The 57,671-nt window shown below is 65.5% G+C and carries 43 protein-coding genes (2 of these 43 cut by a window edge); 26 read left to right on the top strand and 17 right to left on the bottom strand.

Annotation, left to right across the window (positions count from 1 at the left end; translation table 11 throughout):
* The 7 genes from ACK8CP_RS13110 to hrpB form a co-directional block, all read left to right on the top strand.
* A protein-coding gene (locus tag ACK8CP_RS13110; protein ID WP_414832105.1) for an aminotransferase class III-fold pyridoxal phosphate-dependent enzyme crosses the window boundary here: on the top strand, positions 1–812 show its 3' portion. It extends 532 nt beyond the left edge of the window; only the last 812 of its 1,344 coding nucleotides appear in the window; its start codon lies beyond the left edge, outside the window; its stop codon occupies positions 810–812.
* A gap of 34 nt (positions 813–846) precedes the next feature.
* The gene (locus ACK8CP_RS13105) at positions 847–1,752 is read left to right on the top strand and encodes an SDR family NAD(P)-dependent oxidoreductase (protein WP_234629714.1); all 906 of its coding nucleotides are present in this window, start codon (positions 847–849) and stop codon (positions 1,750–1,752) included.
* A gap of 7 nt (positions 1,753–1,759) precedes the next feature.
* Positions 1,760–3,541, top strand: coding sequence for a gamma-glutamyltransferase (gene ggt / locus ACK8CP_RS13100; protein ID WP_414834263.1), 1,782 nt, complete (start codon positions 1,760–1,762; stop codon positions 3,539–3,541).
* A gap of 187 nt (positions 3,542–3,728) precedes the next feature.
* Entirely contained in the window at positions 3,729–4,940 is a 1,212-nt protein-coding gene (locus tag ACK8CP_RS13095; protein WP_414832104.1) for an ABC transporter substrate-binding protein, read from the top strand.
* Positions 4,910–6,658 carry an ABC transporter permease gene (locus ACK8CP_RS13090; RefSeq protein WP_414832103.1) on the top strand — a complete coding sequence of 583 codons (1,749 nt, stop codon included), beginning with the start codon at positions 4,910–4,912 and terminating at the stop codon, positions 6,656–6,658. Before ACK8CP_RS13095 ends, ACK8CP_RS13090 begins: the two co-directional genes overlap by 31 nt.
* Entirely contained in the window at positions 6,655–7,320 is a 666-nt protein-coding gene (locus tag ACK8CP_RS13085; RefSeq protein ID WP_414832102.1) for an ATP-binding cassette domain-containing protein, read from the top strand. Before ACK8CP_RS13090 ends, ACK8CP_RS13085 begins: the two co-directional genes overlap by 4 nt.
* Positions 7,317–9,776 carry an ATP-dependent helicase HrpB gene (hrpB, locus tag ACK8CP_RS13080; RefSeq protein WP_414832101.1) on the top strand — a complete coding sequence of 820 codons (2,460 nt, stop codon included), beginning with the start codon at positions 7,317–7,319 and terminating at the stop codon, positions 9,774–9,776. The genes ACK8CP_RS13085 and hrpB overlap by 4 nt, the downstream gene beginning before the upstream one ends.
* A 6-nt stretch (positions 9,777–9,782) precedes the next feature.
* Here the strand turns inward: hrpB and glk are convergent, their stop codons facing one another.
* Positions 9,783–10,808 (bottom strand): glucokinase, encoded by a 1,026-nt coding sequence (glk, locus tag ACK8CP_RS13075; RefSeq protein WP_414832100.1) that lies wholly within the window; start codon positions 10,806–10,808, stop codon positions 9,783–9,785.
* Positions 10,809–10,953: 145 nt separating this feature from the next.
* Here glk and ACK8CP_RS13070 point away from each other — a divergent pair, with 145 nt between their 5' ends.
* On the top strand, positions 10,954–11,967 hold the full coding sequence (locus ACK8CP_RS13070; RefSeq protein ID WP_414832099.1) for a BMP family lipoprotein: 1,014 nt from the start codon (positions 10,954–10,956) through the stop codon (positions 11,965–11,967).
* 102 nt (positions 11,968–12,069) lie between these two features.
* Here the strand turns inward: ACK8CP_RS13070 and ACK8CP_RS13065 are convergent, their stop codons facing one another.
* Positions 12,070–12,933, bottom strand: coding sequence for a hypothetical protein (locus tag ACK8CP_RS13065; RefSeq protein WP_414832098.1), 864 nt, complete (start codon positions 12,931–12,933; stop codon positions 12,070–12,072).
* Positions 12,934–13,282: 349 nt separating this feature from the next.
* On the opposite strand from ACK8CP_RS13065, the gene ACK8CP_RS13060 reads away from it, so the two are divergent.
* The 3 genes from ACK8CP_RS13060 to ACK8CP_RS13050 are packed head-to-tail and all read left to right on the top strand — an operon-like array spanning position 13,283 to position 16,782.
* Positions 13,283–14,704 carry an MBOAT family O-acyltransferase gene (locus ACK8CP_RS13060; RefSeq protein WP_414832097.1) on the top strand — a complete coding sequence of 474 codons (1,422 nt, stop codon included), beginning with the start codon at positions 13,283–13,285 and terminating at the stop codon, positions 14,702–14,704.
* A gap of 13 nt (positions 14,705–14,717) precedes the next feature.
* On the top strand, positions 14,718–16,565 hold the full coding sequence (locus ACK8CP_RS13055) for an alginate O-acetyltransferase AlgX-related protein (protein WP_414832096.1): 1,848 nt from the start codon (positions 14,718–14,720) through the stop codon (positions 16,563–16,565).
* Positions 16,447–16,782, top strand: a complete 336-nt coding sequence (locus ACK8CP_RS13050) for a CAP domain-containing protein (protein ID WP_414832095.1) — start codon at positions 16,447–16,449, stop codon at positions 16,780–16,782. The genes ACK8CP_RS13055 and ACK8CP_RS13050 overlap by 119 nt, the downstream gene beginning before the upstream one ends.
* A 241-nt stretch (positions 16,783–17,023) precedes the next feature.
* Here the strand turns inward: ACK8CP_RS13050 and ACK8CP_RS13045 are convergent, their stop codons facing one another.
* Together ACK8CP_RS13045 and ACK8CP_RS13040 are read right to left on the bottom strand one after the other, a co-directional pair.
* Positions 17,024–17,440 carry a DUF2442 domain-containing protein gene (locus ACK8CP_RS13045; protein WP_414832094.1) on the bottom strand — a complete coding sequence of 139 codons (417 nt, stop codon included), beginning with the start codon at positions 17,438–17,440 and terminating at the stop codon, positions 17,024–17,026.
* Positions 17,433–17,663 (bottom strand): DUF4160 domain-containing protein, encoded by a 231-nt coding sequence (locus ACK8CP_RS13040; RefSeq protein WP_234629702.1) that lies wholly within the window; start codon positions 17,661–17,663, stop codon positions 17,433–17,435. The genes ACK8CP_RS13045 and ACK8CP_RS13040 overlap by 8 nt, the downstream gene beginning before the upstream one ends.
* Before the next feature lie 810 nt (positions 17,664–18,473).
* Here ACK8CP_RS13040 and ACK8CP_RS13035 point away from each other — a divergent pair.
* From ACK8CP_RS13035 to upp, 8 genes are all read left to right on the top strand, one after another.
* Positions 18,474–20,117 (top strand): ABC transporter ATP-binding protein, encoded by a 1,644-nt coding sequence (locus ACK8CP_RS13035; RefSeq protein WP_414834262.1) that lies wholly within the window; start codon positions 18,474–18,476, stop codon positions 20,115–20,117.
* Positions 20,114–21,253, top strand: coding sequence for an ABC transporter permease (locus ACK8CP_RS13030; protein WP_128292141.1), 1,140 nt, complete (start codon positions 20,114–20,116; stop codon positions 21,251–21,253). The genes ACK8CP_RS13035 and ACK8CP_RS13030 overlap by 4 nt, the downstream gene beginning before the upstream one ends.
* Positions 21,254–21,287: 34 nt before the next feature.
* Complete coding sequence (locus ACK8CP_RS13025) at positions 21,288–22,256, top strand: ABC transporter permease (RefSeq protein WP_414832093.1); 969 nt, start codon at positions 21,288–21,290, stop codon at positions 22,254–22,256.
* A 1-nt stretch (position 22,257) separates the two neighbouring features.
* Complete coding sequence (gene cdd, locus ACK8CP_RS13020; RefSeq protein ID WP_414832092.1) at positions 22,258–22,647, top strand: cytidine deaminase; 390 nt, start codon at positions 22,258–22,260, stop codon at positions 22,645–22,647.
* Positions 22,644–23,453 carry a purine-nucleoside phosphorylase gene (locus ACK8CP_RS13015; RefSeq protein ID WP_414832091.1) on the top strand — a complete coding sequence of 270 codons (810 nt, stop codon included), beginning with the start codon at positions 22,644–22,646 and terminating at the stop codon, positions 23,451–23,453. Before cdd ends, ACK8CP_RS13015 begins: the two co-directional genes overlap by 4 nt.
* Entirely contained in the window at positions 23,450–24,766 is a 1,317-nt protein-coding gene (deoA, locus tag ACK8CP_RS13010; RefSeq protein ID WP_414832090.1) for a thymidine phosphorylase, read from the top strand. The genes ACK8CP_RS13015 and deoA overlap by 4 nt, the downstream gene beginning before the upstream one ends.
* A complete protein-coding gene (locus ACK8CP_RS13005) occupies positions 24,766–25,986 on the top strand; it encodes a phosphopentomutase (protein WP_414834261.1) in 1,221 nt (406 codons plus the stop codon). Before deoA ends, ACK8CP_RS13005 begins: the two co-directional genes overlap by 1 nt.
* Positions 25,987–26,155: 169 nt before the next feature.
* Complete coding sequence (gene upp / locus ACK8CP_RS13000) at positions 26,156–26,755, top strand: uracil phosphoribosyltransferase (RefSeq protein ID WP_414834260.1); 600 nt, start codon at positions 26,156–26,158, stop codon at positions 26,753–26,755.
* 961 nt (positions 26,756–27,716) lie between these two features.
* On the opposite strand, the gene phoB is transcribed toward upp, so the two are convergent.
* From phoB to ACK8CP_RS12955, 9 genes are all read right to left on the bottom strand, one after another.
* A complete protein-coding gene (phoB, locus tag ACK8CP_RS12995) occupies positions 27,717–28,412 on the bottom strand; it encodes a phosphate regulon transcriptional regulator PhoB (RefSeq protein WP_370872325.1) in 696 nt (231 codons plus the stop codon).
* Positions 28,413–28,429: 17 nt separating this feature from the next.
* Complete coding sequence (phoU, locus tag ACK8CP_RS12990; RefSeq protein WP_128292146.1) at positions 28,430–29,116, bottom strand: phosphate signaling complex protein PhoU; 687 nt, start codon at positions 29,114–29,116, stop codon at positions 28,430–28,432.
* A gap of 20 nt (positions 29,117–29,136) precedes the next feature.
* Entirely contained in the window at positions 29,137–29,883 is a 747-nt protein-coding gene (pstB, locus tag ACK8CP_RS12985; protein ID WP_414834259.1) for a phosphate ABC transporter ATP-binding protein PstB, read from the bottom strand.
* Positions 29,884–29,991: 108 nt separating this feature from the next.
* The gene (pstA, locus tag ACK8CP_RS12980; RefSeq protein WP_414832089.1) at positions 29,992–31,362 is read right to left on the bottom strand and encodes a phosphate ABC transporter permease PstA; all 1,371 of its coding nucleotides are present in this window, start codon (positions 31,360–31,362) and stop codon (positions 29,992–29,994) included.
* Positions 31,359–32,693 (bottom strand): phosphate ABC transporter permease subunit PstC, encoded by a 1,335-nt coding sequence (pstC, locus tag ACK8CP_RS12975; RefSeq protein WP_414834258.1) that lies wholly within the window; start codon positions 32,691–32,693, stop codon positions 31,359–31,361. The genes pstA and pstC overlap by 4 nt, the downstream gene beginning before the upstream one ends.
* Before the next feature lie 192 nt (positions 32,694–32,885).
* Complete coding sequence (locus ACK8CP_RS12970) at positions 32,886–33,932, bottom strand: substrate-binding domain-containing protein (RefSeq protein ID WP_414832088.1); 1,047 nt, start codon at positions 33,930–33,932, stop codon at positions 32,886–32,888.
* Between the two features lie 221 nt (positions 33,933–34,153).
* Entirely contained in the window at positions 34,154–37,423 is a 3,270-nt protein-coding gene (locus ACK8CP_RS12965) for an error-prone DNA polymerase (protein ID WP_414832087.1), read from the bottom strand.
* Positions 37,420–38,985, bottom strand: a complete 1,566-nt coding sequence (locus ACK8CP_RS12960; protein WP_414832086.1) for a DUF6504 family protein — start codon at positions 38,983–38,985, stop codon at positions 37,420–37,422. Before ACK8CP_RS12960 ends, ACK8CP_RS12965 begins: the two co-directional genes overlap by 4 nt.
* Positions 38,906–39,778 carry an ImuA family protein gene (locus ACK8CP_RS12955; protein WP_414832085.1) on the bottom strand — a complete coding sequence of 291 codons (873 nt, stop codon included), beginning with the start codon at positions 39,776–39,778 and terminating at the stop codon, positions 38,906–38,908. Before ACK8CP_RS12955 ends, ACK8CP_RS12960 begins: the two co-directional genes overlap by 80 nt.
* Before the next feature lie 315 nt (positions 39,779–40,093).
* Between ACK8CP_RS12955 and ACK8CP_RS12950 the strand changes: the two genes are divergently transcribed.
* Positions 40,094–41,881: a putative bifunctional diguanylate cyclase/phosphodiesterase gene (locus ACK8CP_RS12950; RefSeq protein ID WP_414832084.1), complete on the top strand. Its 1,788-nt coding sequence runs from the start codon at positions 40,094–40,096 to the stop codon at positions 41,879–41,881.
* A gap of 83 nt (positions 41,882–41,964) precedes the next feature.
* Here the strand turns inward: ACK8CP_RS12950 and ACK8CP_RS12945 are convergent, their stop codons facing one another.
* Positions 41,965–45,645: an autotransporter domain-containing protein gene (locus ACK8CP_RS12945; RefSeq protein WP_414832083.1), complete on the bottom strand. Its 3,681-nt coding sequence runs from the start codon at positions 45,643–45,645 to the stop codon at positions 41,965–41,967.
* 169 nt (positions 45,646–45,814) lie between these two features.
* On the opposite strand from ACK8CP_RS12945, the gene ACK8CP_RS12940 reads away from it, so the two are divergent.
* The 3 genes from ACK8CP_RS12940 to ACK8CP_RS12930 all read left to right on the top strand — a co-directional run bounded on the left by ACK8CP_RS12940 (position 45,815) and on the right by ACK8CP_RS12930 (position 49,605).
* The gene (locus ACK8CP_RS12940) at positions 45,815–46,792 is read left to right on the top strand and encodes a PadR family transcriptional regulator (protein WP_414832082.1); all 978 of its coding nucleotides are present in this window, start codon (positions 45,815–45,817) and stop codon (positions 46,790–46,792) included.
* A 100-nt stretch (positions 46,793–46,892) separates the two neighbouring features.
* On the top strand, positions 46,893–47,612 hold the full coding sequence (locus ACK8CP_RS12935) for a spermidine synthase (protein ID WP_414832081.1): 720 nt from the start codon (positions 46,893–46,895) through the stop codon (positions 47,610–47,612).
* A 166-nt stretch (positions 47,613–47,778) separates the two neighbouring features.
* Positions 47,779–49,605 (top strand): SLC13 family permease, encoded by a 1,827-nt coding sequence (locus tag ACK8CP_RS12930; protein WP_234629689.1) that lies wholly within the window; start codon positions 47,779–47,781, stop codon positions 49,603–49,605.
* Between the two features lie 6 nt (positions 49,606–49,611).
* On the opposite strand, the gene ACK8CP_RS12925 is transcribed toward ACK8CP_RS12930, so the two are convergent.
* Positions 49,612–50,427 (bottom strand): GGDEF domain-containing protein, encoded by an 816-nt coding sequence (locus ACK8CP_RS12925; protein WP_414832080.1) that lies wholly within the window; start codon positions 50,425–50,427, stop codon positions 49,612–49,614.
* Between the two features lie 339 nt (positions 50,428–50,766).
* Between ACK8CP_RS12925 and ACK8CP_RS12920 the strand changes: the two genes are divergently transcribed.
* The gene (locus ACK8CP_RS12920; RefSeq protein ID WP_414832079.1) at positions 50,767–53,514 is read left to right on the top strand and encodes a cation-transporting P-type ATPase; all 2,748 of its coding nucleotides are present in this window, start codon (positions 50,767–50,769) and stop codon (positions 53,512–53,514) included.
* A gap of 70 nt (positions 53,515–53,584) precedes the next feature.
* On the opposite strand, the gene ACK8CP_RS12915 is transcribed toward ACK8CP_RS12920, so the two are convergent.
* The gene (locus tag ACK8CP_RS12915; RefSeq protein WP_414832078.1) at positions 53,585–54,808 is read right to left on the bottom strand and encodes an ImmA/IrrE family metallo-endopeptidase; all 1,224 of its coding nucleotides are present in this window, start codon (positions 54,806–54,808) and stop codon (positions 53,585–53,587) included.
* Between the two features lie 2 nt (positions 54,809–54,810).
* Complete coding sequence (locus ACK8CP_RS12910; protein WP_414832077.1) at positions 54,811–55,104, bottom strand: type II toxin-antitoxin system HigB family toxin; 294 nt, start codon at positions 55,102–55,104, stop codon at positions 54,811–54,813.
* 618 nt (positions 55,105–55,722) lie between these two features.
* On the opposite strand from ACK8CP_RS12910, the gene ACK8CP_RS12905 reads away from it, so the two are divergent.
* Both ACK8CP_RS12905 and pncB read left to right on the top strand, forming a co-directional pair.
* Positions 55,723–57,156 (top strand): MFS transporter, encoded by a 1,434-nt coding sequence (locus ACK8CP_RS12905; protein ID WP_414832076.1) that lies wholly within the window; start codon positions 55,723–55,725, stop codon positions 57,154–57,156.
* A 215-nt stretch (positions 57,157–57,371) separates the two neighbouring features.
* A protein-coding gene (gene pncB, locus ACK8CP_RS12900) for a nicotinate phosphoribosyltransferase (protein WP_414832075.1) crosses the window boundary here: on the top strand, positions 57,372–57,671 show its beginning. It continues 1,005 nt past the right edge of the window; only the first 300 of its 1,305 coding nucleotides appear in the window; the start codon lies at positions 57,372–57,374; its stop codon lies beyond the right edge, outside the window.

Raw genomic sequence — 57,671 nt, 5'->3', positions numbered from 1 at the left:
CCGATCATCTGCGCCACACGCATCTGCCGGAGAAGAACGCCTTCACCCGCGGGCTGCCCGAGCACGGCGTAGAGCTTGCCGAAGAGCTGGCCGAGCTGATCGCTTTCCACGACGCTTCCACGGTCGCCGCCGTCGTCGTCGAACCGGTGATCGGCGCCGGCGGTGTCTATCTGCCGCCGAAGGGGTATCTGAAGCGGCTGCGTGAGATCTGCGATCAGACCGGCGTCCTTCTCATCCTCGACGAGGTGATCACCGGGTTCGGCCGCCTCGGCTCTCCCTTCGCCTCGCAGGAATTCGACGTGAAGCCTGACATCACGACGATGGCAAAAGGTCTGACGGCCGCGACTGTGCCGATGGGCGCTGTCGCTGTTGCAGACTTCGTCCATGACGAGATCATGGCGCGCGGCCCTGAAGGCGGTGTCGAGCTCCTGCATGGCTACACATATTCGGCGCATCCGCTGGCCTGCGCGGCCTCGATCGCATGCCTCGACGTCTATGAGCGCGAAAACCTTCTGACCCGCGCCTCGGGTCCGGTGGGCGATGCTCTGGGCGATGCGCTCTTCAACCTCCGCGACCTGCCGGAAGTCGTCGATATCCGCCATTACGGCTTCATCGGCGCGGTGGAGTTCCGTCCGGGTGAAAAACCCGGCAAGCGAGGCCAGGCGATCTTCAAGGCCTGCTGGAAGGAAGGCTTGATGGTCCGTGCCTTGGGCGACATTATTGCTGTTTCGCCGCCGCTCGTGATCGAGCAAGATCATGTCGGCGAATTTGCTGAGAAATTCCGGCGGGCGGTGGAAACGACGCTCGCCTGAGGGGGCCATCCGGCCCCCGGAAGGAGAGGCCGTGATGGACGACAGGACGATCGACAAGCCGGGCGAGTGCCCGGCACACGCCGCGCCCACGGAGACACGTCCTCCGGAAGGCTGTCCGGCCCATGCTCATGAGGCGCCCGCCGAACCCTCGGCGGACGCACCAGCCGTATGCCCGGTGGATCATACCGCGCTTTCTGCCGATCAGGGCTTGCGCCCGATCGTGGCCGTCACCGGCGCAAGTCGTGGCATCGGCCACGCCATCGTGCGCAAGTTCTATGATGAGAACTGGGAGGTCTATACCCTCTCGCGCACGCCGTTTTCGCGCGTCTGCCCGTGGGCGGAAGGCTATGTCCGCCATATTGAGGTCGATCTCTCAGATCCGAAGTCGATCCAGTACGCGATCGACCAACTGCGCGAACGCGTCGGAGAGAAGGGCCTGACGGCGCTCGTCAACAATGCCGGGATCTCGCCCAAGAACACCGAAGGCGGCCGGCTTGGAGCCGCGGAGACGCCGCTCGAAATCTGGCGCGACGTCCATATGGTCAATTTCATCGCTCCGGCCGTGCTGGTGCAGGGGCTGCGCGAACCGTTGCGGCGTGCCAATGGCGCTGTCGTCAATATCACCTCGATCGCCGGCTTCCGTATCCATCCCTTCGCCGGCGCCGCTTATGCGACCTCGAAGGCCGCGCTTTCGGCGCTGACCCGTGAACTTGCCCATGAGCTCGCCGCCTCCGGTATCCGCGTCAATGCCGTCGCGCCGGGAGAGATCATGACCTCGATCTTGTCTCCGGGCACCGACGAGGTGGTAGAGCGCGACGTGCCCATGCGCCGCATCGGCGATCCGAAGGAAGTGGCGGAAGTCGTGCATTTCCTCTGCTCGCAGGCCGCTTCCTACGTCATCGGGGCTGAGATCAACATCGACGGTGGCCAGCATCTCTAGGCCCGACATGCTTGCCCCGTTCTCGACCCTGCGCGGGCTCGCCCGTGCAGGACTCGTCGCCTGTGTCTGTCTGACCGTGCCATCTGCCGCCGGGGCGCAGGACGTATCGGATCGCATTCAGCCGGAGCTTGCGACGCCGGTGGCGGAACCCGCGACCGCTCCTGTTCACGCGGCCGACTGGATGGTGGCGGCAGCCAACCCGCTCGCGGCAGAAGCCGGCGCTGAGATCCTAAAAGGGGGCGGCAGTGCCATCGACGCGATGGTGGCGGTGCAGCTCGTTCTTGGCCTCGTCGAGCCGCAATCTTCCGGTCTCGGCGGCGGTGCCTTCCTGCTTTACTGGGATGCCGCTGCGAAGAAGCTTGTCACCCTCGATGGCCGCGAAACGGCGCCCTCCGCCGCGACGCCGGAACTCTTCCTGGACGATCAAGGCGAGCCGCTTGAATTCTTCGATGCGGTTATCGGCGGGCGTTCTGTCGGCGTACCTGGCACACCCAGGCTGTTGGAAGAGGCGCATAAACGTTGGGGCAAGCTTTCGTGGCAGGACCTGTTTCAGCCCGCGATCCGGCATGCCGAAGACGGCTTTCCGGTTTCACCGCGCCTTGCCGGCCTCGTTGCTGAAGAAACCGACAGCCTTGCCCGTCAGGAGACTGCGAAAGCCTATTTCCTCGACGATCTCAAGGCGGCCCTCTCCGGTGACGGCCGTCTCAAGAACGAGGCTTATGCCGCAACGCTCAGACTTCTCGCAGAGAAGGGCGCCGACGCCTTCTATGAGGGTCCTGTGGCGGAAGACATTGTCGCCGCCATCCATCACTTCGACGCCAATCCCGGTGTCATGCGGCTGCAGGATCTCAAGAATTACGAGGTGAAAGCGCGTGATCCGGTCTGCGTTGCCTATCGTGTTTACGATATTTGCGGCATGGGCCCGCCGTCTTCCGGCGGCGTAACGGTCGGTCAGATCCTGGGCCTGCTGGCACCGTACGATCTGGCCGCCCTCGGGCCGGAAGGCGTCGACGCCTGGCGCCTGATCGGCGATGCCTCTCGTCTCGCTTTCGCCGATCGCGGCCGCTATCTCGCCGATACGGATTTCGTGCCGGCGCCGATCAAGGGCCTCCTCGATCCGGCCTATCTGAAAGAGCGGGCAAAACTCCTTGAGGGCGACACGCGTCTCGAGACGGCCGAACCCGGTGAGCCGCAATGGGATCACGCCTTCAACTTTGCCGACGATCAGGCGATCGAGTTTCCGTCCACAAGCCATTTCGTCATCGTCGACAGCGAAGGCAATGTCGTCTCCATGACGACGACGATCGAGAATGGCTTCGGCTCGCGCCTCATGGTGCGCGGCTTTCTCCTGAACAACGAACTCACGGATTTTTCCTTCAAGAGCCATGAGGACGGGCGCCCGGTGGCGAACCGGGTGGAGCCTGGAAAGCGGCCGCGGTCGTCGATGGCGCCGACCATCGTCTTTCGTGATGGCGCACCCGTGCTGGCGATCGGCTCACCGGGCGGTAGCCGCATCATCGGCTATGTCGCCGAAGCTCTGATCGGCATTCTCGACTGGGGTCTGGACGTGCAGGAGGCAACCGCCCTGCCGCATGTCGTCAATCGCTTCGGCACCTTTGATCTGGAGGCGGGCACGTCCGCAGAGGATCTGCAGGAGGGACTTGAAGCTCTCGGCTACGAGGTCGAGACGCGCGACCTCAATTCTGGTCTCCATGCGATCGCCATTGGTGAAGATGGGCTCTCCGGCGGTGCCGATCCGCGCCGCGAAGGCGTCGCGATCGGGGAGTGAACTGGGCTCACCGTTTTTTGCATTGCCTGCAACGCTCCTGTCGCGCTCTCAAGGTGCAAAGAGGGAGCTCGCTCCCGAAAGCCATCATGCACGACCCAGGCGAAGGCTCTGCCGACCTCTCCAAAGCGGGGGACGCAAAAAACTCAGCCTGGCCCGAAAGTGCGGCACGGGAGGAAGATAGAACATCATGTTCAGGATATTTGCCGCCGTCTTTGCGCTGATCGTTGCGACGACGGCCCATGCCGAGACCCCTAATCCGGAGAACTGGGAGGCGGTGCTCGGAGAGGCGAAGGGTGAGACGGTTTATTTCCATGCCTGGGGCGGCGGGGCCCGCATCAACGCTTACATCGCCTGGGCGGCGGGGGAAGTTAAAGAGCGCTTCGGCGTGGCACTCAAACAGGTGAAGGTCGCCGACACCGCCAATGTCGTCTCCAAGATCGTGGCGGAAAAGGCGGCCGGGCGCGATGAAAATGGCACCGTCGATCTCGTCTGGATCAATGGTGAGAACTTTGTCTCTCTGAAGGAGGCGGGCCTCCTTCTCGACCGCCCCTGGGCGACGGAGCTGCCGAACTACCGCTTCGTGGACGAGGAGGGAAAGCCCACGGTCAAAACCGATTTCACCGTGCCGACGGATGGGCTTGAAGCGCCATGGGGCATGGCGAAGCTTGTCTTCTTCTACGATACGGCGCGTCTGGAAAATCCGCCGAAATCCATGCCGGCTCTCCTGGAATGGGCGAAGGACAATCCCGGCCGCTTCACCTATCCGCAGCCGCCAGACTTCCTCGGCTCCACCTTCTTGAAGCAGGCGCTCTACGAGCTCGCTCCCGATCCGCAAGCGCTGATGCAGCCGGCCGATGACGAGACCTTCACCCGGCAGACGAAACCGCTCTTCACATTCCTCGACGAACTCCATCCACTTCTCTGGCGGCAGGGACGCGCCTTCCCTCAGAATTACGGGGAGATGCGCCGACTTCTGGCGGATAACGAGGTCGACATCACCTTTGCATTCAATCCGGCAGATGCCTCGAGCGCCATTGCGGCCCACGAATTGCCGGACACGGTGAGAAGCTATGTGCCGGAGGCGGGATCGATCGCCAATTCGCATTTCCTGGCGATCCCCTTCAATGCCAATGCCAAGGCGGGTGCCATGGTTGTTGCGAATTTCCTCATGTCGCCGGAGGCGCAGGCCCGCAAGCAGGATCCGAATGTCTGGGGGGATCCGACGGTCCTCGATGTCGCTGCCCTGCCGAAGGAGGATCGCGCTCGCTTTGATACGCTCGACCTCGGCGTTGCGACCTTGCCGCCGGAGGAACTGGGCAAGGCGCTGCCAGAACCGCATGCAAGCTGGATGGAGCGTCTGGAGGCGGAATGGGCGCGGCGCTACGGAGCCGGCCAATAATATCGGCCCAACAGAAGCTGGAGCGGTCGCGATCGCGGCTGATCGCTTTTCCGATTGCGGTTCTCGCGCTCCTGGTGCTGCCGGTGATCGCCGGCCTTCTCGGTGCGGCGTTGCCGGCGTTCGGCTATCTCCCCGTTCTCGGGCTTGAGGATTTCTCTCTCGAGCCCTTCGTCGCACTTGTTGGCGCGCCGGGCATTGGCGTCTCCCTCGCCCTAAGCCTGTGCGCGGGTCTGTGCACGACGATTCTCGCCTTCCTGGTGGTGATGGGCTTCGTCGCCGCCTGGCATGGGACGCGGATCTTTCGCGTCTTTCGGCGCCTGATTGCGCCGCTCCTGTCTGTCCCGCATGCGGCGGCGGCTTTCGGACTTGCCTTCCTGATTGCACCGTCCGGCCTTCTGATGCGGGCGTTGTCTCCCTGGGCGAGCGGTTTCGAGCGGCCACCGGATTGGCTGATTGTGCATGATCCGGCTGGGCTTGCGATGACGGCGGGCCTTGTCGTGAAAGAGATCCCCTTCCTCTTCCTGATGGCCCTCGCAGCCCTTCCGCAGGTCGAGGCGGAGCCGCGCCTCAAAATGGCGCGAGCGCTCGGCTATGGTCGCGTCGCGGCCTTCCTTTTTTCCGTTCTGCCGCCACTCTACGCCCAGCTCCGTCTGCCGATCTTCGCCATCATCGCCTATGCCTGTTCCGTCGTCGATGTTGCTTTGATCCTCGGGCCGACGACGCCGGCCCCACTTGCAGTGCGCATTCTGGAATGGCAGTCGGATCCCAACCTGTCCCTGCGTAGCCTCGCGGCTGCCGGTGCGTTGGCTCAGTTTGCGCTCGCCCTTTTTTCCATTTGCCTGTGGCTCGCTCTCGAATGGCTCGTTGCCAGGATCGGAGCGAAGCTGATGGCGTCGGGTCACCGCTTTCGCCGTGACGGTTTTGTCCGCCATCTGGCGGGGGCGACGATGAGCCTTGCCGGTGGTCTCGTCCTCGCCGGTCTTGCCGCGCTGGTGCTTTGGTCAATCGCCGGCTTTTGGGCTTTCCCTGACATTTGGCCGAATGCGCTCACCTTCGACACCTGGCGCAGCATGGGGGCGACGCTGGGCGGGCCTCTCGACAATGCTCTTTTGATCGCCGGGCTCTCCTCCGCCCTGGCCGTCGTCCTTGCTCTCGGTGCGCTGGAATATGAGACCCGCACCGGCGGAACGACGACGACGCGGATGCTGGTCGCACTTTATCTGCCGCTTCTCGTGCCGCAGATCGCCTTTCTCTTCGGCCTCGACATGCTTCTCGTCTCGCTGCGCCTCGACGGCTGGCTTTTGGCCGTCATCCTCGCGCATCTCGTCTTTGTCTTCCCGTATGTGCTTCTTTCCCTCTCTCAGCCCTGGCATGCGCTCGATCCGCGTTACGCTTTGATCGCGCGGAGTCTCGGGCGCAGTGCGGATGCCGTCTTCTGGAAGATCCGGCTGCCGATGCTGTCTCGTGCGATCGCGACCGCGACGGCGCTTGGTTTCGCCGTTTCGATCTCGCTTTATCTGCCGACGCTCCTGATCGGTGCCGGGCGCTGGCCGACAGTGACGACGGAGGCCGTAGCCCTCTCCTCGGGTGGCGATCGGCGCATCACGGCTGCGACTGCGCTCGTTCAGGCCTTTCTCCCCTTCCTTGGCTTCGGACTTGCAGCCTTGGTTCCCGCCTTGCTTTTTCGCCGCCGCGCGGCCATGCGTGCGGGCGGATGATCTCAGCTCCCGAAGCAACCGATGCCCTGACCCTTTCGCAGGTGAGGATCAGCCTCGCGGGCCGGCTGCTCCTGTCCGTCGACAAGACGATCCGCCCGGGTGAGGTCCTGACCGTGATGGGACCTTCGGGCTCCGGTAAATCGACGCTTCTCGCGTTTGCTGCCGGTTTTCTCGATCCGATTTTTGCGGTCGAAGGGCGCGTGCTTTTGGCTGGCGAAGACGTGACCGACCGACCCGCCGAAACCCGCCAGATGGGCCTTCTCTTCCAGGATCCTCTGCTTTTCCCGCATCTGTCAGTGGCCGGCAATCTTCTCTTCGGCCTACGGCCCGGCTCCTCTCGTGAGGCGCGTCAGGAAACCGTGTCGGGAGCCCTTGCCGAGGTCGGACTTGATGGCATGGAAGGCCGCGACCCTGCGACACTCTCCGGTGGCCAGAGAGCGCGCATCGCGCTTCTTCGCACCCTCCTGTCGCGCCCTCGCGCGCTTCTCCTCGACGAGCCGTTTTCGAAGCTCGATGTGGCGCTTCGCGATCAGATGCGCCGTCTCGTCTTCGACGAGGCCGGCAAGCGCAATCTCCCGGTTCTTCTGGTGACGCATGATCACCAGGACGCTGCGGCAGCCGGGGGGCCGGTTATCGAGCTTGGTGGAGCGAGCGGAGAATGAACGCCTCGCGTCTGCCGGTCGAGGAGGCGCTGCCTGCGCTGTTTGAAGCCCTGCGCGCGCCGGGTGCTGCCGTCCTCATCGCACCGACCGGCGCCGGCAAGACGACGCGCGTACCGCTTGCGCTGCTTGAGGAGGGGCTGGCAGAGAGCGACCGGATCATCGTCGTCGAACCGCGCCGGCTTGCGGCGCGTGCGGCCGCCTCCCGCATGGCACAAATGCTCGGCGAAGAGGTGGGTGAGACGGTTGGCTACCGCGTGCGCATGGAAAGCCGCATTTCCCGTACAACCCGCATCGAACTCGTCACTGGCGGCGTCTTCGTGCGTATGATCCTTGATGATCCGGGCCTTGAGGGGATCGGCGCCATTCTCTTCGACGAGGTGCATGAGCGCTCGATCGATGCCGATCTCGGTGTGGCGCTGGCCCTCGATGCCCGCTCTGCGCTGCGCCCGGATGTGAAGCTCTGCGCGATGTCGGCGACGGTCGACGGAGCGCGCTTTTCCGCGCTCTTCGATGATGCGCCGGTGGTCGAGAGTGCCGGTCGCCTCTTTCCCGTTGAGACCCGCTACCTCGGCCAGGCTCCGCACAGGCGGACCGAAGACGGCGTGGAAGCCGCAATCCTGCAGGCTCTGCGCGAGGAGGAGGGGAGCGTCCTCGCTTTTCTGCCCGGCCAGGGGGAGATCCTGCGTCTTGCCGACCGGCTTTCCGGCAAAGTTGGGAAAAATGTCGAGATTGCACCGCTTTACGGCGCACTCGACCTGAAAGACCAGGACAGAGCGGTGCGTTCCGCACCTGCCGGACGGCGCAAGGTCGTGCTGGCGAGCGCGATTGCCGAGACGTCGCTGACGATCGAGGGCGTGCGCATCGTCGTCGACAGCGGGCTGTCACGGCGCCCGCGCTATGACCCGGGCTCCGGCCTCACGCGGCTCGAGACGGTGCGGGTGTCGCGCGCGGCCGCCGATCAGCGGCGTGGCCGGGCGGGGCGCACGGAGCCGGGCCTGTGCTTGCGTCTCTGGGACGAGCCGCAGAATGCCGGGCTCATGCCCTTCGACCGCCCGGAAATCCTGGAGGCGGAGCTCTCCGCCTTCGCGCTGTCGCTTCTCTTCTGGGGGGTGCGCGAGCCTGATGCGCTCGCCTGGCTCGATCCGCCGCCAAAGGCCGCCTTTTCGGAGGCGATGGAGCTTCTTTGCCGCCTCGGCGCGGTCGACCGCTCAGGCCTGCTTTCCGAACATGGAAAGGCACTGGCGGCATTCCCGCTCGCCCCGCGGCTTGCCCATATGATCCTTGCGGCGGCCGAAAACGGCGCGGCGCGGGAAGCCGCAGAGATCGCGGTTCTCGTGTCAGAACAAGGGCTTGGCGGGCGCTCGACGGACCTTCACCACCGCCTCGCCGTCGTCCGCGGCGCGCGCGGGGGGCGGGCGGCGAAGGCGCGGGAGGCGGCGAGGCGGTGGGCGCGACTGGCGGAGGAGACGGTCGGGCGAAAGCCGCGAGAGGGGGCGATCTCGGCGGGGCTTCATCTCGCCGCCGCATGGCCGGAAAGGATCGCGAAATCGCGCGGACCGGGCGGCCGCTTTTTGATGGCGAACGGCCGCGGCGCCTATGTCGACGAGGACGATCCCCTTGCAGTAGAAGAGTTTTTGGCGATCGCCGAGGTCCAGGGCGGCGGCGCCGATGCGCGCATTCTGCTCGCCGCACCGCTGACCCGGGGAGAGATCGAGGCGGTTTTCGAGATTTCAGAAGACGATGAGTTTTCTTATGATTCGGCAGCGGATCGCATCAATGCGCGGCGCGTGCGCCGGCTGGGCGCGCTGGTCATTTCCGCTAAGCCCTTGAAATCATTAGATCCGGAAAAGGCGGCTGCACTTCTCGCCGAGGCCGCGCTGAAGCGTGGGCTGGAGGCGCTGCCCTGGCCCGAAGAAACCCGGCAAATGTTTGATCGCATTGGCTTTTTGCGCCGGCACGAAGGCGACGCCTGGCCCGACCTCTCCGACGAGGCCCTGGCCGAACGCGCCGCGGAATGGCTTCTGCCTTTGGCGGGGACAAGTCTCTCGCTCGGCGGAATCAGCCGAGACTCGGTGAAAGAGGCGACTCGACCGCTGATTCCGTGGTCTCTGCTCAAAGAGCTCGATCGCAAGGCGCCGGCGACGTTCGTCGCGCCATCCGGCCGCGAGGTCGCGATCGATTATTCCGGAGAGACGCCGACGGTCGCGATCACGCCGCAGAATCTTTTTTCGCTCGATGTACATCCGAGGATTCTGGACGGACGCCTGCCGCTCACCTTCGAGCTTCTATCCCCGGCCGGGCGGCCGATGCAGGTGACGCAGGATCTCCCCGGCTTCTGGCGCGGCTCGTGGCGCGACGTGCGCGCGGAGATGCGCGGCCGCTATCTGAAACACGACTGGCCGGAAGACCCGGCGACAGCCGCCCCCTCGACCGGGGCCAAACGGCGCAAGGGCTGAGCCGATTTAACGCCAGCGGCGGCGGTCGAGCGGCACGGAGAAGTTTTCAGGCGCCCGCGCGAAGGCAGCAAGGCCGGTGAGCGCCGGCTGTTCGGCCGTGACGAGGCGCGTCGGGATCTGGCGCATCAGGTTTTCGTGCGGATATTTCGCTTCGAAGGCGTGGCGGAATTCGCCCTCTTTGAGGAGAAGCGCGATGCGCGGGGCGATGCCGCCGGCGATGAAGACGCCGCCCGTCGCCATGAAGACGAGGGCGAGATCGCCCGCGACGCGCCCGAGGAGGCGGCAATAGAGCGTCATCGTGGCAAGCGCGAGCGGATCCTCGCCGCCAAGCGCCGCATTCGTCACCTCCGCCGGTGTCGACAAGGATGCGGAGAGCCCGCGTGCGGCGGCCACCGCGCGGTAGAGGCGCGGAATGCCGCGCCCGGCCAAAAGCGCCTCGGCGGAGATGCGCCCGCCCTCCTTTTCGATATGCGGCCAGATCGGAAATTCGTCGTCGGCATCCGGCCCGAGCGCGACATGCCCGCCTTCGCCCGGCACCGGTGTCCACAGGCCCGAGGCATAGACGAGGCCGGCGACGCCGAGCCCGGTGCCGGGGCCGAGAACGACGCGGCAATTCTCTTGCTGCGCGAGCTCCGGCCCGATCGCCTCCGTCGTCATGTCGGGATCGTCGAGCGCGGAGATCGCCAGCGCCTGCGCCTCGAAATCGTTGAGAAGCGCGATGTCTTCGATGCCGGTCGCCGCCATCACGTCGCGCGGGCGGACGACCCATTCGGCATTGGTGAGATCGACCTCGTCGCCGTCGATCGGTCCGGCGAGCGCAAAGAGCGCCGAGCGCGGCCGGATGTCGGTCTTGTCGAGGACCGCCGCCCGGACAGCGCTTTCAATGTTGGGAAAGTCGCCCGTTCTGACCGGGGCGAAGTGGAGCACCTCCTCGTCCCTGCCGGGAAGAAGCGCAAAGCGGGCATTGGTGCCGCCGATGTCACCGAGAAGGACGGGAAAGGCGAGTGTTTCGATCTTGTGGGAAGACGCCATATCGAACCTGGATGAGCCTGATAAAGGAGGTGCAACGCACATGGGCCCATGTCAATCTAAGGCGGCCCATGTCAATCTGAGGCCCATGGCAACCTGGGCGGCAAAGCCGCCAGCGAAGACTTCAAGGGAGAACGGAATGGGTCTCATGCGGTTCGCGACCGGCGCTTTTGCAGCATGCGCCATGGCGATGTCGGCCGGCCAGGCGCTGGCGCAGGAGGTGAAGCCGGCGATCGTCTATGATCTCGGCGGCAAATTCGACAAGAGCTTCAACGAGGCGGCGCATATCGGCGCGGAGCGCTTCAAGGAAGAGACCGGCACCGATTACCGCGACTTCGAATTGCAGAACGATTCGCAGCGTGAGCAGGCGCTTCGCCGCTTCGCCCAGCGCGGCTTCGATCCTGTGATCGGCATCGGTTTCTCGCAGGCCCAGGCGATCGAGAAGGTGGCGGAGGAATATCCCGAGACGAAATTCGCCATCATCGATGCGGTCGTCGACGAGCCGAATGTGCGCTCCATCGTCTTTAAGGAGCATGAGGGCTCCTATCTCGTCGGCATGCTGGCCGCGATGGCCTCGAAAACCGGCAAGATCGGCTTCATCGGCGGCATGGACATTCCGCTCATCCGCAAGTTCGAATGCGGTTATGTCGAAGGTGCCAAGGCCGTGAATCCCGATATCGAGATCTACGCCAACATGACCGGCACGACGGGGGCGGCCTGGAACGATCCGGTGAAGGGCGGCGAACTTGCCAAGAGCCAGTTCGACCGGGGCGCCGACGTCGTCTATCACGCCGCCGGCGGCACCGGCATCGGCGTGCTGCAGGCGGCCGCCGACGAAGGCAAGCTCGGCATTGGCGTCGATTCCAACCAGAACATGCTGCATCCGGGCTCGGTTCTGACCTCGATGGTGAAGCGCGTCGACAACGCCGTTTATCAGGCGTTCGAAGACGTTCAGAACGGCGTCTCGATGGAAGAATGGGGCGGCGTGCAGAACCTCGGACTCGCCGAAGACGGCGTCGCCTGGGCGCTCGATGAGTCCAACAAGGACCTCATCACCGACGAGATGAAGACCAAGGTGGAAGAGGCGTCTGCAAAGATCACCTCGGGCGAGATCGAGGTGCACGATTACATGTCGGACAATTCGTGTCCTGCGATGAGGTAATCTCCGGACACGCACTTCTGCTTGAGGCAATGCGGCCTGCGTGAATCGGAAAGGCTCACGCAGGCGCTAATAAATAAATGTAAGGATAAATAAATCTATAAGTTAATTATAGTGACTCTGGCTTTTTCTATAAAAGTGGCCTTTCCGATCGGAAGGGTCAAAAACAACTTCTATATCGCAATTATCATAGGATCTGTTTCCAGAAAAACTTGTCCATTCATAAGTGACTGTAATGCGTAGGCAGACTGCTGCCCCATCGTTGATTGCACCCTTGAATCCGGGAAAAGTGCCAGCTTGCATATCCAAGCGTTCGTCCCCATTTGGAGGTAGACTGTCGATGCGGTCGAATGGCAATGTAGGCGATTTCTCTCCGGGTTTTAGGGGGAGAGTTGTGGCGAGCCATCCGCCGTAAAAATTAATATTATAGGCTGGCGTGTGCCCGGAATTCCTAACAATAAAAAATATACTTGTATCTTGCCTTATTGGAGGGTCATACTTCCAACTCTCTGCTGTGATATATAGGTAAGGTCGAAGTTGTTTTTCGGCAGATTTTTCAGTTATAGATACTGCATAAAAGGCAGCCTTAGAGCTAGATTCCGCATGGGATACAGCATCTCTAGTATATTTTAGTGTTCTTATTAGGTAAATAAGCGCAAAAAAGCTAATTATAGTTGAAAATAAACTAAGAAATGCCATTATCCACTGTGAATACGTGTCTGTTCCTTTAATTATGAGTGGCCATTCAAATTTTATATAAGAATTATTGGGCTGGATAGGTAGGGGGAAATCTGATTTAAAATTTAACTCGTTTTCTTGAGCGTTGAATCTCGCGTCAGAGGATCCGTTAATATTTGAATGTTCTCCGTAGTCGGCTATGGATGCAGCGGTTAGTCGCCCTTGTGACGGTCCTGCTGCGGCTAAATTTAATATAAATAAAACGATGGTTATCCAATTTATCGTGGGCACTGGAGTTAGAGATCCTCAAATGATTTTTGCTCGTACTATTCCGCAAAAGGCCGTCGGTTTCGTCAACTTGAATTTTAACGGCGATCGTGGAGGGAGGGGCAATGTTCGAGCTTCCGATGAAGAGCACGCGTCTGCGGCAGATCCGGGAACGGTGAGAGGTCCGATGCCGAGCCTCATTCTCGTTATGGCGCTTCGACCCGCCGGCGCGACCGTCTGAAAACTTTGAGACGCGTCGGTCGATCAGACTGACGGCAAGCGAGGGGCTGGAAGGTCGCCGCCCTCAAAGCTTATAACCCCGCGCGAGGCTGCGCTCAAAACCGCGTAGACCGAAAGGCAGAGCGGGGGCGCGGTGGTCTTTTCTTCTCAGGTCTTCGTCTTCTTTTTCCTGCCGGCGGCGCTTTTCGCCGGCATTGCGACACGCCACAGCCGCTACTTTCCGCTCACCGTGTTTTTGTCGAGCATGGTGTTCTTCTTCTGGTCGTCGGGGGCGCTGACGCTCGTCTTCCTGGCGAGCATCACCATCAATTTTCTCGGCGCGCTGTTGATCGACAAAACCCGCAGTCGCGGCGTTCTGATCGGCGTCGTGGCGGCGAACCTCGCGATCCTTGGCTTCTTCAAATATACGGCCTTCCTGCTCTCCAACGTGGATCTGACCGGGCTCGAATTCGCCAAGGGCTTTGCCGCCGACATCGTCCTGCCGATCGGCATCTCGTTCTACACGTTCCAGGGCATTTCCTACGTCATCGACGTCTGGCGCGGGGAGGTTGCCGCGGCACGCAATCCGATCCTCTTCGGCGCCTATCAATCGTTCTTCCCGCAGCTGATCGCCGGCCCGATCGTGCGCTACCGCGATGTCGCCGCCGATTTCCGTGCGCCTTCCGCCTCGTTCGACCTCTTCAATGCCGGTGCCTGCCGTTTCATGATGGGCCTGACGAAGAAGGTGATCATCGCCGACACGGCGGCGCGGGCGGCCGACGCGGCCTTCGGCGTGGCGAATGGCGACGTGACCTTCGCCACCGCCTGGATCGGCGCCATCGCCTACACGATCCAGATCTATTTCGATTTTTCAGGCTATTCGGATATGGCGATCGGCATCGCCATGATGTTCGGCATCCGCTTTCGCGAGAATTTCAACCATCCTTATGCGGCCAAAACGGTGACGGAGTTCTGGCGCCGCTGGCACATCTCGCTGTCAACCTGGTTTCGCGACTATCTCTACATCCCGCTCGGCGGCAACCGCCGCGGCCCGGCCCGCACTTACGCCAATCTGGCGATCGTCTTCTTCGCCACGGGGCTCTGGCACGGCGCCGCCTGGACCTTCGTTCTCTGGGGCCTTTATCACGGCGCCTTCCTGATCCTGGAGCGGCTCGTCTGGGGGCGGCAGGCGGGGGATCAGCGCGGCGCGCTTTTGCGCCTTGTCTATCTGGCGCCGGTGGTGGTGGTCGGCTGGGTCCTCTTCAAGGCGAACGATCTCGCCCAGTTCACCGCCTTCGCGACGGCGATGGTCTCCCCGCTCGCCGGTGACGCCTGGTCGCTCGCGCCGCTGATGGTGGTGGCGCTGACGCCGCTCACCGTCTTCGTTCTTCTTCTCGCCAGCGCGGCGGCGTTCGCGCAGGGGCATTACACGCCGTTCGGTGTCGTCGTCGCGCGGCCGGCCCGCTCCCGCTTTGCCGAGCCGGCGCGGGCCCTCTTCATCGCCGCAACGGGCCTGCTGCTCGCGCTCTTCATCCTGCCGCAGGCCTATTCGCCCTTCCTCTATTTCCGGTTCTAGGGCGCCGACGCCGATGACCCGATATCTCACCGCCGGCGTGTTCGTCCTGTTTCTGCTTGCGCCCCTGGCGAGCCTCGCCGCTTTCGGGCCGCAGCGGAGCAATTCTGCGCCCGAGCGTCCCTTCATCTGGCACAAAATGCTGCAATCGAAGGACCGCTATCGCAATCAGATCGTCACGCAGCTGGTCAACCGGACGATGGCGCGGCATCTCGCGAGCCAGGCGAGATCTTTTTTCGACTACAGCGTCTTCGATGCGGTCGACACCGACAGCGTGATTTCGGGCGCCGGGGATTGGCTCTTCTACAAGTATCAGTTCGGCCCCCGACAATGCCTGGGGGACGAGGCGATCACCGCCGCGCTCGACACGCTGGAAGCGCTGCGGGCGGTGGCGGAGGGGGCCGGCATCCGTTTCGTCGTCAGCATCTCGCCGGACAAATCGGTCGCCGAGCCGGAGCATCTCGGTCTGCGGGCGGGCGCGCTCGCCGGCTGCAAGCTTGAAGCCGCAGCGCGCTGGCGGGCGATTGCGCGCGATCTCGGCGCGCCGCTCATCGACCATCTGGCGGCCATGCGGGACGTCGATCCGGCAAAAGACCTCTATTTCGCCACCGACACGCATTGGAACGAACTCGGCCAGGCGGCGGCGATGCGGCAGCTGACGAAGGCGCTCTTCGGCACCGATCCGGGCCTTCCCGACGCGGATCAGGCGGTTCCCGTGGCAAAACCCACGGATCTGCGCACCAGCATGCTGAGCCTGCCGGAGCTGGAGGGGACGGACACGTTTCCCGCCTATTGGGCCGGGCCGTTCACGCAGGCGGCGGGAGGCGGACTTGCGCAGGCCCTCGTCCTCCACGATTCCTTCTATATCGCGGCGGCCGACAAGACCCGCATCCTGTTTCCGGGCGCGACGGATCTCGAAATCGACAAGATCGGCACGGACGGGGGCGAGACCGAGGCCCTGCTTGCGGCGTTGAGCCGGCGTCCGAGCCTCTTTCTCATCAATTCCGTGGAGCGGCGCTTTTTCCTGCGCGTCCGCGAGGGGCCGTTCAACTGGCAAAGCCCGATCGGCCAGGGTCTGCTGCGGGTGAATCAGGAGACGGCAAGGAGCTGCCGTTACGCGCCGCCCTCCGCGGCGAGGACGGACGGATCGGAGGCGGCATCCCGCGTCAAGCGGCTTTCGGGAGGCGATCTTCGCATTCTGATGCCGAAGGGGAAGGAACCGCCATGCCTTCGCATCCGCTTCCGCACGAGCGCGGAGGGGCCGAGCCGTCTGTTTTTGCCGGCGCCGCGCGGGCCGGATCACCGGCCGGGGCTGTCCATCCCCTTCGAGGGGGCGGGACCGGAGCGCCTCGTCGAGATCGCTCTGCCGGCACGATATGCGGGCAAAGCCGTGCGGTTTCACCCGCCCGCGGGCGGCAGCGACGATCTGACGGTCGCGCTCGGAACCCGGCCTGCCGAGACGAGAGCAGGGGCACGAAACGCGGTGTGGACGAAGGCCTTTGAGCCTTGCCGAGAGGATGCGCGGCAGGCAGGTCGACGCATCGCGCGTTCTGCGAGATCATCGCCCCATCGTATCGTTTCTTCAGGGTCTTTCCATGCGCTTCGTGTTTCTTCTCACGCTTCTTCTCGCTGCCTGTGCCGGGCCATCGGAACAATTCGAGGCGCGCAACGTGCCGGTCGACGAGGCGGCGATGCGGGCGATGGTGACGGAGTATCGGGCAAGGCACGGGCTCGGGCCGGTCACCGTGTCGCCGCGGCTGAACGTGGTGGCCGAGCGCCAGGCGCTGGCGATGGCGCGGGAAAACGACATCAGCCATACCGTCGCCGGGAAACTGCCGAAGCGGGTGGCGGCCGTCGGCTATGATTGGGGCGCGATCGCGGAAAATCTCGGCGGCGGCTACAAGAGCGAGGCGGCGGCATTCCAGGGCTGGGTCGCCTCGCCGGGGCACGAGAAGAACTTGCGCAACGCCTATGTGACGGAGATCGGCTTCGCCGGCGCGGTCGCCCCCGCCGCGCGCTCCGGCGGGTTCTATGCGCTGATTTTGGGAACGGAACGGGAGCCCGGGCAGGCGATGCGGTAGAGGGTGCGACGGGGTTTCGGGGAACAGGGGTCTCCCGCCGATGCCACGAACGCCTTTCCTCGCCCCTGGGGAGAGGTGCCCGCGCAGCGGGCGGTGAGGGGTGGCGCCGCCGCGGGCTCTGACGCGAATTGAGAGATCACCCCTCATCCGGCGCCTTCGGCGCCACCTTCTCCCCCGAAACACAGGGGGCGGGGACAAGAACTCCGATCGCTGGCGCTGAAATTTGCAGACTCTTCCGGGCTTATCGGGTCTGGTCAGAAACTTTCGGCGGGCGTCCGCCTTTTTTGCCGTTTTCGCGCGCCGCGGCGGTTTTCGCTGGCGAGCGGGATCGGCCGCCCTTTTGCTGCATGTATCGTGCCGTGCCGAAGATGCCGGCCATCAGGCCCGGAATGGTGAAATCGACGTCGAGCTTCTCCCAATGCAGGCCGTAAGCGCCCAAAAGCTCGACCGCGGCGAGATCATCGTCGGAGGCGTCTTCCAGATCCTGCAGCGACCGCGCCGGCACCATGAAGGCCGAGCCGTTTTCGAACTCGACGATGATGCGGCCCGATGCGCGGTCGTAGCGCACGCTTTCAGGCGCCGGACGGCTCGCCACCTCGGCCTGCGCGCGGCGGGCGGCCGCCTCGCGTTCCGCGTCTGAGAATTCGAAATCAGCCATGGATGTCTCTCCATCTCTGCCGAAGGGCGGTCTGGTGCCGGTCGATGAGCGCCGCGACTTTGCGCAGCTCGCCCTTGGTCATCGTCGTCTCGATGAGGCGTGGGGTGGCGCCGGAAATGTCGATCTTCGCCATGCCGTCGCCGAAGACATGGACATGTGCCGGCGCATGGTCGTCGGTGAAGATGACGACGCGGAACGCGCCCGAACGCAGCACGGTGACCATGCGGCACAATAAACCGATCTTGTTGGGTTTTCAACGTGTCCGCTTGTCACCAGAAATGACACCCACCTTTCGGTTTGCACGGTCCTGGTGTCCAGCTCGTTCGGAGGCAATGGCGCATGCCATCCCGCAAGCGGCAGACGCCTTTCCTCGCCCCCTGGGGAGAGGTGCCCGCGCAGCGGGCGGTGAGGGGTGGCGCTGCTGCGGGCTCTGAGGCGAATTGCGAGATCACCCCTCATCCGGCGCCTTCGGTGCCACTTTCTCCCCTCAGGCACACAGGGGCGGGGGAAGAACACCCGATCGCTGGTGGCCGTGCTTGGAGATCGGCCGTGGCGCGCGAAAACCTGACGTTGCGGCATCCGAAAAACCTGACGCTGCGGCAGGGGAAAAAGCCGGGATTCGGGCGCTCGTGACGGATGATTTCGGCGTGCAAGCGGCGGCCGGGCGTGCCAGGATGGCCGAAAGCCGTCCCATCCGGCCATGTTCCGGCCTGCCACGCGTTTTGCCTTGCATGAATTTCAGAACGGACCGACCCGACACAGACGATCCGCAAGCAAAGGCCGCCCGGCCGAAAGGCGGGTATGAGGCCGCATCGGTTCGGATGAGCAAGGTTCGGGCCGGCAAGGTGCGGGCCGGCAGGGTTCGTGCAACGGGCGTTCGGGCGGGCAAGATTCGGGCAACGCGAGTTCGCGCGGGGGCGACCCTGGTGGCAAGAACCCGCGCAGCCAGGGCTTGCCCGGGCGGAGGTCCCAAGGGCAGAAAGCCGGCCGCCCATGAGGCGGCCCATACCGCGTCTGGGGGCGAGGGCCGATGATGTCCGGTGATGAGGTGCCGGGCCGGATGCCGGGCGAGCTCGACATGCAGGCGCCCGCGGCGATCGCCCTGTCCGGCATCAGCAAGAGTTTTGGTGCGGTCCACGCCAATCGCGACATCGATCTTCTCGTCGAGGAAGGCACGATCCACGGCATCGTCGGTGAGAACGGGGCCGGCAAATCGACGCTGATGTCGATCCTCTACGGGTTTTACGAGGCCGATTCCGGCGACATTTTCGTGCGCGGCGAGAAGCGAAAAATCACCTCGCCGGACGATGCCATCAAGGCCGGCATCGGCATGGTGCATCAGCATTTCATGCTGGTCGACAATTTCACGGTTCTGGAAAACGTCATCCTCGGGGCGGAGGGCGGCACGCTTCTGAAGGCGGGGGTGAACCGGGCGCGGGCGGAATTGCAACGGCTCGAACGCGAATACGAGCTGCAGGTCGATCCCGATGCCGTCGTCGGCGATCTGCCGGTCGGGCTGCAGCAGCGCGTGGAAATCCTGAAGGCGCTGTTTCGCGGGGCCGACACGCTCATTCTCGACGAGCCGACGGGTGTTCTGACGCCGTCGGAGGCCGATCACCTCTTCCGCATCCTTCGCCAGCTGAAGAGCCAGGGAAAGACGGTGATTTTGATCACCCACAAGCTCCGCGAGATCATGGCGATCACCGACAATGTCTCGATCATGCGCCGCGGCGAGATCGTGGCGACGCTCGAAACCGCCGAGACGACGCCGGAGCAGCTCGCCGAGCTGATGGTCGGCCGGCATGTGCTCTTGCGCGTGGAAAAGGGCGAGGCGGCGCCGGGGACGCCGCTGTTGACGGTGAAAAACCTTTCCGTCGTCGACGGCAACGGCGTGGCACGGGTGTCGGACGTGTCGTTTGAGGTGCGCGCCGGCGAAATCGTCGGCATTGCCGGCGTCTCCGGCAACGGCCAGTCGGAGCTTCTGGAGGCGCTGTCGGGGATCCGCCCCGCGACGTCGGGCGAAATTCGTCTGGCCGACGGCGAGGATCTCGCCCGCCGCGCCGATCCGGCGATGCGGCGGCGTTCCAAGCTCGCGCATGTGCCGGAGGATCGCCACCGCATGGGCCTCGTCATGGGCTTTGAGGAAAACGAGAACGCCATTTTGGGCTATCACCGCGACAAGGCCTATGGGCGCGGCGCCTTTCTCGACCGGAGCGCGATAGAGGCGGAAGCGCGCGAGAAGATGCAGCAATACGACATCCGCCCGCCCGACCCGCGGCTGAAAACGGCGAATTTCTCCGGCGGCAACCAGCAGAAGATCGTGCTCGCCCGCGAGATGGAGCGCGATCCCGACGTGCTTCTCGTCGGCCAGCCGACCAGAGGCGTCGATATCGGCGCCATCGAGTTCATCCACCACCAGCTCGTGGCGATGCGCGACGCGGGCAAGGCGATCCTCCTCGTCTCCGTCGAACTCGACGAGATCCGCGCGCTGTCGGACCGCATCCTTGTGATGTTCTCCGGCAAGATCGTCGGCGAGCGCGGGCCCCAGGCCTCCGAAGGCGAACTCGGCCTGATGATGGCGGGCGTGACGCCGGAGGAAGGCGAAGGGGAGAGCGCTGAGGAAGCTCAAGCGGAGGGCGAAATGGGCCGCGCGAGCGCAGCGGAGCCAAAAGCATGAGCGCGCCGTTCGAAAAGCTGCCGACATGGGTCGAGGTCGGCGTCATCCCGCTCGTCAATGTCGTCGTGGCGTTCCTGGTCGCGGGCCTCGTCGTGCTCTTTATCGGCGAGAACCCGCTCGAAGCGGTAAAAATCCTGATCTGGGGGGCACTCGGCTTCGGCGAGGGCGTCGGCTTCACGCTCTTTTATACGACGAACTTCATCTTCACGGGGCTCGCAGTCGCCGTCGCCTTCCATGCCGGCCTCTTCAATATCGGCGGCGAGGGCCAGGCCTATCTGGGCGGCCTCGGCGTCGCCGTCGCGGCCTTGGCGCTCGACCGCTATGTGCCGTGGTGGGTGACACTGCCGGTCGCGACGGTCCTGGCCGCGCTCTTCGGCGCCGCCTGGGCGCTCATTCCGGCCTATCTGCAGGCAAAGCGCGGCAGCCACATCGTCATCACGACGATCATGTTCAACTTCATCGCCTCTTCGCTGATGGTCTGGCTCCTCGTCGACCATCTGTCGCCGGTCGGCTCCATGCAGCCGGAAACCCGCACCTTCGAGGCGGGCGGCACGCTGCCGGAACTCGGTGGGCTCTTCCATCTCTTCGGCGCGGATATGGGGGCGGCGCCCGCCAATATCTCGATCTTCGTCGCGCTCGCGGCCTGCGTCTTCGTCTATTATTTCATCTGGCGCACCAAGATCGGCTACGAGATCCGCGCCACGGGCCTCAATCCGACGGCTGCCGTCTATGCCGGCATTTCGACGGTCAAGATCACCATCGTCACGATGCTCGTCTCCGGCGGGCTCGCCGGGCTGATGGCTTTGAACCCGGTGATGGGCGACCAGCAGCGGCTGCAGATCGATTTCGTGCAGGGCGCGGGCTTCGTCGGCATCGCGGTCGCGCTGATGGGGCGTGCGCATCCCGTCGGCGTGGTGCTCGCGGCGTTTCTCTTCGGCATGCTCTATCAGGGGGGCGCGGAGCTCGCCTTCGACATGCCGACGATCTCGCGCGACATGATCGTCGTCATCCAGGCGCTCGTCATTCTTTTTGCCGGTGCGCTCGAACATATGTTCCGGCCGGGGATCGGGCGGGCGTTCGCGCTGATGTCGACGAGCCAGCGCGAGCGCGTCGTGGCCGAGGAGGAGAGGTCGTGAGGCGGGGGAGAGTGAGAGCCGGAGGGAGGCCGAGATGGATCTGACCACGATCGTCCTCATCCTGGATTCTTCGGTGCGGCTCGCAACGCCGCTGCTTCTCGCCTGTCTTGCCGGGCTTTATTCGGAACGCTCCGGCATTTTCGACATCGGGCTCGAAGGCAAGATGCTCGCAGGCGCCTTCTTTGCGGCGGCCGCCGCCTATTGGACGGGCTCCGCCTGGCTCGGGCTTTTCGCCGCGATCGCGGCCTCCATCGTGCTGGCGCTGGTGCATGGCTTTGCCTCCATCACCCAGCGCGGCAATCAGATCGTCTCGGGCGTTGCGATCAACTTTCTCGCGGCCGGCATGACGGCGCTTCTCGGTCAGGCCTGGTTTTCGCAAGGCGGACGCACGCCGCAGCTCGGTGGCGACGCGCGCTTCGGCGCGATCACTCTGCCGGGGGCTGAGGCGCTGCGGGACGTGCCCGTCGTGGGCGAGATCTATTACGAGCTCATTTCGGGCCACAATCTCATCGTCTATGTCGCCTTCCTGATGGTGCCGCTCACCTGGTGGGTGCTGTTTCGCACCCGTTTCGGGCTGAGGCTGCGGGCGGTCGGGCAGAACCCGGCGGCGGTGGATACGGCGGGCGTCTCCGTTCCTTTCCTGCGCTACCGGGCCGTGATCATCTGCGGCATTCTGACGGGGATCGCCGGTGCCTATCTCGCGATCGCGCAATCGGCGGGCTTCATCGTCAACATGTCGGCCGGCAAGGGCTATATCGCGCTCGCCGCCCTGATCTTCGCCAAATGGCGCCCCTGGCCGGCCATGGGCGCCTGTTTCCTTTTCGGGTTTCTCGATGCCGTGTCGATCCGCCTGCAGGGCGCCAACGTGCCCGTGATCGGCGAGGTGCCGGTGCAGTTCATGCAGGCGCTCCCGTATATCTTGACCGTCATCCTGCTCGCAGGCTTCATCGGCCGCGCAGTGCCGCCGAAGGCCGGCGGCATCCCTTACGTGAAGGAGCGCTAGAATGGCGCGCGATCTTTTCGAAGCGGCGCGGAAGGCGATGCTGAACGCGCATGCCCCCTATTCGGATTTTCCCGTCGGAGCGGCGCTGCGCACCGCAAGCGGCAAGATTTTCGTCGGCGCCAATGTGGAGAATGCGAGTTTTCCGGAAGGCTGGTGCGCGGAGACCTCCGCGATCGCCGCGATGGTCGCGGCCGGCGAACGCGAGATCGCCGAAATCGCCATTCTCGCCGCCAAGATGCCACGCATCACCCCCTGCGGCGGCTGCCGCCAGCGGCTGCGCGAATTCGGCACCGAAGACACGCTCGTGCATCTCTGCGATGCGACGGGCCCCGTCGCCTATGCGTCGCTCGGCACGCTCCTGCCGCTCGCTTTCGATCTGGACGAGGAATGATGAGAGCCGAGACGACTGCAAAGACCATCGCCGACCGCGCCGGCATGGCGCCGAAGGCGGCGATCGTTCTGGGCTCCGGCCTGTCGGGCCTCGCCGGCAAGCTCCAAGACGCCGTGGCGATCCCCTATGCGGAGCTCGACGGCTTTCCGCGGCCCTCCGTCTCCGGTCATGCCGGTGAGCTGGTGCTCGGAATTCTGGGGCGCACGCCGGTGGCGCTCATGGCCGGGCGCTCGCATTTTTATGAGCATGGCCGCGCCGACGTGATGCGCCCGGCGCTCGAGACGCTCAAAGCTCTCGGCGTCGAAACGCTGATTTTGACCAATGCCGCCGGCAGCCTGCGCGAGGACATGCCGCCGGGCTCGCTGATGCAGATCACCGACCATATCAGCCTTCTCGGCGCCAATCCCTTGATCGGCGAGGCCTCCGACGCGCGTTTCGTCGGCATGACGGAGGCCTATGACCGGGTGCTGATCGGCGATTTCCGGGTCGCGGCCGAAGAGGCGCGGCGCGAGATCGCCGAGGGCGTCTATATGTGGGTGAGCGGGCCGTCCTTCGAGACGCCGGCGGAAATCCGCGCCGCCCGCATTCTGGGTGCCGATGCGATCGGCATGTCGACCGTGCCGGAGGTCATCCTGGCGCGCTTTCTCGGGCTTCGCGTCGCGGCCTTTTCCGTCATCACCAATTATGCGGCCGGCATGACCGGGCGTGAGCTTTCGCACGAGGAGACGAAGACCGTGGCACCGCTCGGGGGAGAGAAGCTTGAGGCGATCTTGATGCGGCATTTCTCCGGGGAGGGGGCGAGATGAGTTTTCTGCCGCAGGAAATCATCCGCAACAAGCGCGACGGCGCGGCGCTGAGCGCCGACGAGATCACGTTCTTCGTGCAGGGGCTGACGGACGGCAGCGTCACCGAAGGACAGGTGGCGGCGCTCGCCATGGCGGTCTTCTTCCGCGGCATGGACGAGGCGGAGATCGTGGCGCTGACGCAGGCGATGACGCGCTCCGGAGACGTTCTGACCTGGCCGGAGGCGGACGCGCCCATCCTCGACAAGCATTCGACCGGCGGCATCGGCGACAATGTCTCGTTGATGCTGGCCCCGATCGTGGCGGCCTGCGGCGGGCTGGTGCCGATGATTTCCGGGCGCGGGCTCGGCCATACCGGCGGCACGCTCGACAAGCTCGATTCCATTCCGGGTTACAAGACGCAGCCGGATCTTGCGACCTTCCGCAAGGTGGTGGCGGAGGCGGGCTGCGCCATCATCGGCCAGACCGGCGATCTCGCCCCGGCCGACAAGCGTTTTTATGGCATCCGCGACGTGACGGCGACGGTGGAATCGGTGCCGCTGATCACCGCGTCGATCCTGTCGAAGAAGCTCGCGGCCGGGCTTTCCGGTCTCGTTCTCGACGTGAAGACGGGCACCGGCGCCTTCATGGCCGATCCGGCCGATGCGCATCGGCTGGCCGAGAGCCTGGTGACGGTCGCGAAGGGGGCGGGCCTTCCCGCAGCCGCGCTCATCACCGACATGAACGAACCGCTCGCTTCGGCTGCCGGCAATGCGGTCGAGGTGCAGAACGCCGTCGATTTCCTGACCGGCCGGCATCGCGATCGGCGGCTGGAAAAGGTTACCATCGCGCTCGTCGGCGAGATGCTGAGGCTGGGTGGCCTTGCGCCCTCCGCCGAGGCGGGCGAGGAGATGGCGCAGGCGGCGCTTGCGAACGGCGCGGCGGCCGAGCGCTTCCAGAAGATGGTGAGCGCGCTCGGCGGACCGGCGGATTTCGTCGAGAACCCGGAACGCCATCTGCCGAAGGCGCCGTTTACGCGCACGGTCGGCTCCGCCAGCACCGGGTATGTGGAGGCGATCGACACACGCGCCATCGGCGTTGCCGTGGTGACACTCGGCGGCGGCCGGCGCCGGGCGGAAGATGCGATCGATCATGCCGTCGGTGTGACGCAGCTTGCTGCGATCGGCGACGAGGTGGGCCCGGATCATCCGCTGGCGCTCGTGCATGCGCGCGGCGAAGAGGCGTTCGCCGATGCCGCGCATGCGATCCGGCGGGCCTATCACATCGCCGAGACACCCGTTTCGGCCAATCCTCTGATCGTCGAAAGGCTGCAATGATGGCGCGCGGTTTCTTCCTGGTGATGGATTCCGTCGGCATCGGCGGGGCGAAGGACGCGGCGGAATTCGGCGACGAAGGCGCGAACACGCTCGGCCATATCGCCGAGCGCTGCGCCAACGGCGAGGCCGACCGCGCGGGGCTGCGGCAAGGCCCGCTCATCATCCCGAACATGAACCGGCTGGGTCTCGGCCGGGCGGCGGAGGCGGCGTCGGGCGCCTATCCGGCCGGTGTCGAGCGGGTTGCAGAACCCGAGGCGATCTGGGGCTTTGCCCGCGAACGCTCGCGCGGCAAGGACACGACGACGGGCCATTGGGAGCTCGCCGGCTGCCCGTTGCGCGAGGCCTGGGGTTATTTTCCGGCCGAGGAGCCGGCCTTTCCGGCCAAGCTGACCGAAGCGCTGATCGCCGAAGCGGGACTACCGGGCATTCTCGGCAACACGCATGCCTCCGGCACGGCGATCATCGCCGAACTCGGCGAGGAGCATGTGAAGACCGGCAAGCCGATCTGCTACACCTCGGCCGACAGCGTCTTCCAGATCGCCGCGCACGAGGAGGCTTTCGGGCTCGAACGTCTTTATGAGACCTGCCGGATCGCGCGAAAGCTCTGCGACCCGTACCGCATCGGCCGGGTGATCGCGCGCCCCTTTACGGGCGACAGCGCGGAGACTTTCGCGCGCACCGGCAACCGGCGGGATTTCTCCGTGCCGCCGCCCGCGCGCACGCTCCTCGACGAGGCGAAGGAGGCGGGCCGCGACGTCTGGGCGATTGGAAAAATCTCCGACATTTTTGCCGGTTACGGCGTGACGCAGACGCTGAAGGCGCCGGAGAACGAGAGCCAGTTCGACAAGACGCTGGAGGCGGCGCGGGCGGCAAAGGACGGCGATCTCATCGTCACCAACTTCATCGATTTCGACCAGATTTTCGGCCATCGCCGCGATCCGGCCGGCTATGCGGCGGCGCTCGAAGCCTTCGATCGCCGCCTGCCGGAGCTCTTTGCGCTCTTAAAGCCGGGCGATCTCGTCATCCTGACGGCCGATCACGGCAACGACCCGACCTGGGTGGGCACCGACCACACACGTGAAACCGTGCCGGTTCTGGCCTTCGGCCCGGGCATCGAAGGGCGTCCGGCGGGCGAGCTTTCGACCTATGCCGATGTCGGCCAGACATTGTCGGCGCATCTCGCCCTGCCGCCTCTTGCCGCGGGCGCGAGCCTGATCTGAGGCGATATCGCCGGTGAATATCGCCTTTCGGTTCAAGGCGGCGGGTTGACCTCGGTGCCGTGACCCATTTCACCCAGGGTGAGACAGAAGCCGCCGACGAACAAGAGACGAGAAGGAGAGGGGCGTGGACGCTTCAACGAGACGGGATGTGACCGTCGTCGATCATCCGATGGTGCAGCACAAGCTGACGATCATGCGCGACAAGGCCACGTCCACGGCGAGTTTCCGCCGTCTGTTGCGCGAGATTGCAGCACTTTTGACCTATGAGGCGACGCGCGACCTGGAATTGACGACGACGACCATCGAGACGCCGCTCGCCACGATGGAGGCGCCGACCCTGGCCGGCAAGAAGCTCGTCTTCGCCTCCATCCTGCGCGCCGGCAACGGCCTCCTGGAAGGCATGCTCGATCTGGTGCCGGCGGCCCGCGTCGCCCATGTCGGGCTCTACCGCGATCCGGAGACGCTGCAGCCGGTGGAATATTACTTCAAGGCGCCGGAAGATCTGCACGAACGCGTCGTCATCGCCGTCGATCCGATGCTGGCGACGGCAAATTCCGCGATCGCCGCGATCCAGCGCCTGAAAGAGCGCGGGGCGAAGGATATCCGCTTCGTCTGCCTGCTGGCGGCGCCCGAAGGCGTGGAGCGCTTCCGTGCCGCCCATCCCGACGTGCCGGTGGTGACGGCCGCGATCGACAGCCATTTGAACGATCACGGCTATATTCTGCCGGGCCTCGGCGATGCCGGCGACCGCATGTACGGGACGAAATAGCGGTTTTCGGCGGGGTGCCTGCTGGACGCTCTTCATCTCGCCTTGCGGATGACGAGCGCATCTGACGCAAGGGCGTTGCAGCGCGCTCCAGTTCTTCTCCCCTCTGGGGAGAAGGTGGCGGGCAGAGCCCGCCGGATGAGGGGTGGGCTTTTATCCCGCGCCGAGATCCGTTCTTCGTCCACCCCTCACCGCCCGCTGCGCGGGCACCTCTCCCCCCAAGCACAAAGGGGAGGGGAGAGGAATGGAGCCTGCTGCAGGCGCTGTTCTTCAATCGTAGCGGCCACGGACATCGCAGCGATAAGGGTCATTGCGACGGCACTGATGAGAGCACGTTCGTGGCCTTCGCTGGTGCGAAGCCACAGGCGAACGAAGAAGCTCTCGCTGCCTCGTGCGGGAGCCGCGCGGACACGCTTCTCGCCGCAAGGGCATTGCAGCGGGCTCCCGTTCTTCTCCCCTGTGGGGAGAAGGTGGCGGGCGAAGCCCGCCGGATGAGGGGTGGGCTTTCATTCCGCGCCGAGATCCGTTCTTCGTCCACCCCTCACCGCCCGCTTCGCGGGCACCTCTCCCCAGAGGGGAGAGGAATGGAGGGTCCAGCCGACGCTGTTCTCAATTGCAACGGCCACGGAAATCGTAGCGGCCACGGAAATCGCAGCGATAAGGGTCATTGCGACGGCACTGATGAGAGCACGTTCTGGCCTTCGCTGGTGCGAAGCCACAACGAAGAAGCTCTCGCTGCCTCGTGCGGGAGCCGCGCGGACACGCTTCTCGCCGCAAGGGCGTTGCAGCGCTCCCGTTCTTCTCCCCTGTGGGGAGAAGGTGGCGGGCGAAGCCCGCCGGATGAGGGGTGGGCTTTCATCCCGCGCCGAGATCCGTTCTTCGTCCACCCCTCACCGCCCGCTGCGCGGGCACCTCTCCCCAGAGGGGAGAGGAAGGGTGCCTGCTGCGCGGATTTCCGGAAAAATCAGGTGGTGACGAACTGTTCGTTGAGGGCGTAGCCGGCGCCGCGGACGGTGCGGATCGGGTCGCGCATGCGGCCGCGGTTGATCGCCTTTCTGAGGCGGCCGACATGCACATCGACGGTGCGTTCGTCGACATAGACGTCGCGGCCCCAGACGCCGTTCAAGAGCTGCTCGCGGGTGAAGACGCGCCCCGGGCTGCGCATCAGGAATTCCAGAAGCCGGAATTCCGTCGGGCCGAGATGGATCTCGCGCCCCCCGCGGAAGACGCGGAAGGTGCCGCGGTCGAGTTCGAGATCGCCGGCGGCGAGCTTGTCGGCGACCATTTCCGGGCGCGTGCGGCGCAGGAGTGCCTTCACGCGTGCCATCAGCTCCGGCACCGAGAAGGGTTTGACGACATAATCGTCGGCGCCGGTGGCGAGCCCGCGGATGCGTTCGTCTTCCTCGCCGCGCGCCGTCAGCATGATGACGGGGAGTTTTGAGGTGGCCTCGCGCATTCTGACGCGGCGGCAGAGTTCGATGCCGGAAAGGCCCGGCAGCATCCAATCGAGCACGAGGAGGTCGGGCGCCTCTTCCAGAAGGCGCAGCTCCGCATCGTCGCCGCGCCCCACCGTGTCGACGGAATAGCCTTCCGCCTCCAGGTTGTAGCGCAGAAGCAGCGTCAGCGGTTCTTCATCCTCGACGACGAGAATCCGGGGCACCTGCATGGCTCACTCCGTCAGCCCGCGGACGGCGCAGTCGCCGCGCGTTCCATCTGTTTGCCGGTGACGAGATAGGTGATCGTCTCGGCGATGTTGGTGGCGTGGTCGCCGATGCGCTCGATGTTCTTGGCGCAGAAGAGAAGATGCGTGCACATGCCGATATTGCGCGGATCTTCCATCATGTAGGTGAGCATCTCGCGAAACAGCGACACATACATGGCGTCGATCTCGTCGTCGGAGCGCCACACCGAGATCGCCTTCTGCACGTCGCGCGAGCCATAGGCGTCGAGCACGTCCTTGAGCTGGCGCAGGCCGAGGCTCGCCAGATGTTCGACACCGCGGCGAAGCTGGTGGTTCATCCGCTGGTCTTCGATGGCGAGCGCGCGCTTGGCGATGTTCTTGCCGAGGTCGCCGACGCGTTCCAGATCGTGCGAAATGCGGATCGCGGCGACGGTTTCGCGCAGATCCTGGGCCATCGGCTGGCGCTTGGCGATGACGAGGATCGCCCGCTCTTCGATCTGGTAGTGCATCTGGTTGATCTGGCGGTCGCCGAGGATGACGTCCTGGGCGAGCTGCGCATTGGTGCTCAACAGCGCATTCACCGCCTCGTCGAGCTGCTGTTCGACGAGACCGCCCATTTCGGCGATGGAGCGGGCGAGTTCCCGCAATTCCTCGTCATAGGAGGTGACGATATGTTCAGACACGGGGCTCACTCCTCTCCCGATTAGCCGAAGCGGCCTGTGATGTAGTCCTGGGTGCGCTTGTCGGTGGGGTTGGTGAACATCATGTCCGTCGGCCCCTCCTCGACGAGATAACCCAGATGGAACATGGCCGTGCGCTGCGAGACGCGCGCCGCCTGCTGCATCGAATGCGTGACGATGACGATCGTATAGTTCTCGCGCAATTCGTCGATCAGCTCTTCCACCTTGGCGGTGGCGATGGGGTCGAGTGCCGAGCACGGCTCGTCCATCAGGATGACTTCCGGGTTCACGGCGATCGCGCGGGCGATGCAAAGGCGCTGCTGCTGGCCGCCGGAGAGGCCGGTGCCGGGTTCGTCGAGCCGGTCTTTCACCTCGTTGAAGAGGCCGGCGCGCTGCAGGCTCGTGGCGACGATCTCTTCGAGGTCGCGCTTGCCGGAGGCGAGGCCGTGAATGCGCGGCCCGTAGGCGACGTTCTCGAAGATCGACTTCGGGAACGGGTTCGGCTTCTGGAAGACCATGCCGACCCGGGCCCTGAGCTCCACGACGTCGAGCGATTTGTCGTAGATGTTCTCGCCGTCGAGCGTGATGTGGCCGGAGACGCGCGCGATGTCGATCGTGTCGTTCATCCGGTTGAGGCATCTGAGGAAGGTGGATTTTCCGCAGCCTGACGGGCCGATCAGCGAGATGACCTGATTTTCCGGCACGTCGAGATCGACGTCGAACAGAGCCTGCTTTTCGGCGTAATGGACGGACACTTTCTCGGCGCGCATTTTCGGCACGGCGGCACTCTCCTGCGGCACTTCGGGCGGCGCTTTCGTCGCCGTGGCTTTGGCCGCGCTCGGGCTATGGCTGATATCGTTCATGGCGAATTCTCCCAGTTACCAGCGCCGCTCGATGCGCTGGCGCAGCAGGATCGCGATCGCATTGAGGCTGATCATCAGACCAAGCAAGACGATGATGGCGGCATTTGTGCGGGCTTCGAAGAAATTGAAGTTCTCGTTGCCCTGCCAGAGGTAGATCTGCACGGGCAGGGCCGTCGCCTGATCCATCGGGCTCGCCGGCACGCTGGCCACGAAGGCGTTCATGCCGATGAGAAGGAGCGGCGCGGTCTCGCCGAGCGCCTGGGCGACGCCGATGATGGTGGCCGTCAGAATGCCCGGAATGGCGAGTGGCAGGACATGGTGGAAGACCATCTGCGTGCGCGAGGCACCGAGCCCGAGCGCCGCTTCGCGGATCGACGGCGGAATGGCGCGCAAGGTGCCGCGCGTGGCGATGATGATCGTCGGCAGCGTCATCAAGGTGAGGACGAGACCGCCGACGAGCGGCGCCGACAGGGGCAGATGCATCCAGTTGATGAAGATCGAGGCGCCGAGGAGGCCGAAGACGATCGACGGCACTGCGGCGAGGTTGTTGATGTTGACCTCGATGAAATCGGTGAAGCGGTTCGTCGGTGCGAATTCTTCCAGATAGATGGCGCTGGCGACGCCGATCGGAACCGCGAGCATGATGACGACCAGCATCATGTAGAGCGAGCCCATGAAGGCGCCGGCAAGACCGGCCGAGGCCGGTGAGGAGCGCGAATCGACGTTGAAGAAGATGCCGGAATTGAAGCTCTGCGTGATGACGCCCTTTTCGGCGAGCGCATCGGCGATTTCCTGCTCGCCGGTGGAGAGCTGCTGACGGCTTTGCCCGAGCGAACGATCGATATTGCCTTTGAGCCAATTGTCGACATCGGCGTCGGCGAGAAGATCGACCTCGATCGTCTGCCCGATGAGGTTCGGATCTTCGAGCACCATGTCGCGCAAGGCATAGCGCTCGCCGCTCGCGACGATGCCGACGATATCGCGGGTCTTGGCGTCGGCGAGATCGGCCGGCAGCACGCCGCGCACGGCGTTTTCCAGGATCTTGTTCCAGCTGACGCGGGCGAGCGCGCGCCGCCAGTCGGTCAGCTCGGCCTGGAATTCGGCCGGGTTCTGATTGGCCTTCTGGACCGGCGGCTGTCCGACGTCGATGACATCGGCATTGAGCGAAATCTCAAGATGCAGGGTCGATTGCCAGAAGGCCGGCACGCCCTTGAAGAGGACGGAGCCGAAGAGCACCGCCACCATGGCGAGGGCGGCAAAGATCGCGGCAAGGCCGAGCACCTGGAACCGGCGCTCCTGCGCATGACGGCGCTTGAGGCTGGCCCGGACGGCGTTGAGCTGGCTTTCGACGGGCGCCGAAGCGGACATGGTGTCGGTCGTGCTCATTCGTACTGCTCCCGGTATTTGCGGACGATGTAGAGCGCCACGACGTTGAGGCCGAGCGTCATGATGAAAAGCGTGAGGCCGAGGGCGAAGGCGACGAGCGATTGCGGGCTGGCGAAATCGGTGTCGCCCGTCAGCTGGTTGACGATCGAGACGGTGACACTGGTGCTCGGCTCGAACGGGTTGAAGCGCAGCACCGGCGAATTGCCGGCGGCGAGCACCACGATCATGGTTTCGCCGATGGCGCGGCTGACGGCGAGAAGAAAGGCGCCGACGATGCCGGGCAGCGCCGCCGGCAGGATGACGCGCTTGATCGTCTCAGAGCGGGTGGCGCCGAGCCCGAGCGAGCCGTCGCGCATGGAGGCGGGCACCTGCGTGATGATGTCGTCGGACAGGGAGGAGATGAACGGAATGATCATCACGCCCATGACGGCGCCAGCGGTGAAGGCGCTGGTGGCGCTGATGTCGAGGCCGACGGCGGCCCCCATATCGGCGAAGAACGGACCCGCGACGGTGAGGGCGAAGACGCCGTAAACGATCGTCGGGATGCCGGCGAGGATTTCGATGATCGGCTTGGCGATGTTGCGCAGATGCGAGGAGGCGTATTCGGCCATGTAGATGGCCGTCATCAGCCCGATCGGCAGCGCCACGAGGATGGCGATGGCGCTGATCATCAAGGTGCCGACGAGGAGCGGCAGCAGGCCGAAATCGCCCTGGCCGGCGCCGACGGAGGAGAAGCGCGGGTTCCAGACCGTGCCGAAGAAGAAATCGAGCGGATTGACGAAGCCGAAGAAGCGCACCGCCTCGCCGAGAAGCGAGGCGACGATGCCGACGGTCGTCATGATGGCGACGGCGGAGCACAAAAGCAGGAGGATGCGGATGACGCGCTCCACCTCGTTGCGGGCGCGCAGCCGGGGCGTGATGCGGCGCAAAGTGTAGACGAGGCCGGCGACCGCCGATGACGCCGCGAGCGCGATGAGCGCGAAATTCCAGATCGCGTGATAGGTGCCGAGCCGCGTCGCCGCGACGTTCTCGTAGGGCTTGGCTTCGCCGACGATGCCGAAGCCGGTGGCGATCTGGTGGATGCGCTGCATGACGCTGCGCAATTCGTGAGCCGGCAGCTCGCGCACTTCCGGCGGCAGGGCGGAGAAGATCACGTAGCGGGTGATGATGGGCTCGAAGAGCCCGAAAACGATGATCACCGCGAGAGCGGGAATGGCGCACCAGATGGCGACGAGGAGGCCGTGATAGGCCGGACGGGAATGCGGGCGGGCGTCGGAATGGCCCGTCACCTTGCGGTAGCGGCCGAGCGCGACCTGATAGCCGAGCGCCATCAGGGTCAGCAGAATACCGACGATTATGAGATCACTCACGAACAGACCTCTCGTTGCGCGCTCTCGCTGAGCGAACCGAAAGCGCGATGCCTTTTGTCTCTTGCGGTCATGGCCATGTCGCGGGGAGAGGAAACGAAGAGAACCGACAAGAGAAAAGGGCGGAGCGTGTGGGCACGCTCCGCCCCTATCAGATTAGCCCTGCAGGTCGGAAGCCGAGAGCGTCTTTTCGTCCTCGACATTCTGACGCTGCGTCTCGAGCTCGTCTTCCGGAGCCGGGATCATGCCGGCCTCTTCGAGGCGACCGCCGGAGCCGGCCATGTCGTCGGAGAGGAAGAACTCGGCATAGTCCTTGATGCCCGGGATGACGCCGATGTGCTCGCCCTTGATGTAGAAGAAGAGCGGGCGGGAGACCGGGTAGTCGCCGGAGGCGATCGTGTCGATGCTCGGCTCGACGCCCGACATCGTGGCGACCTTCAGCTTGTCGCGGTTCTGGTCGTAGAAGGAGAGGCCGAAGACGCCCATCGTGTTGTCGTTGGCTTCAAGGCGCGCCAGCGTTTCGGTGTAGTCGCCGGAGATCTCCGTGACACGGTCCTGACGGAAGTTGAGGCAGGTCGCCTTCTTCTCGTCTTCGCTCATTTCCGGAAGACCGGCTTCCTCGCAGCCCGGGAGAACGACCTTCTCCTCGAAGACTTCTCGCGTGCCGTGATTGCCGGCCGGGATGGCGAGCTGGATTTCTTGATCCGGCAGGGAGGAATCGATGTCGCTCCAGCTGGTGTAGGGATTGTCGACCATCTTGCCGTCCTGCGGGACCTTGGCGGCAAGCGCCTTGTAGACGTCGACCGGCTTCAGGGCGAAGCTGTCCTTGTCGGCATTGGTGGCGAAGACGATGCCGTCGTAGCCGATGCGGACTTCGATGATCTTTTTGACGCCGGCGTCGTTGCAGGCCTTGATTTCGGACGGCTTGATGCGGCGCGAAGCATTGGCGATGTCGATGGTGTTCTCACCGACGCCCTGGCAGAACTGGCGCAGACCGCCCGAGGAGCCGCCGGAGCCGACGACCGGGGTGTTGAAGTCCGGATAGGCGTTGCCGAATTCTTCCGCCACGATGGAGGCGAAAGGCAGCACGGTGGACGAACCGGCGATCTGGATCGTGTCACGGGACTGGGCGTTGGCAGCGCCGGCCGAGAAGGCGGCGCCTACGGCCAGCGCCGCGACACCAGCGAGAAGCTTGTAAGTCACTGAGATATCTCCCTGTTTTGCTTCGTAAGAAAGCATGGCCATGCAGCGATGACCGGGGGCCTTCCTAGGCGTCGGGCGAAACAGGTTTGTGAAATTAGTATGACACTTGAATGACAGTCGGGGCTGGAATCGTTTCCCCGCCTAAGGGGAGAGCTCGCAGGGGGTGCGCGGAAAGCCCGGAACTCCGGGATTCCGGGAGCGATGGTGCGCTTTCCGTGTGGTTAATGGAAATTGCGCGTTTTCACGTTTATGCCGCCGTCGAATCTGAGGTCGGGAATGAAAATGTCGTGGCCGCGCATGCCCATGGCCTTCACCTCCCGGGAATCCGGCCCGCCGCCGGATTTCGCCTGATCGGCGCGGCTGCGCTGGAAGGGGAAGGGCGCCTCGCGCTCGCCGACCTTTTTCAGGAGGTCGGACAGATCGATGAGCTGATCGGCGACGATATGGGTGACCTCGCCCTCGCGCTGCAGGCGGCCGCGGCAGGCGATCATGCCGGCCGATAAGACGATGCGCCGCTGCCGCTCGAAGAGCTTCGGCCAGATGATGAGATTGGCGTGGCCGGTCTCGTCTTCGATGGTGATGAACATGACGCCCTTGGCGCTGCCGGGGCGCTGACGCACCAGGACGAGGCCGGCGATGGTCACGAAGCGTCCCTCCCGCAGACCGGCGAGATCCGCCGTCGGGACGATGCGGCGGCGCGTGAGATCTTCTCTGAGGAAGGCGACCGGGTGCCGGCGCAGGCTCAGGCCCGTGGCGGCATAATCTTCGACCACTTCGCGGCCGGGCTTCATCGCCTGCAGGGCGATGGCGGGCTCGTTGCCCTCCGGCCGGATCTTCTCCTCGCGCGCATCGGCGGCGGCAAAGAGCGGCAGCGGGCTGTCGGCCAGAGCGCGGATCTCCCACAGCGCCTGGCGCCGGGAGAGGCCGATGGCGGAAAAGGCGTCGGCCTCGGCAAGCCGCTCCAGCGCCGCCACCGGCAATCCGGCCCGCCGCCAGATTTCTTCCAGGCTCCGATAGGGGCGATGGCGGGCGGCGAGAAGCGCTGCGCCGTCCTTGTTGGCCAATCCCTTGGCGAGCCGCAGCCCGAGCCGCACGGCAAAGCGGCCCTCCTGGCCGTCGAGCGGTTCGAGCGTGGCATCCCAGCGGCTGTCGTTGACGGAGACGGGCCGCACCTCGACGCCATGGGCGCGCGCATCGCGCACGAGCTGGGCGGGGGCATAAAAGCCCATCGGCTGGCTGTTGAGGATCGCCGCGAGAAAAACGTCCGGGTGGTGGCATTTCACCCAGGAGCTCGCATAGGCGAGAAGCGCAAACGAGGCGGCATGGCTCTCGGGAAAGCCGTAAGAGCCGAAGCCTTCGATCATCTTGAAGGCGCGCTCGGTGAAGTCCGGGTCGTAGCCGCGCTCGCACATGCCGGTGATGAACTTGTCGCGAAAAGCGCTGACCCCGCCGGTGAATTTGAAGGTCGCCATGGAGCGGCGGAGCTGATCGGCCTCAGACGGCGTGAAGCCGGCGCAATGGACGGCAAGCGACATCGCCTGTTCCTGGAAGAGCGGCACGCCGAGGGTCTTGCCGAGAACGCGTTGAAATTCCGGCGTCGGATAGGAGGGCGTCTCCTTGCCCTCGCGGCGGCGGAGATAGGGATGCACCATCTCGCCCTGGATCGGGCCGGGACGCACGATGGCGATCTGGATGGTGAGATCGTAGAGGTTTTTCGCCTTGAGGCGCGGCGACATCGCCATCTGGGCACGGCTTTCGATCTGGAAGACGCCCATCGTGTCGGCATGGCCGATCATCTCATAGACTTCCGGCCGCTCCGCCGGGACGGTGGCGATGTCGAGATCGCGCCCGCAATAATCCTTCAGAAGATCGAAGGCGCGGCGCAGGCAGCCGAGCATGCCGAGCCCCAGAACATCGACCTTCATGAAGCCCAGAATGTCGATGTCGTCCTTGTCCCATTCGACGATCTGGCGGTCGGCCATCGCCGCGGGCTCGATCGGAACGAGGGTGTCGAGCCGGTCTTCGGTCAAGACGAAGCCGCCCGGATGCTGCGACAAATGCCGGGGAAAGCCGATCAGCGCCTTGGCGAGCTTCAAGGTGAGCTGGAGCCGGTAATCGCTGCCATTGAGATTGAGATCGGCGACATGGCGCTCTTCGACGCCTTCCTTGCTCCAGCCCCAGATCTGCGAGGAAAGGGCGGCGGTCACGTCCTCGGTGAGGCCGAGCGCCTTGCCGACCTCGCGCACCGCGCCCTTGGAGCGGTAGCGGATGACGGTGGCGCAGAGGGCGGAACGGTGCCGCCCATAGGTTTCGTAGATCCACTGGATCACCTCCTCGCGCCGCTCATGCTCGAAATCGACGTCGATATCGGGCGGCTCGCCGCGGTCGCGCGACACGAAGCGCTCAAACAGAAGGTCGTTGCGCTCCGGATCGATGGAGGTGATGCCGAGCGCGAAGCAGACGGCGGAATTGGCGGCACTGCCGCGCCCCTGGCAGAGGATGCCCTTGGAGCGGGCGAAGCGCACGATGGAATGGACGGTGAGAAAATAAGGCGCGTAATCGAGCTCCGCGACGAGGGCGAGCTCATGGGTGATCTGAGCCGTGACCTTTTCCGGCACTCCGTCCGGAAAGCGCCATTGCGCCCCCTCCCAGGTGAGTTTGGTGAGCGCCTCCTGCGGCGTGAGGCCGGGGATCGAGACCTCCGCCGGATACTGGTATTTGAGCTCGTCGAGCGAGAAGCGGCAGGCGGCGGCGATCTCCAGGCTTCTTGCGAGCGCCTGCGGGTAGGCGGAGAAAAGCCGCGCCATCTCTTCCGGCGGCTTCAGATGGCGCTCCGCGAAGGGCTCGCGGCGAAAGCCGAGTTCGTCGATGGTGACGCCTTCGCGGATACAGGTGACGACATCCTGCAGGATGCGCCGCTCCGGCGCGTGATAGAGGACGTCGTTGGTGGCGACCGGCGCCACTCTGGCCCGCTCCGCCATGGCGAGGAGCGCGGCAAGACGCGCCGCATCGTTGGGCCGGCGGCGCAAGGTGAGGGCGAGCGAGGCATCGGCGCCGAAGGTCTCTTTGAGCCAGGCGAGCCGGGTGGCGAGTTCCGCATCCGCCATATCCGGAATGAGCGTCGCCATCTGGCCTTCGCCGAAGGCCGCCACTTCCTCCGCCGTGACCACGCAGGCGCCCTTGCCGGCGCGTTTCTTGCCGAGGCTGAGGAGCTGGCAGAGCCGCGCATAGGCCGCCCGGTCGCGCGGATAGAGAAGGAGAGGCATGCCGCAGGCGAGATCGAGCCGGCAGCCGACGATGAGGCGCACGCCCGTCGTCTTCGCGGCCTGGTGGGCGCGCACCAGGCCGGCGAGCGAGCCGCGATCGGTGAGCGCGAGTGCCGGCAGGCCGAGACGCGCCGCCTCGGCGAACAATTCCTCCGGATGCGAGGCGCCGCGCAGGAAGGAGAAATTCGAGGTTGCCTGCAATTCGACGTAAGGGGCGGCGCTCATGCGAAGAAGCCGTGCAGATACCAGCGCTGCGGGCGGTTGCCCGCTTCCTCGCGAAACAGCCAGAAGCGCTGGCCGGCCTCGTCCTCGACCTGGAAATAGTCGCGGGCGAGCGCGATTTCGCCGGGGGCCCGCCACCATTCGCCGAAAATCCGCTCCGGCCCGTCGGCGCGGCAGATGCGGTGGCGGCGCCCCTTCCAGATGAAGAGGGCCGGCGGATAATCGGGCAGAAGCGCGATGACTTCGACGGGCATCGGGTCGGCCAGAAGCCGGGCCGGCCGCGGCCAGTCGCGCAGCCAGTTTTCCGGCCGCGGCGTCTCCGTCCTGGGGTTCGGGGCAAGGGCCGCGACCCGGCGCACCGAGCGTTCCGGCCAGTCGCTTTCGACGGGCGCCGTGCGGTAGATGCGGCCCGCGCCGAGCCGGTTGGCGAGCCGGTCGACGAGGGTGGAGAGATCGGGCTCCTGCGGCCGGCCGTAAAACTCCGAGGCGATCTGCTCGGGCAGGAGCGGGCGCGTGAGGGGGGCGGCGAGAAGGACTTTCTCCACGCCGAGCCCGCAATCGAGGCCGGCAAGCTTTTCGCAGACGAGGCGCGCCATATGCTCTGGCGCGCGGCTGGGCTTTGCCATGCGCACCGAGACGATGCCGGTGCTGCGATCGAGCCGGGTGACGTGAAGGTCGAGCCGCCTTGCTCCGTGCTGGCGTGCCTCCAGGACGGCGGTGAGATCCACGCAGAGACGCTCCACCGCCTGGGCGAGCCCCTCCGCCGTGATGACCGGCTCCACGAAGGAGAGTTTTGCCGAGACGAGCTCGGGCGGGATGAGGGGAACGAGCGGCTCGCGCGACAGGCCGAGCGCCTGATCGAGGCGCAGGAACACGTCATGGCCGAAGCGGCGGGTGATCGGCGCGCGTTTGACGCCGATGAGGTCGCCGATGCGCTCGAAGCCGAGCCGGCGCAAAGCCTGCGTCGTCTCCGGCGAAAGGCGCAGGGCCTCCACCGGCAAGGGAGCGAGCGCGCCTTTGAGGCTCTGCGTTTCGGCGATGCGGGTGCAGTCGGGCGCGGCAAAGCGGGCGAGCGCATGTGCGGCGCCGACGCTTCCGGCAAGCGCCAGCCTTGCCGTCAGACCGCGGCGGGCGAGACGGGCGGCGAGATCGGCGAGGAGATTGTCCTCGCCTTCGTCCGGATTGCGGCTCTGCCCTCCTGTCCTGGCCGCAAAAAGATGCGTGCAGCCGGTGACATCGAGAAGGAGCCCGTCCGGCGGGGACGGCATCACCACCGGGCTGTAGCGGGCAAGACACCAGGCGGCGAGTTTCGCAAGGCCGTGGGCGTCCGCCTTCGGTGCATAGTCGCGCAAGGTGAGGCCCGGCAGGAGGAGCTGCGCCTGCGTCGCCGCCATGCCGGGCTTCAGCCCATGCGCCAGGGCGGTCGCATCGACGGCGGCGACGAGGCGCTGGGCGCCGATGCGCGTCGTCAAGGCGAGCGGCGCCTCAGGCGGCAGATCGGTCGAGGTGAGGCGCATCCGCTCCGTCGCGAAGAAGGGCAGATACACCGAGACGACCCGTGCCATCGCAGGCCTCCGTAATGAAGCTCGCCGGATCGGCGCCCCGGCAGCGCATGAGATCGACACGCCAGCGCCCGCGCCCGATGCCGGCGACAGGATGGGCGGCAGAAGACGACGACATCAGCGGCAGCGAGGGGGCGGAGCGGATCCGCCAGCGCGTCGCGGCGGCCGTCGGCTCCGCCCCCGTCTGGCGATGCGGCCGGAGAAGCGTGAAGGCCGTCACGCCCTCGCTTTCGGCGGCAAGCTGCAGGCGCCTGGACGCGGTGAGGCCGAGCCGCGCCACCTCGCCGACGACGGCGGCAAGCCCCGCATGGTGCAGCCCCTCTTCCATGGCGGCGAGCACGTCGCGCTCGTGCCAGGTTTCGGCATAGATCACCCGGTCCGGATCGAGACCGGCGGCCGCAAGGCTCGGGGTGAAAAGATCGCGGGCCTTGAGGCACCACAGAACGGGGCCGGAGAGGCGGGCGAGGAGGCCGGCGAGAAACAAGGTGGCGGCGGCGATGTCTTCTGCGCCGCCGTTCCCGCCGATCTTTTCGATCCCGCCTGCTCCGGTTTTGTTCGTTTCTTCAAGGGCCTGGCGGTCGATCGGGAGGGCGGATCCGCCCCAGATCTCGTGCAGGGCGCCAAGCCGCAATCCCCCCTCCGGCAGATGCGCATCAATCGCCTCCGCCTCGAAGGCGAGCGCCGGCGCATCCGGGCGGGCCCCGGTCTCCAGGGCGCCCACTTCGCGGCGCAGCTCTTTGAGAACGGCCGCGCGCCAGCCCGCGCCGGACTCCTTGTCGTGTTGTGCTCCGACCATTGTGATGGGATCATGTTCCTATTTTGTTCTTATGGATTCCCGAGATGGCGAAGAGAGTCAAGACGCGTCTGTGGCGAGGCGCTGTGAAGAGGGGGAGATGAGGCGAGGCGGGAAAATCTTTCGTCGCGCCAGACCTGCGGGAAAGCTTCGCAAAAGCTCAGATGACGAGAATGTGAAGCTGGCTATGAACTATTCCATTCGCCAGACGTTCCCGGAGATGAAGATGCAGACAAGCGCTGACGATTTGACATAACGCTTCTGCAGCATGTGGTCCATTAAACCGCGATTGGTCAGAGGGTAGAAGAAAATATCATTATGGCTGCCGATGAAAAAGAAGAGGAGCGTCTGCGAGCGCTTCGTGAACTCAATATTCTGGACACGGCGCCGAGCGAAAACTTCGACCGCATCACCCGACTTGCGGCGCAATTTTTCGAGACCCCGATTTCGGCAGTTTCTCTTACCGATGTCGATCGGCAATGGTTCAAGTCGCGGGTCGGCTGTGGCCCCCAGATTCCGCGCGAGCATGCCCCTTGTGCCGAGGTGACGCGCTCGGGCGACGTGCTCGTCGTCCCCGATCTCGCCGAGGATCCGCGCTTCAACAAGAGCGTGCTCGTCGAAAACGGCGTGCGCTTTTATGCCGGCGCGCCGCTCGTCACCGAAGAGGGATTGACGCTCGGCTCCATGTGCGTCCTCGACACGGTTCCCCGTGAGATCGCTGAGGACGACGAAAAGGCGCTGCGCGACCTCGCCGCCATGGTCATGACCCAGATCGAGCTGCAGCATGCCTTCGGCCGCATCGACCCGGTGAGCGGCCTGCCCAACCGCCAGCAATTCACCGAGAATCTCGAGGACATGGCGCGCGATTTTGCCGGCGAGCGGCGGCTGGCGATCCTGCTCGATCTCGCGCCGCCGAACCAGATCGTCCAGGCGCTGCGGGTTCTGGGGCCGACCTATCTCGACGATCTGATGCGCCTGTCCGTCGATGCCGTGCGCAATCTGAAGGTCGAGGGCCATACGGTCTATCATGTGGGCGGAGCCCAGCTTCTCGCCGTGATCGGCGATGCGGACGAAGAAAGGGTCGAGGGCGAACTCGTCAAGCGGCTCAACATGCTCGTCGATTTCAGCCGCGGCAGGGGGGCTGCGAGCCTGAGCCACATGGCCTGCGGCATCGCCCCTTTCCTCCTCGGCGAGGTCAAGGCCGGCGACGTTCTGCGCGCCGCCCATCACGCCGCGCAGGATGCCCGCGAAACCGACCGCATCGTCGGCATCTATTCAGCCGCGACCGACGAAGAGCACAAACGCCGCTATGCCCTGATCGCCGCCTTGCACGAGCTTCTGGAGAGGGGTGGTGACGGGGAGCTGTCGCTCGTCTACCAGCCGCGCATCGATCTGAAGACCGGCCGGTGTTATGGCGCCGAGGCGTTGCTGCGCTGGCAGCACCCCGAATACGGGTCCGTGTCCCCGGCCGAATTCATTCCGCTCGCCGAACAGACCGACCTCATGCGTCCGCTCACCTCCTGGGTGAAGTCCCGGGCCATCGCCCAGCTGCGCGCCTGGCGCGACGAAGGCTACGATCTGCGCGTTTCCATCAACGTCTCAGCCGCCAATCTGGAAGAGGAGGAGTTCGGTCTCCGTCTCGCCGGCGTGCTTGCCGAGAACGGCGTGCCGGCGTCGTGCCTGGAGATCGAGTTCACCGAGAGCACCTTCATCTCCAACCGCCGCCGTGTGGTGAAGAACCTGACCGACATCCGCGAGCTCGGGGTCGTCTGCGCCATCGACGATTTCGGCACCGGCTATTCGACCTTCTCCTATCTGCACGATTTCCCGGCCGACATCATCAAGATCGACCAGACGTTCATCCGCGAGCTGGAGCCGGGAAGCCGGGGATCTACTCTGGTGCAGAGCCTCATTCATATGGCCGGCGCGCTCGGCTACCGGGTGGTGGCGGAAGGCGTGGAGACGCAGGATGTCGCCGATTTTCTGATCGAGGCGGGCTGCCATGAAGGCCAGGGCTATCTGTTTTCCCGCCCCCTGCCGCCGGAGGCTTTCGCCGATTGGCTCAAGGGCCATGCGGCGGAGCGGCTGGAGGGATATGCCGCCTGAGAACTGCGCCGATGCCGCCGCTGGCGCCCTGGCCGATTCCCTCAGGAACGCCCGGCAAGAACGTCCGGCAGAAACGCCCCTCTCTAAAACCGCATCGAAAAACTGCCGTTGAAATCGTGGCGGTGGCCTTCGGCGGCGAACTCGCCGTCGTAGGAGAAGGACAGCATCGCCATTTCGGCGACCGCGACGGAGAGCGAGGCGCCGAGAAGCGCCGCATCGGCGGCAACCGGCGCGGCTTGCGTCGCAAAGCCCGGACCGCCGGCCACGAAGCGGAGTTTGGCCGCGGGTGCGAGGTCGCCCTCCGCATGGCGCCAGCCGGCATGTCCGGCGACAACGGCAAGCCGGCCGCCGGGGAGCGTGAAGAAGCTCGAGGCGCGCAGGCCGAGCGTGGAGAAGAGGAGGTTCTGGCTTTCCAGATCTCCGGCAAGCCCTGCCACGTCTCCCGTCTCCGAAATCTCGTCGCCGTCGACATGCAGGAAGGCGAGGCCGGCAAAGGGCTCGATGGCAAGAGCGGCGAGCGAGGTCTCGTAGCTCACCTCGCCGAAGACCTGGCCCGTCCGGTTCCAATAATCGGCGCGCTCGCGTTCGGCGAATTCGCCGATGACGACGTCGCGCGTCGTCTCGATATGGTTGAACGTATAGGCGGCTCCGCCCGTGAGGCCGAAAGCGCCGATGTTGCGGCCGCCGTAAAGGGCCGCGCCATAGCTGTCGACGACGGTGTCGGCGCCATCGCGTCCGTTAAGGGAGGTGCGCCCGATGACGACGGCGCTGCCGAGACGCCAGGCCGAGCCGACCATATTGTCGAGGCCGGCGATGAGCCCGCCTTCCTTGACCGAGTAGCCTGACCTGCCGGTTTCAGCCGAAAAAGTGCCCCAGCTGCCATAGGCTTTCGCCCAAATGTTGCGGCGTGCGCCGCGGGGTTCGCGGCCGGTGTTCCGGCCGGCGGCATAGGAGAGCGCCGCGCTCGCCGGGGCTTCGAGGAGATCCTCGCCCGTATAGGCGAGCGGGGAAAAGTGCGAGGGAGCCTCATCGCGCAAAGCCGTCCGCAGGCGCGCTCCGACCGCCTCGCGCAGGAAGCGCCCCTGTTCGACGACGGCGCGGCGCGCGGCGCCATGCACCTGTCCGGACAGGTCGCTGTAGGCGGCTTCGGCAGCCGCGGTATCGGGCGAAAGCAGGAGGGCGTCGTAGAGCGCGTTGCCGGCACCGAGGCTTTCGGCCGCCGCGGCGATGGCACGCTGATCGGCACGGGTGACGGCATCCTGAAAGGCGACGTCGTTGCGCGTGACGGCAAGCGACAGGGCACCGCTCTCGTAATCGAGCGCGAGATCGAGGAAGAGCCGGCTCGTCGCAAGGAGCGTGTCGAAGCGGCCGGTGACGCCCTCGCGTGCCGTCAGGAGCGTGTAATGTCCGGGGCCGCGCGCGCCGGACAAAGCGAGGCTGCCGCCCGCGATGACGGCCTTGCCGGCGACATCGACCCGGTCGCTCGACCCGTCGGTGGCGAGCTCGGCGGCATAGCTCGAACCGGAGGCGAGGGTGAGATCGCCATCGACCGACAAGGTCCCGATCCCGTCGGCCCCTGGCGAGAGCGTGCCGCCTGCATCGACGCGTGTCGTGCCGACCCGGCCGGTGCCGCCGAGAAGACCGTTGTCGCCGACCTGGAGCGTGCCGGCGAGGGAAGCTCCGCTGCCGGCCTCCTCGCCGACGAGAAGGCGCGCATTGCGGATGTCCGTCGTGCCGGTGAAATCGGAGGAGCGGCCGGTCAGGATTGTCGTGCCGGAGAAAACTTTGACGGCGCCATTGCCGGAAAGAACCGGGTCGAGCCTGTAATCAGGGTCGGAATGGTTGAGGAGGAGGGTGCCCGTCCCGTCCCCGAAAGTGATCGTCTCAGCCTCGATGCGGCCGGCGGAGACGGGGGTGTCTTCAGAGCCGATGGTGAGCGTGCCCACAGAGCCGCTCTGCTGGGCGACGACGAGATTTGCGGCCGTGACCCGGCCGCCGCCAGAGACTTTGAGCGCGCCGGTGCCTGCGTCTCCAACGGTGATCGCGCCGGACGAGGCGAGGTGCGAGCCGTTGCCGGTGACGTGGACCGTGCCGGATGCGCCGGCGGCCCTGCCGAGCACGATCTCCTGGCCTGCGGCGTGTCCGCCGCGGGATACGGCGAGGTCGCCCGATCCGGCCCCGCCGATGGTGAGGTCGCTTGCGCTCACGAGGTCCGAGCCGGCACCCTCGACGGCCGCCGCGCCGGAAGAGCCGGTCTTTTTGCCGATGACGATGCGGATGGCGCTGGCTTCGCCGCCAGCCGCGATTTTGGCATCGCCGCTGCCACCGTCACCGATGACGATCTCCTGGCCGGCCTCGAGCGAAGAGCCCGAGCCCGTGATGCGGACGGCGCCCGCGCTGCCCGTTTCCGCACCGACGATTGCTGCGGCCGCGGTGACGCTCGCGCCTCGGTCGATGGAAAGAAGGCCGGAGCCGCGCGTGCCGATGGAAATTCCGTCGATCACCGTCCAGGACGAGCCGCTGCCATCGAGAGCGGCGGTGCCGCTGGCCCCCGAGGTTTCTCCGAGGCTCGCACTGTCGCTTGTGACGGTTCCTGCCGCCGTGACGTGGAGCGTGCCGGTTCCGCCTGTCGATCCCGCGCCGCCTGCCGATCGCGCGTCAGCGTTGCCGCCGATCGCAAGCGCCTTGGTCGTCCACGAAGAGCCTTCGCCGGAAACCGTGACGCGGCCGTCTGAGCCGGCCTCGGCGCCGAGCGTGCTGTCGCCGCTCGTGAGCGCTCCGCCGGCCGTGACATCGATGTCGCCCGCGCCCTTGCCGCCGACGGTGAGCGCGCCCGTCGTCCATTGGCTGTCCGATCCGTCGATCGCGACTTTTCCGTCGGCGCCGGCCTCCGCCCCGATCACTCCGGAGCCAGAGGCGACCGACGCGGCGCCCGAGACGGAGAGAAGCCCCGAGCCGCGCGTGCCGATGGCAATGCCATCGATGACGGTCCAGGACGAGCCGCGCCCGTCGACCGCGACGTCACCCGTTCCGCCCGCCTGGTCGCCGATCGTGCCCGAAGCGCTTGCGACCTCGCCGCCTGCGGCGATGTCGAGGCGGCCGGAGCCGGCGCCGCCGACCGCGAGGCCGTGCGCGACGGCCCAGGTCGCGCGATCGCCGGAGACGCTGGCGATACCTTCAGCACCGGCGGAATCGCCGAGGAGGGCGCTGTCGGCGGTGAGCCGGCCGGAGGAAAGCTCGAGCTCGCCGATGCCGGCTTTGCCGACGATGAGGGTCGTGGCGACCGTGACGAGGGATTGGCCGGAGATGAGGAGTTTGCCGGCGCCGCCAGGCGCTTCGCCGAGCGCGAGCGAGGAGGTGGCAAGAGAGGCGCCGCCTTCGACGCTGAGCCTGCCCTGGCCCTCGTCGCCGACGACAAGGCTGCCGGCATTCTGCCAATTGGCGCGGTCGCCGATGACGGTGGCGTCGCCCGCCGCGCCGCTTGCGGCACCGATCGTGGCGGTCTGCGTCGCAAGACGGCTCAGGATGCGGATCGTGCCGCTTCCCGAAGCGCCGACGGCGAGCGACCCAGCCTCCGCGTCCTCACCTTCGAGACGCACCGCGGGCGCGGCATCGATCACGGCCGCATCGTCGCGGGAGGGCGTGCCGGAGGTCCAGTTTCGGGGATCGAGCCAGGTGTCGCTTGCTGTCGCCTGCCAGGCGGTGTCGCCGGCAAGGCTCGGCGAGGGGAATCCAAAACCTGCGGTCAGAAGGCCGACTCCCACGCCCGAAAATGCAGAACGCAACAAACTGATACGCATTTGCCGCCCTTGTGCCACGCATTGGTTACCAATCCGCTCTCGGCCGGAGAGAATTTTGTGCGACGCCCTCTTGCGTTCGATGCATTTAGATATATCTAAGTCGACGACATATCGAAATGCATCGGAGAATGACATGCATCATCATCACAACCATCCGGGCGCGGAGCGCGGACATCATCGTTTCGGCGGCGGTCGCCGTCACCGGCACGATGCGTGCGGCGATCAGGGCCGCGCGTATTTTGAGGACGAGACCTTCGAACGGGACATGTGCGACGACGAGGCCGAAGGCTGGGACGGTTTCGAGCCTGAGCGCAGGGCGAGAGGAGCTGGCCGCGGCGATGCCCGCAGGCCGGACGATCGCCAAGACTTCGGCGATTGGGAGGCTGAAGGCGGGCGTCACGGTCGCCATGGTCATCCCTTCGGGCACGAGTTTGGACGCGGCGGCGGCCATGGGCATGGCCATGACGGTCCCCATGGCGGGCCTCGTGATGCGCTTCATGGAGCGCCCCGGGGCGGTCCCCGCGGCGGCTTTGGTGGCGGCCCGCGGGGTGGTCCCCGTGGCGGCTTTGGCGGTTTCGGCGGCGACCCCCGGGGTGGTCCGGATGGCGGCTTCGGCGGCGGGCACGGAAGCCATGGCGGTGGGCGCGGACGCGGCGGGCGCATCTTCGACCAGGGCGATCTGCGCCTCGTCATCCTGACGCTGATCCGCGACGAGCCGCGCCACGGCTACGACCTCATCAAGGCGATCGAGGAAAAGCTCGCCGGCGCCTATGTGCCGAGCCCGGGCGTCGTCTACCCGAACCTCAGCATGCTGGAGGAGATGGGCCACGCCTCGATCGAGGAGCGCGACGGCCGCAAGCTCTATGCGATCACCGACGAAGGGCGCACCTATCTCGAAGCGCATGAGACGCTGGTGAAGACGATTTTCGCGCGCATGGAGAAAGTGGCGGCGGCGCAGCCTTCGCGCTCCGCACCGGAGGTGCTGCGGGCTTTCGAGAACCTCAAAATGGCGCTGTCGCTCCGCCGCGAGCGGGGCGCGCTGTCGAAGGAGGAATCGCAGGCGATCGCCGCAATCCTCGACGAGGCGGCGCGCGCCATCGAGCAGAGTTGACCCTGCACGGCAGCCATGCTGAAGCGGCATGGCTGCCGCGCCTTTCTTCTTTGCGTCAAATGGTGCAAGGGCGGGCTTCCCCCCATCCCAGAGGTTCCCCTTGCTCCCCTGGCTCAAGCTCGATACGGCGCCGCTGCCGGCAGGCGGCGAAATGCGTCTCATGCAGCGCGGCGGCGATTTCGCCATCATGGTCGGCCGTGCCGAACTGATGAATTCTCGCCAGAGCGGCTCCGAAGAGGCGCTGGCGCATCTCGCCTGCGCGCGGATTTCAAACCGCAAGCGCCCGCATATTCTGATCGGCGGCCTCGGCATGGGGTTCACCTTGCGTGCCGCACTCGCCGATCTTCCGCCGGAGGCGCGCGTCACCGTCGCCGAACTCGTGCCGGCCGTGGTCGCCTGGGCCGGCGGACCGCTGGCGGAGCTTTACGGCACGAGCCTCGCCGATCCGCGCGTCACGATCGTGGAGGAGGATGTCGCCCGGCTGATCGCCGAGGCGAACGGCAGCTATGATGCGATCCTGCTCGATGTCGACAATGGGCCGGACGGTCTCGTCGCCGAAGACAACGAAGCGATCTATGCCTGGCGCGGGCTTGGTGCGGCGCGCCGGGCGCTGACGGCCGGCGGCGTGCTCGCGATCTGGTCGGCGGCCCCGGATCGCGCCTTTGCCGAGAGGCTGCGGCAGTCGGGCTTTGCCGTTGCCGAACAGAAAGTCAGGGCCCGCTCCAACGGCGCCGGCGCGCGCCATGTCATCTGGCTTGCGACGCGCAGCTCCGGCGATCAGGCGGCACGGCCGGCGCCGCGGCGGCGGGTGCGGCGCTGAAAGCCTGACGCGCATACGCCTGACGCCCATACGCCTGACGCGCATGCCCCTGGCGCCCATGCCCTGACGTCCGCGTCGCCTGGGGCGGGCGACGGACGGCTGAGAATGCGCTATGGCGGGGAAATGCACCCCGTCCTTCTGCCGTATCAGCCCTTCTGACCTGACCATGACGATCGACCTTGCCCTCGTCTTGGCGCTTCTCGGCGCTGCGATCGTGATGTTCGTCGCCAACCGCCCGCGCATGGATGCGGTGGCCGTGATCATGATGGTGGCGCTCCCCTTCACGGGCGTGCTCACCGTTTCCGAGGCGCTCTCGGGCCTGTCCGATCCCAACGTCGTGTTGATCGCGGCGCTCTTCATCATCGGCGAGGGCCTGGTGCGCACCGGCATCGCCCAAAGGCTCGGCGAGCGCATCGTGGCGCGCGCCGGCGGCAACGAGGCCCGCCTCATCGTCCTGTTGATGGTGACGGTGGCACTGGTCGGTTCGGTGATGAGCTCGACGGGCGTGGTGGCGCTCTTCATCCCGGTGGTCCTGCGCGTCGCCCGCTCTGCCGATCTCGCGCCCGGACGCCTGATGATGCCGTTGAGCGTCGCCGGTCTCATCAGCGGCATGATGACCCTCGTGGCGACGCCGCCGAACCTCATCGTCCATTCCGAACTTCTGCGGCAGGGTTTCGAAGGCTTCGGCTTTTTCGCCATCACGCCCTTCGGCGTGCCGCTTCTCGTTCTCGCGATCGTCTACATGCTCTTTGCCCGCCGTCTCCTGCCCGGCAAGCCGAAGAAGGCGGGCGGAGCGGTGCGCCCGCATCTCTCCGACTGGGTGGAGGAATACGGGCTTGCCGGGCGCGAGGGGCGGCTGCGCATCGAGCCGGGTTCGTCGCTCATCGGTCACCGTCTCAAAGATCTCAATTTGCGCTCCACCTCGGGCGTCAACGTCATCGCGATCGAGCGCGGCCGCGGCTTTGCCCGCCATCTCATCCGCCCTCTGGCGCAGACGCAGCTGCACGAGGGCGACATCCTCTTTCTCGATGTCTTCGTGCCGACGATCGACATCGACGATGTCTGCCAGCGTTTCGGCCTCGCGCGGCTGCCGCTGTCCGGCGCCTATTTCACCGACCGTTCGCAGGAAATCGGCATGGCGGAGATGATGGTGCCGGTGGAATCGAGCCTGATCGGCCGCACCGTCGTCGAGGCGCGCTTCCGCTCCGAGACCGATCTGGCCGTCGTCGGCCTGAAACGCGGACGCAAGGCGGTGACGACCTCGATCCTCGACGAGCCCCTGAAGCTCGGCGACACGCTTCTCGTCTTCGGGCCGTGGCGGGCGATCCGCGCTTTGCAGGCGGAGGGAAGCGACACCATCGCCCTCAATTTGCCGGCCGAACTCGACGATGCCCTGCCGGCGCCGGGGCGCGCGCCCTATGCGCTTGCTTCCGTTGCGCTTCTCGTCGGGCTGATGGTGTCAGGCGTGGTGCCGAACGTGCAGGCGGCGTTGATCGCCTGTCTCGTCATGGGGCTTTTCGGCTGTGTCGACATGACGAGCGCCTATCGGTCGATCCATTGGCAGAGCCTCGTTCTCATCGTCGGCATGCTGCCCTTTTCGCTCGCTTTGCAGAAGACGGGCGGCGTCGATCTCGCCGCGGATGCGCTGCTGTCGGTCGTCGGCGACGCCGGCCCGCGCGCCGTTCTCGTCGGCATCTTCATCGTGACGGCGGCGTTCTCGCTGTTCATTTCCAACACCGCGACGGCGGTTCTGATGGCGCCGGTCGCCGTCGCCGTCGCCGCCGAGCTTCACGCCTCGCCCTATCCCTTTGCGATGACGGTGGCGCTGGCCGCCTCGTCCGCCTTCATGACGCCGGTCTCCTCGCCGGTGAACACGCTCGTCATCGGACCCGGCGATTACACCTTCATGGATTTCGTGCGCGTCGGCGTGCCCTTTGCCGGCATCTCGCTCGTCGCCACCGTGACGCTCGTTCCGTGGCTCTTGCCGTTCTGACGAGGGTCAGCTCGCCGAAGCGAGGTTCTGCGTAACGAGCCTGAGCGGCGGGACCGCGCTCGAGGCGGGTCCGACGGCGATGCGATTGCGCCCGCCGCGCTTTGCCTCGTAGAGGCGCTCATCGGCGAGACGGTAGAGGTGGTTGAAGGTGCTTCCGCCCGAGACGCTGGCACCGCCGATGCTGACGGTGAGCTGGTGCGGACATTCCTGTGGCGCAAATGAAATCGTTTCCACCTTGCGGCGAATGCGTTCGGCGATTTCGCCGGCATCGACCGTGCCGGGCAGGAAGACGCCGAATTCCTCGCCGCCGAGCCGGCCGACGATGTCGTCGATGCGCATACTGGAGCGGATCGCCGCTGCGATGACGCACAAGGCCTCGTCCCCGCATTGATGGCCGAAGCGGTCGTTGATGCTCTTGAAACGGTCGGCGTCGATGACGAGGAGGGTGCCCGGACGCCTGTTCTCCAGGCTGTCCTTCGTCTCGCCAGGATTGCCGACACCATGCAACCAGTCGTCGACGAGGCTGGAGAAGGCGCGCCGCGTGAGACAGCCGGTAAGCCCGTCGAGCGAGGCGATGGTGTTGAGGCGATGGTTGGTCTTCGCGAGCTGCCGAAGCTTCAGCGACAGATAGAAGAAGGACGGGGCGGCGAGGATGAACGCCACCACGGCCGAGCTGAACAAAGCCCGCGTCAGCGCCGGATCGCCGAGATCGCGAAACATCAAGAAATTGAAGGAAACAGCGAAGACGATGCAGAAAAGGGTGCCGAGCGTCGTCCAGCGCAGGATCTGCATACGTCCCCGCGGAGAAACTTCTGAAAGCATGGGTGCGCCGAACCTTCCGTTCCGCCACGGAAACTAGCCCCTATTCCTGAACAGGACTTTGGCGAGTTCGCAAAATTTGTAACTGTTTGCTGGCGTAGTTCGCAACTTATGGCCGCGGGCGCCGAAATGCGGGGATCGGAGGGGCGCGACATATCGCCGGCCGGGCTTTGACCGGCGTGGCGGCCGACGCCACTTCAAGGGTGATGCGGCGCGTGACGCCCGGCGGGACCTGCGCGCGACCCTGGCGGACCCCCGGTGTGGGCCATGTCTGTGGGTCTCGCGGCGGCAGAAAGCCTCGGGGAACGGCAGCGCCCGATGCCTGGCGGGCGGGAGGTTCGGATGGTGCGGGACATTCGGGAAGAGGGACGCGACGAGACGGCCCTGAGCCGCGGCCATGCCGCGGAGGCGCGAGCCGATGTCGCCGTTCATGCCGCGCCGCTCGAGACGGTGTTCGACACTTTTGGCGCAAGCCGCGACGGGCTGAGCACGGCGGAGGCGGCCGACCGGCTTGCCCGCTTCGGGGAAAACCGTCTGCCCGTCGCAAAGCCGCGCGGACCGCTTCTGCGTTTCCTCGCCCAGTTCGACAATCTTCTGATCTTCGTGCTGCTGGCGGCGGCGGTGGTGACCGCGCTTCTGGCGGAATGGATCGACATGTCGCTGATCCTCGGCGTCGTCGTCATCAACGCCGTCGTCGGCTTCATCCAGGAGGGGCGGGCGGAAAAGGCGCTCGAGGCGATCCGCGGCATGGTGAGCCCGCACGCGTCCGTTCTCCGCGACGGGCGGCGCCTCACCGTGCTGATCGAAGAGCTGGTGCCCGGCGATATCGTGCTTCTGGAGGCGGGCGACCGCGTGCCGGCGGATCTCCGGCTCTTCCGCGCCCGCGGGCTTCGCATCGAGGAGGCGGCGTTCACCGGCGAATCCGTGCCCGCCGACAAGGCGCTGGGCGAGGTCGCGGCGGATGCGCCGATCGGCGACCGCAGCTCCATGGCGTTCTTCGGCACGCTCGTCGTCAACGGCCAGGGCGCCGGCGTGGTCGTCGCGACCGGCGAAGCGACGGAGCTCGGCCATATCACGCAGCTTCTCTCCTCGGTGGAGCAGCTGACGACGCCGCTTCTGCGCCAGATGGACATTTTTGCGCGCCAGCTCACCTTCGTCATTCTGGGCGCTGCGGTGCTCGTCTTCCTGTGGGGCGTTTTCCTCACCGGCTATGCCTGGGAAGAGGCCTTCATGGCGGTGATCGGACTTGCGGTGGCCGCGATCCCGGAAGGCCTGCCGGCGGTGATGACCATCACGCTCGCCATCGGCGTGGAACGCATGGCGCGCCGCAACGCCATCATCCGCCGCCTGCCGGCGATCGAGACGCTGGGCTCCGTTTCCGTCATCTGCTCCGACAAGACCGGCACCCTGACGCGCAACGAGATGATCGTCTCCTCCGCGATCCTGGCCGATGGCGAGATCGAGATCGTGGGTTCGGGCTATGCCCCGGAGGGTGAGCCCATCAGAAACGGCGAGCCGGTCGACAAAGAGGCGCATTTCGCGCTCGGGCTTCTCGCCCGCGCCGCCCTTCTCTGCAACGATGCAAGCCTGCGCCAGACGGAGGACGGCTGGGTCGTCGAGGGCGACCCGATGGAGGGGGCGCTCGTCACCTTTGCCGCGCGCGCCGGCTGGCACTGGGAGACGACGCGCGGCGCCTTTGAGCGGCGCGACGAGCTGCCCTTCGATTCCACCACCCAGTTCATGGCGACGCTGCACCAGGAGGATGACGCCCGCATCGTCTATGTGAAGGGCGCGCCCGAATGCGTGCTTCAGATGTGCGACCGCCAGGTGGATGAGGCTGGCGAAGTGCCGCTCGACCGGGCGAAATGGCAAAGCCATGTGGAGATGCTGGCGGCGGACGGGCGCCGGGTTCTGGCCTTCGCGGCCAAAGTGGTGGGCGACAGCGTCGACGCGCTGTCGCCGGCCGATGTGGCGGGCGGGCTGAGCCTCATCGGCCTCGTCGGGCTCATCGATCCGCCGCGCGAGGAGGCGCGCGAGGCCGTCGCCGATTGCAGGCGCGCCGGCATTGCCGTGAAGATGATCACCGGCGACCATGCCGCGACCGCCGGTGCGATCGGCCGCAGGCTCGGCTTGAGCGGCGATGTCGCCGTCTTGACCGGACCCGAGCTCGATGAGATCGGCGAGGCGGAGTTTCCCGCCCGCGTCGCCGCGACCGACGTCTTCGCGCGCGCCAGCCCCGCCCACAAGCTGCGCATCGTGGAGGCGCTGCAGGCGCAAGGCGCGGTCGTCGCCATGACCGGCGACGGGGTGAACGACGCGCCGGCCCTGAAACGGGCCGATGTCGGTGTCGCGATGGGGAAAAAGGGCACCGAGGCCGCCAAGGAGGCGGCCGACATGGTGCTCGCCGACGACAATTTCGTCTCGATCGTCGCCGCCGTGCGCGAGGGGCGCACCGTCTACGACAATCTCAAAAAGGTCGTCGCCTGGACGCTGCCGACGAATGGCGGCGAGGCGGCGGCGATCATCGGCGCCATGTTGTTCGGCCTGACGCTGCCGGTGACGCCCGCCCAGATCATCTGGATCAACATGGTGACGGCCGTCACCCTCGGGCTGACGCTCGCCTTCGAACCGACGGAGCCCGGCACCATGGCAAGGCCGCCGCGAAAGCCGGACGAGCCGCTCGTCTCGCCCTTCCTGTTGTGGCGGATCGTCTTCGTCTCGGGGCTCTTCGTCGTCGGGCTGTTCGGCATGTTCAATCTCGCGCTCTGGCGCGGCGAGAGCGTGGAGACGGCGCGCACCATCGTCGTCAACACCATGGTGGTGATGGAAATCGCCTATCTCTTCTCCATCCGCTATATCGGCGGCCCCTCGCTCACCTGGCGCGGCCTGATGGGCACGCGCGCCGTTCTGATCGGCGTGGCGATCCAGATCGCGGCGCAGCTTCTCTTCACCTATGCGCCGCCAGCGCAGTTCATTTTCGCAAGCCGCCCGCTGTCGGCGAGCGAAGGCGCGATGATCCTCGGGGTGGGTGTGGTGCTGTTTGCGGTGCTGGAGGTGGAGAAGGGGGTTGTGAGGCGGTGGAGGGGGTGAGGAGGGAGGCCCTGGGCCTCCTGACGGTTTGCAACAGGAGGGCGCCTTTCAGGGCGCTCCGCGCAACCGCTCAGCCGGCATTCTCCATCAGCAAACGCCCGACTTCCTTTGCGCCGACGAACTGCGACAGGAGGCGGTAGTTGTTTTTCTCGTGACGGATGCGCCCGGCCACGATCGCAGGATGGACGCCGGCTTCGTGTGCGAGAGAAAGGATGTTGCGCACATTCGGGTTGGAACGCGCTGGATGTTTCTCCCAGAGGTCTGACGGGATCAGCGCTTCTTGGGCCCATTCGTCCGCTTCACGCTCCCGCACGTCATCGCGGTCATGGTTGCGTTCGCGCAGTTGCAGGTCGTCGATGAACATCTCGTCGTTGCCTTCGAGGAAATGGCGGCCAAGATGCGCGAGTTCGTGCAGGAGGCAGAACCAGAAATTGTCGAGGCGGTCGTATCGGATCGTCATGCCCACCACCGGCACGTCTTCGACGGTCCAGAGTGCCGCGCCGTCGAGATAGGTTCTCGGCATATGGGCGGCGACGACCAAGGCAATGCCGTGCTGCGCGAGCTTCTCCCTCGCCAGCTTCGGCCCTTCGTCGAACGTGCTCAAACGGGCCAGGTCGCGCAGGAATTCAAGATCGATCGTACCTGTCTCGTAGCGGCCTTCGAGACCAGCATCGCGTGCCCTGCACAGGATGTGAAGGCACCAGGCCCGCAAGGCATCGACGTCCGTTTTGGCGTTCGCACGCGCGCCGTGACCCTGGCGGAAGAGCGCTTTCGGCAAAGCTTCCTGGCCGCCCGCACAGGCGATCAGGCTTTGCACGATCTCTTCCGCATGGTCTTTCAGGTTTTCTGTCTTCTTGATCCAGCCACGCCGCACCATTTCGGCGAGGGGAAAACGGTCGAGGTCGATTCCCGTGGGAGCTTTCGGCAAACCTCCGTCGCCGATCAGAATCTCCGCGGGGATGCCGAGGTGCTTGTGCAGAGCTCGGATCATCTTCAGCGTGAGGTCCCGCTTGCCATGGAGCACCTCGGAGGCTTTCGCGCGGCTTCCGAAGATCGGCGCGAGGTCGCTCTGGTTCATGTCGAGCTGCTGCATGCGAAACTTGATGGCCTCGACCGGGTCGGGCGTGTCCATCGGGAAGTGCTGGTCCTCATAGACTTCGACCAGCGTCGCGAGCACGTCGAGTTCGTCGTCTTCTGCCGGAGAGCGGCCCATCTCCATGAGCGCTTCGACACGGGCGAGAGCGGCGGCATAGTCCTGGTCTGAATGAATGGGCCGAATACGATAGTCACTCATCGTCACACCTCCTCCGCATCGATCTGGTCGTACTCCTTATGGGTCCCCAGAAAGCGGACAAATCCGATCCTCTTTGCGTAGTCGAACTTCACGATCAGGCGATATTTGTTCCCGCAGATGTTGAAGACCACGCGCCCGCCTTTGAGAATGCTCGCATTGCGGTATTGAGCCTTGATGTCTGCCGGCGATGCCCATTCCGCCCGCCTGGCCTCTGCCCACCACACATCGAGTTGCGCCTTCGCATCGGGAAAGCGCTCCCCGAAAGCGATCAGCCTGGGCCGAGCAATGATCCTCATATATGAGGTTTATACAGGGAGCTATTACGGCGTCAATTTAATATGTTCCCGTAATGGGAGCAATTCAAGGTGCGCGAGAATTGCACGGAGTTGTCGAGGGCTGAGCCGCCCCGGCTGAGATCCAAACGACCGGCTGATCCCATCTCTCCCCGTGCCGCCCCCGAGGCATCTGCGTGTCGCTTTCCGGCAAGCTTGCAGAGGGTGTCTCGGGCATGGGGGCGGCGGTGTTCGTGCGGGCGATGTTTTGGTCCGGTTGAGCCTGTCTTGATCCTTCAGGATTGGGTTGTTCTGGCCGCTGTCATCGTCGCTTTGCTGGACATCGCAAAAATCCGCGAAATCTAGGTTCCTGGTGGACACGCCTGCGCGGCGTGCGAGCGAGCCGCCGAGCGACGACTTGGGGCGAAGGCTGAGCTGAAAAGCCGGCCGGAGACCTCGGGTCGGGTGAAGGCGGGGGGGGGGCCGTGATCGTGGTCAACGTGATCGCGCTGAACGTGAGCGTGGTGAAAGTGACCGCGGTGAAAGTGACCGTGGTGAAGGTGGTCACGGTGAAAGTGAGCGCGGTGACATTGAACGCCGCGACATCGGCGACCGAAATGCATTCAGGCATCGGGGAAAAATATGTTTCAGCTCGTCACGAGCGTCTGGGCGCTTCTCTTCGGTGTCTTCCTGATCATGGTCGGCAACGGCATGCAGTCGACGCTGATGGGTGTGCGCGGCGATCTCGAGGGGTTTTCGACGTTCGAGCTGTCGCTCGTCACCTCGGGCTATTTCCTGGGCTTTCTGGTCGGCTCGCGCTGGACGCCGGAGATGATCCGCAAAGTCGGCCATGTGCGGGTCTTCGCAGCCCTCGGCTCGTTGATGTCGGCGGGGCTCATCGCGTTTCCGCTTCTGACCGATCCGTGGTCGTGGACGATCCTGCGCCTGATGCTCGGCTTCTGCCTGTCCGGCATCTATGTGACGTCGGAAAGCTGGCTCAACGACCGCGCCACCAACGAGACGCGCGGCATGCTGTTGTCGTCCTATATGGTGGCGCAGATGCTCGGCATGGTGGCGGGGCAGGGGCTTTTGAATTTCGGCGATGCGGCGGGCTTTTCTCTGTTCGTCTGGGCGTCGATCCTCGTCTCGCTCGCCTTCACGCCGGTGCTCTTGTCGGCCGTGCCGATTCCGGCGGTGCAATCGCCCAAGGCGATGTCGCTGCGCCAGCTCTACGATCGCTCGCCGACGGCGGCGGTCGGCACGCTGGTGCTCGGCGGCGTGTTTGCGGCGCAGATGGGCATGTCCCCGGTCTATGGCGCCAAGATCGGGCTCGATGTGCGTGAGATCTCGGCGCTCGTCGCCGCCCTCTTCACCGGCTCCTTCCTGTTTCAGTTTCCGGTCGGCCGGATGTCGGATTTCATGGATCGGCGGGTCCTGATCCTGACGCTGTCGGCGGTCGGCGCTGTGACCTGTGGCGTCGCCTTCACCCTGTCGGGAAACCTGATCGCGCTTCTGGCGGCCGGGCTCGTCATGGGCGGCATGGCAAGCCCGCTCTACTCGCTCCTCATCGCCTACACGAACGATTACCTCGACCACGAGGATATGCCGGCGGCGGCGAGCGGCATGGTTTTCATTTACGGGGTCGGCGCGATCGCGGGCCCGCTGATGACCGGCCAGGCGATGGATCTCGCCGGCCCGCAATTCTTCTGGGTCATCCTGGCCGTGCTCTTTGCGATCATCGCGGTCCATACCGGCTGGCGCATGTCGCAGCGTCCGGCCCCGGCCGGCGATGATTCCGCCTATGTCAGCGTGCTGCCGAACTCTTCGACCGTCGCCGTCGAGGCGGCCTATGAATGGTACACCGAGGCGGCGTCGGAGAGCGACGAGGAGGAAGGCGCCGAGGCCAAATCGGACAGCGGCGAGGGCGCGCCGGAAACCGATGAGACGGCCTTGGATGGCGACGAGCCGGCCTCGGAGGCCGAGGAGCCGGCGCCGGAAAACCTGCAGCACAAGGAAGATTACGGGCCGGAATACGTGGACGACGACGAGAACGCGCCGCCCGAAAAGGATCGTTAGGCCGATCGTTTTCTGAGGTCATGTCGCCCGCTGGCGCCGGTTCGCCGTGCGCAAAGCCCTCCGGCGGGTTTCATCTCCCGGAACCGGCGCGGCTTTTTGGCTTTCGCCGTTTTCTCCACACGCCAGGAATGCTTGACTGTGCCGCCCCCAGGGGCTTGCCTTTCGGGGACGGCCCTTCTCCCCCCCTGGCTTCGAAGAAGACGGAACATCCTTGAATGGCGACGACCGATCTCGCGAGCCGCGTTTACGATCACACCTGGAAGCTCGACCCGATCGTTCGCTCCCTGCTCGACACGGATTTTTACAAGCTCTTGATGTTGCAGATGATCTGGCGTCTGCACCGCGACACCAAGGTCACCTTTTCGCTGATCAACCGCACGCGCCGGGTGAAGCTCGCCGAAGAGATCGACGAGGCGGAGCTGCGCGATCAACTCGATTATGCCCGCTCGCTCACCTTCACCAAGAAGGAGATGATCTGGCTCGCCGGCAATTCGTTTTATGGCCGCTCGCAGATC

This window comes from Afifella sp. YEN Y35, from assembly GCF_047553465.1.
GTDB lineage: Bacteria > Pseudomonadota > Alphaproteobacteria > Rhizobiales > Afifellaceae > Afifella > Afifella aestuarii.
This window is presented reverse-complemented; position numbering and strand designations above follow the sequence as displayed.

Coding starts and splice junctions, on each gene's coding strand:
- ACK8CP_RS13105 (WP_234629714.1), top strand. CDS start 847: ATGGACGACAGGACGATCGACAAGCCGGGCGAGTGCCCGGCACACGCC.
- ACK8CP_RS12960 (WP_414832086.1), bottom strand. CDS start 38,985: ATGGCACGGGTCGTCTCGGTGTATCTGCCCTTCTTCGCGACGGAGCGG.
- ACK8CP_RS13045 (WP_414832094.1), bottom strand. CDS start 17,440: ATGGCTGATTTCGAATTCTCAGACGCGGAACGCGAGGCGGCCGCCCGC.
- ACK8CP_RS13040 (WP_234629702.1), bottom strand. CDS start 17,663: ATGGTCACCGTGCTGCGTTCGGGCGCGTTCCGCGTCGTCATCTTCACC.
- ACK8CP_RS13055 (WP_414832096.1), top strand. CDS start 14,718: ATGACCCGATATCTCACCGCCGGCGTGTTCGTCCTGTTTCTGCTTGCG.
- ACK8CP_RS12965 (WP_414832087.1), bottom strand. CDS start 37,423: ATGAGCGCCGCCCCTTACGTCGAATTGCAGGCAACCTCGAATTTCTCC.
- ACK8CP_RS12940 (WP_414832082.1), top strand. CDS start 45,815: ATGCATCATCATCACAACCATCCGGGCGCGGAGCGCGGACATCATCGT.
- ACK8CP_RS13090 (WP_414832103.1), top strand. CDS start 4,910: ATGGGCGCGGCGCTACGGAGCCGGCCAATAATATCGGCCCAACAGAAG.
- ACK8CP_RS13035 (WP_414834262.1), top strand. CDS start 18,474: ATGTCCGGTGATGAGGTGCCGGGCCGGATGCCGGGCGAGCTCGACATG.
- ACK8CP_RS13005 (WP_414834261.1), top strand. CDS start 24,766: ATGGCGCGCGGTTTCTTCCTGGTGATGGATTCCGTCGGCATCGGCGGG.
- ggt (WP_414834263.1), top strand. CDS start 1,760: ATGCTTGCCCCGTTCTCGACCCTGCGCGGGCTCGCCCGTGCAGGACTC.
- ACK8CP_RS13015 (WP_414832091.1), top strand. CDS start 22,644: ATGATGAGAGCCGAGACGACTGCAAAGACCATCGCCGACCGCGCCGGC.
- ACK8CP_RS13095 (WP_414832104.1), top strand. CDS start 3,729: ATGTTCAGGATATTTGCCGCCGTCTTTGCGCTGATCGTTGCGACGACG.
- pstC (WP_414834258.1), bottom strand. CDS start 32,693: ATGGCGCTCGGCTATCAGGTCGCGCTCGGCCGCTACCGCAAGGTGACG.
- ACK8CP_RS12925 (WP_414832080.1), bottom strand. CDS start 50,427: ATGCTTTCAGAAGTTTCTCCGCGGGGACGTATGCAGATCCTGCGCTGG.
- ACK8CP_RS13030 (WP_128292141.1), top strand. CDS start 20,114: ATGAGCGCGCCGTTCGAAAAGCTGCCGACATGGGTCGAGGTCGGCGTC.
- deoA (WP_414832090.1), top strand. CDS start 23,450: ATGAGTTTTCTGCCGCAGGAAATCATCCGCAACAAGCGCGACGGCGCG.
- ACK8CP_RS12950 (WP_414832084.1), top strand. CDS start 40,094: ATGGCTGCCGATGAAAAAGAAGAGGAGCGTCTGCGAGCGCTTCGTGAA.
- hrpB (WP_414832101.1), top strand. CDS start 7,317: ATGAACGCCTCGCGTCTGCCGGTCGAGGAGGCGCTGCCTGCGCTGTTT.
- ACK8CP_RS12915 (WP_414832078.1), bottom strand. CDS start 54,808: ATGAGTGACTATCGTATTCGGCCCATTCATTCAGACCAGGACTATGCC.
- ACK8CP_RS12955 (WP_414832085.1), bottom strand. CDS start 39,778: ATGGTCGGAGCACAACACGACAAGGAGTCCGGCGCGGGCTGGCGCGCG.
- ACK8CP_RS13085 (WP_414832102.1), top strand. CDS start 6,655: ATGATCTCAGCTCCCGAAGCAACCGATGCCCTGACCCTTTCGCAGGTG.
- ACK8CP_RS12930 (WP_234629689.1), top strand. CDS start 47,779: ATGACGATCGACCTTGCCCTCGTCTTGGCGCTTCTCGGCGCTGCGATC.
- glk (WP_414832100.1), bottom strand. CDS start 10,808: ATGGCGTCTTCCCACAAGATCGAAACACTCGCCTTTCCCGTCCTTCTC.
- ACK8CP_RS13070 (WP_414832099.1), top strand. CDS start 10,954: ATGCGGTTCGCGACCGGCGCTTTTGCAGCATGCGCCATGGCGATGTCG.
- ACK8CP_RS12920 (WP_414832079.1), top strand. CDS start 50,767: ATGGTGCGGGACATTCGGGAAGAGGGACGCGACGAGACGGCCCTGAGC.
- ACK8CP_RS13025 (WP_414832093.1), top strand. CDS start 21,288: ATGGATCTGACCACGATCGTCCTCATCCTGGATTCTTCGGTGCGGCTC.
- ACK8CP_RS12910 (WP_414832077.1), bottom strand. CDS start 55,104: ATGAGGATCATTGCTCGGCCCAGGCTGATCGCTTTCGGGGAGCGCTTT.
- pstA (WP_414832089.1), bottom strand. CDS start 31,362: ATGAGCACGACCGACACCATGTCCGCTTCGGCGCCCGTCGAAAGCCAG.
- upp (WP_414834260.1), top strand. CDS start 26,156: ATGGTGCAGCACAAGCTGACGATCATGCGCGACAAGGCCACGTCCACG.
- cdd (WP_414832092.1), top strand. CDS start 22,258: ATGGCGCGCGATCTTTTCGAAGCGGCGCGGAAGGCGATGCTGAACGCG.
- pstB (WP_414834259.1), bottom strand. CDS start 29,883: ATGCGCGCCGAGAAAGTGTCCGTCCATTACGCCGAAAAGCAGGCTCTG.
- ACK8CP_RS12905 (WP_414832076.1), top strand. CDS start 55,723: ATGTTTCAGCTCGTCACGAGCGTCTGGGCGCTTCTCTTCGGTGTCTTC.